At 32.4% G+C, this 51,536-nt stretch carries 47 protein-coding genes, 1 tRNA gene and 1 pseudogene; 36 read left to right on the top strand and 13 right to left on the bottom strand.

Going from position 1 to position 51,536, the window contains the following annotated elements:
- The first annotated feature begins 479 nt into the window (after positions 1–479).
- The 3 genes from A6I66_RS14735 (at position 480) to A6I66_RS16680 (ending at position 1,750) form a co-directional block, all read left to right on the top strand.
- The gene (locus A6I66_RS14735) at positions 480–962 is read left to right on the top strand and encodes a sigma-70 family RNA polymerase sigma factor (protein WP_067151077.1); all 483 of its coding nucleotides are present in this window, start codon (positions 480–482) and stop codon (positions 960–962) included.
- A 230-nt stretch (positions 963–1,192) separates the two neighbouring features.
- On the top strand, positions 1,193–1,504 hold the full coding sequence (locus A6I66_RS14725) for a hypothetical protein (RefSeq protein WP_067151071.1): 312 nt from the start codon (positions 1,193–1,195) through the stop codon (positions 1,502–1,504).
- Positions 1,505–1,588: 84 nt separating this feature from the next.
- Positions 1,589–1,750 carry a hypothetical protein gene (locus A6I66_RS16680; RefSeq protein ID WP_157614230.1) on the top strand — a complete coding sequence of 54 codons (162 nt, stop codon included), beginning with the start codon at positions 1,589–1,591 and terminating at the stop codon, positions 1,748–1,750.
- On the opposite strand, the gene A6I66_RS14720 is transcribed toward A6I66_RS16680, so the two are convergent.
- Positions 1,740–2,225 (bottom strand): hypothetical protein, encoded by a 486-nt coding sequence (locus A6I66_RS14720; RefSeq protein ID WP_067151068.1) that lies wholly within the window; start codon positions 2,223–2,225, stop codon positions 1,740–1,742. The genes A6I66_RS16680 and A6I66_RS14720 overlap by 11 nt on opposite strands.
- A 67-nt stretch (positions 2,226–2,292) precedes the next feature.
- Between A6I66_RS14720 and A6I66_RS14715 the strand changes: the two genes are divergently transcribed.
- The 20 genes and pseudogenes from A6I66_RS14715 to A6I66_RS14620 all read left to right on the top strand — a co-directional run.
- Positions 2,293–2,766, top strand: a complete 474-nt coding sequence (locus tag A6I66_RS14715) for a hypothetical protein (protein WP_067151064.1) — start codon at positions 2,293–2,295, stop codon at positions 2,764–2,766.
- A gap of 130 nt (positions 2,767–2,896) precedes the next feature.
- A complete protein-coding gene (locus tag A6I66_RS14710; protein ID WP_067151061.1) occupies positions 2,897–4,174 on the top strand; it encodes a Clp protease ClpP in 1,278 nt (425 codons plus the stop codon).
- A 24-nt stretch (positions 4,175–4,198) separates the two neighbouring features.
- Complete coding sequence (locus A6I66_RS14705; protein WP_067151059.1) at positions 4,199–5,116, top strand: hypothetical protein; 918 nt, start codon at positions 4,199–4,201, stop codon at positions 5,114–5,116.
- A 75-nt stretch (positions 5,117–5,191) separates the two neighbouring features.
- Positions 5,192–5,770 carry a hypothetical protein gene (locus A6I66_RS14700; protein ID WP_067151056.1) on the top strand — a complete coding sequence of 193 codons (579 nt, stop codon included), beginning with the start codon at positions 5,192–5,194 and terminating at the stop codon, positions 5,768–5,770.
- Positions 5,771–5,801: 31 nt separating this feature from the next.
- Positions 5,802–6,335 (top strand): hypothetical protein, encoded by a 534-nt coding sequence (locus tag A6I66_RS14695; RefSeq protein WP_157614228.1) that lies wholly within the window; start codon positions 5,802–5,804, stop codon positions 6,333–6,335.
- A 9-nt stretch (positions 6,336–6,344) separates the two neighbouring features.
- Entirely contained in the window at positions 6,345–7,469 is a 1,125-nt protein-coding gene (locus A6I66_RS14690; RefSeq protein ID WP_067151050.1) for a phage portal family protein, read from the top strand.
- Positions 7,462–7,974, top strand: a complete 513-nt coding sequence (locus A6I66_RS14685; RefSeq protein WP_067151048.1) for a DUF6712 family protein — start codon at positions 7,462–7,464, stop codon at positions 7,972–7,974. Before A6I66_RS14690 ends, A6I66_RS14685 begins: the two co-directional genes overlap by 8 nt.
- A gap of 28 nt (positions 7,975–8,002) precedes the next feature.
- On the top strand, positions 8,003–8,383 hold the full coding sequence (locus tag A6I66_RS14680) for a hypothetical protein (protein ID WP_067151045.1): 381 nt from the start codon (positions 8,003–8,005) through the stop codon (positions 8,381–8,383).
- A gap of 29 nt (positions 8,384–8,412) precedes the next feature.
- A complete protein-coding gene (locus A6I66_RS14675; RefSeq protein WP_067151042.1) occupies positions 8,413–10,836 on the top strand; it encodes an SGNH/GDSL hydrolase family protein in 2,424 nt (807 codons plus the stop codon).
- Between the two features lie 33 nt (positions 10,837–10,869).
- Positions 10,870–11,340 carry a lysozyme gene (locus A6I66_RS14670; protein WP_067151039.1) on the top strand — a complete coding sequence of 157 codons (471 nt, stop codon included), beginning with the start codon at positions 10,870–10,872 and terminating at the stop codon, positions 11,338–11,340.
- A 23-nt stretch (positions 11,341–11,363) separates the two neighbouring features.
- Complete coding sequence (locus A6I66_RS14665; protein WP_067151036.1) at positions 11,364–11,903, top strand: hypothetical protein; 540 nt, start codon at positions 11,364–11,366, stop codon at positions 11,901–11,903.
- Complete coding sequence (locus tag A6I66_RS14660; RefSeq protein ID WP_067151033.1) at positions 11,900–13,075, top strand: PBSX family phage terminase large subunit; 1,176 nt, start codon at positions 11,900–11,902, stop codon at positions 13,073–13,075. The genes A6I66_RS14665 and A6I66_RS14660 overlap by 4 nt, the downstream gene beginning before the upstream one ends.
- Positions 13,076–13,615 carry a hypothetical protein gene (locus A6I66_RS14655; protein WP_067151030.1) on the top strand — a complete coding sequence of 180 codons (540 nt, stop codon included), beginning with the start codon at positions 13,076–13,078 and terminating at the stop codon, positions 13,613–13,615.
- A 6-nt stretch (positions 13,616–13,621) separates the two neighbouring features.
- Positions 13,622–14,029 carry a hypothetical protein gene (locus A6I66_RS14650; RefSeq protein ID WP_067151027.1) on the top strand — a complete coding sequence of 136 codons (408 nt, stop codon included), beginning with the start codon at positions 13,622–13,624 and terminating at the stop codon, positions 14,027–14,029.
- A complete protein-coding gene (locus tag A6I66_RS14645) occupies positions 14,022–14,489 on the top strand; it encodes a hypothetical protein (protein ID WP_067151023.1) in 468 nt (155 codons plus the stop codon). Before A6I66_RS14650 ends, A6I66_RS14645 begins: the two co-directional genes overlap by 8 nt.
- A 3-nt stretch (positions 14,490–14,492) precedes the next feature.
- Complete coding sequence (locus A6I66_RS14640; protein ID WP_067151020.1) at positions 14,493–15,611, top strand: hypothetical protein; 1,119 nt, start codon at positions 14,493–14,495, stop codon at positions 15,609–15,611.
- A 5-nt stretch (positions 15,612–15,616) separates the two neighbouring features.
- A complete protein-coding gene (locus A6I66_RS14635; RefSeq protein ID WP_067151017.1) occupies positions 15,617–17,557 on the top strand; it encodes a hypothetical protein in 1,941 nt (646 codons plus the stop codon).
- Positions 17,558–17,603: 46 nt separating this feature from the next.
- Positions 17,604–20,126: a coiled-coil domain-containing protein gene (locus A6I66_RS14630; protein WP_067151014.1), complete on the top strand. Its 2,523-nt coding sequence runs from the start codon at positions 17,604–17,606 to the stop codon at positions 20,124–20,126.
- Between the two features lie 103 nt (positions 20,127–20,229).
- Positions 20,230–20,826 (top strand): hypothetical protein, encoded by a 597-nt coding sequence (locus tag A6I66_RS14625; protein WP_067151011.1) that lies wholly within the window; start codon positions 20,230–20,232, stop codon positions 20,824–20,826.
- 45 nt (positions 20,827–20,871) lie between these two features.
- Positions 20,872–21,582: pseudogene (locus A6I66_RS14620) on the top strand (YifB family Mg chelatase-like AAA ATPase); the annotation flags it as partial.
- 128 nt (positions 21,583–21,710) lie between these two features.
- Here the strand turns inward: A6I66_RS14620 and A6I66_RS14615 are convergent.
- On the bottom strand, positions 21,711–22,277 hold the full coding sequence (locus A6I66_RS14615; RefSeq protein ID WP_067151008.1) for a DUF5004 domain-containing protein: 567 nt from the start codon (positions 22,275–22,277) through the stop codon (positions 21,711–21,713).
- 213 nt (positions 22,278–22,490) lie between these two features.
- Between A6I66_RS14615 and A6I66_RS14610 the strand changes: the two genes are divergently transcribed.
- From A6I66_RS14610 to A6I66_RS14580, 7 genes are all read left to right on the top strand, one after another.
- Positions 22,491–23,612, top strand: a complete 1,122-nt coding sequence (locus A6I66_RS14610; protein WP_067151005.1) for a DUF2891 domain-containing protein — start codon at positions 22,491–22,493, stop codon at positions 23,610–23,612.
- Positions 23,613–23,645: 33 nt separating this feature from the next.
- Positions 23,646–24,875, top strand: a complete 1,230-nt coding sequence (locus A6I66_RS14605) for an Nramp family divalent metal transporter (protein ID WP_067151002.1) — start codon at positions 23,646–23,648, stop codon at positions 24,873–24,875.
- A 2-nt stretch (positions 24,876–24,877) separates the two neighbouring features.
- Complete coding sequence (gene pxpA, locus A6I66_RS14600; protein WP_067150999.1) at positions 24,878–25,615, top strand: 5-oxoprolinase subunit PxpA; 738 nt, start codon at positions 24,878–24,880, stop codon at positions 25,613–25,615.
- 2 nt (positions 25,616–25,617) lie between these two features.
- A complete protein-coding gene (gene pxpB / locus A6I66_RS14595) occupies positions 25,618–26,346 on the top strand; it encodes a 5-oxoprolinase subunit PxpB (protein WP_067150996.1) in 729 nt (242 codons plus the stop codon).
- Complete coding sequence (locus A6I66_RS14590; RefSeq protein WP_067150993.1) at positions 26,339–27,181, top strand: 5-oxoprolinase subunit C family protein; 843 nt, start codon at positions 26,339–26,341, stop codon at positions 27,179–27,181. Before pxpB ends, A6I66_RS14590 begins: the two co-directional genes overlap by 8 nt.
- A 449-nt stretch (positions 27,182–27,630) precedes the next feature.
- A complete protein-coding gene (locus A6I66_RS14585; RefSeq protein ID WP_067150991.1) occupies positions 27,631–30,657 on the top strand; it encodes a SusC/RagA family TonB-linked outer membrane protein in 3,027 nt (1,008 codons plus the stop codon).
- A gap of 15 nt (positions 30,658–30,672) precedes the next feature.
- Positions 30,673–32,268 (top strand): RagB/SusD family nutrient uptake outer membrane protein, encoded by a 1,596-nt coding sequence (locus tag A6I66_RS14580; RefSeq protein WP_067150989.1) that lies wholly within the window; start codon positions 30,673–30,675, stop codon positions 32,266–32,268.
- Positions 32,269–32,527: 259 nt separating this feature from the next.
- On the opposite strand, the gene deoD is transcribed toward A6I66_RS14580, so the two are convergent.
- The 4 genes from deoD to clpB form a co-directional block, all read right to left on the bottom strand.
- The gene (gene deoD, locus A6I66_RS14575; protein WP_067150984.1) at positions 32,528–33,226 is read right to left on the bottom strand and encodes a purine-nucleoside phosphorylase; all 699 of its coding nucleotides are present in this window, start codon (positions 33,224–33,226) and stop codon (positions 32,528–32,530) included.
- Positions 33,227–33,237: 11 nt separating this feature from the next.
- Positions 33,238–33,903, bottom strand: a complete 666-nt coding sequence (gene deoC, locus A6I66_RS14570) for a deoxyribose-phosphate aldolase (RefSeq protein ID WP_067150981.1) — start codon at positions 33,901–33,903, stop codon at positions 33,238–33,240.
- A gap of 131 nt (positions 33,904–34,034) precedes the next feature.
- The gene (deoC, locus tag A6I66_RS14565) at positions 34,035–34,796 is read right to left on the bottom strand and encodes a deoxyribose-phosphate aldolase (protein WP_067150978.1); all 762 of its coding nucleotides are present in this window, start codon (positions 34,794–34,796) and stop codon (positions 34,035–34,037) included.
- 347 nt (positions 34,797–35,143) lie between these two features.
- Positions 35,144–37,750 carry an ATP-dependent chaperone ClpB gene (gene clpB / locus A6I66_RS14560; protein ID WP_067150975.1) on the bottom strand — a complete coding sequence of 869 codons (2,607 nt, stop codon included), beginning with the start codon at positions 37,748–37,750 and terminating at the stop codon, positions 35,144–35,146.
- Between the two features lie 238 nt (positions 37,751–37,988).
- Between clpB and ytxJ the strand changes: the two genes are divergently transcribed.
- From ytxJ to A6I66_RS14545, 3 genes are all read left to right on the top strand, one after another.
- Positions 37,989–38,384, top strand: a complete 396-nt coding sequence (gene ytxJ / locus A6I66_RS14555) for a bacillithiol system redox-active protein YtxJ (RefSeq protein ID WP_067150972.1) — start codon at positions 37,989–37,991, stop codon at positions 38,382–38,384.
- A 10-nt stretch (positions 38,385–38,394) separates the two neighbouring features.
- The gene (locus A6I66_RS14550) at positions 38,395–38,817 is read left to right on the top strand and encodes a gamma-glutamylcyclotransferase family protein (RefSeq protein ID WP_157614226.1); all 423 of its coding nucleotides are present in this window, start codon (positions 38,395–38,397) and stop codon (positions 38,815–38,817) included.
- Positions 38,818–38,900: 83 nt separating this feature from the next.
- Entirely contained in the window at positions 38,901–39,635 is a 735-nt protein-coding gene (locus A6I66_RS14545; RefSeq protein ID WP_067150967.1) for an ion transporter, read from the top strand.
- Between the two features lie 96 nt (positions 39,636–39,731).
- Here the strand turns inward: A6I66_RS14545 and fahA are convergent, their stop codons facing one another.
- Complete coding sequence (gene fahA, locus A6I66_RS14540; RefSeq protein WP_067150964.1) at positions 39,732–41,018, bottom strand: fumarylacetoacetase; 1,287 nt, start codon at positions 41,016–41,018, stop codon at positions 39,732–39,734.
- 199 nt (positions 41,019–41,217) lie between these two features.
- On the opposite strand from fahA, the gene glyA reads away from it, so the two are divergent.
- The gene (glyA, locus tag A6I66_RS14535; protein ID WP_067150961.1) at positions 41,218–42,489 is read left to right on the top strand and encodes a serine hydroxymethyltransferase; all 1,272 of its coding nucleotides are present in this window, start codon (positions 41,218–41,220) and stop codon (positions 42,487–42,489) included.
- A gap of 124 nt (positions 42,490–42,613) precedes the next feature.
- Here the strand turns inward: glyA and A6I66_RS14530 are convergent, their stop codons facing one another.
- The 6 genes from A6I66_RS14530 to A6I66_RS14505 all read right to left on the bottom strand — a co-directional run bounded on the left by A6I66_RS14530 (position 42,614) and on the right by A6I66_RS14505 (position 49,087).
- Positions 42,614–43,105 carry a flavodoxin family protein gene (locus tag A6I66_RS14530; RefSeq protein ID WP_067150957.1) on the bottom strand — a complete coding sequence of 164 codons (492 nt, stop codon included), beginning with the start codon at positions 43,103–43,105 and terminating at the stop codon, positions 42,614–42,616.
- Positions 43,106–43,188: 83 nt separating this feature from the next.
- Positions 43,189–44,751 (bottom strand): hypothetical protein, encoded by a 1,563-nt coding sequence (locus A6I66_RS14525; protein WP_067150954.1) that lies wholly within the window; start codon positions 44,749–44,751, stop codon positions 43,189–43,191.
- A gap of 241 nt (positions 44,752–44,992) precedes the next feature.
- Positions 44,993–46,015 (bottom strand): UDP-glucose--hexose-1-phosphate uridylyltransferase, encoded by a 1,023-nt coding sequence (locus A6I66_RS14520; RefSeq protein WP_067150950.1) that lies wholly within the window; start codon positions 46,013–46,015, stop codon positions 44,993–44,995.
- 15 nt (positions 46,016–46,030) lie between these two features.
- Entirely contained in the window at positions 46,031–47,179 is a 1,149-nt protein-coding gene (gene galK, locus A6I66_RS14515) for a galactokinase (protein WP_067150946.1), read from the bottom strand.
- A gap of 12 nt (positions 47,180–47,191) precedes the next feature.
- The gene (locus tag A6I66_RS14510; protein ID WP_169815740.1) at positions 47,192–48,082 is read right to left on the bottom strand and encodes an aldose 1-epimerase; all 891 of its coding nucleotides are present in this window, start codon (positions 48,080–48,082) and stop codon (positions 47,192–47,194) included.
- Between the two features lie 12 nt (positions 48,083–48,094).
- Positions 48,095–49,087 (bottom strand): GntR family transcriptional regulator, encoded by a 993-nt coding sequence (locus A6I66_RS14505; protein ID WP_067150939.1) that lies wholly within the window; start codon positions 49,085–49,087, stop codon positions 48,095–48,097.
- A gap of 134 nt (positions 49,088–49,221) precedes the next feature.
- On the opposite strand from A6I66_RS14505, the gene A6I66_RS14500 reads away from it, so the two are divergent.
- On the top strand, positions 49,222–50,850 hold the full coding sequence (locus A6I66_RS14500; RefSeq protein ID WP_067150936.1) for a sodium/sugar symporter: 1,629 nt from the start codon (positions 49,222–49,224) through the stop codon (positions 50,848–50,850).
- Between the two features lie 194 nt (positions 50,851–51,044).
- Positions 51,045–51,118 (top strand) — tRNA-Arg (locus A6I66_RS14495).
- The last annotated feature ends 418 nt before the right edge of the window (positions 51,119–51,536 follow it).

Raw genomic sequence — 51,536 nt, 5'->3', positions numbered from 1 at the left:
TACATTAATACTAACGCAGTTATATATTATATTTATTATTACTTATTATATTTATTATTATATACTATATGTAATATATATTAATAGAAGAAAGGTTTTATAAAAGTTAACCTGGTTAACATCTATATTTTTAAAAATCTTCAATTGAAATTATTTAAAAAATCCCTATACTACGTAGTATATATTAATACTAACGTATTGTTAGCTTCTTGTTTTCTTTTTGTTAGCTTCTTGTTAGTTATAAACCTTATCTAGTAAGGTACTTACCCGTATCTAATACGGTACTTACCCGTATTTAGTAAGGTACTTACCCGTATCTAATACGGTATCACTAAAAACACTTCAAATTCTAACTTCAAAAATCTTCAATTGAAATTATTTTCAATTTTTTTTTAATAAATATTGAACTTTTCAATATTCCATACTATTTATTATAAATAAGGTGATGTAAACATCACCACAAAGAAAATATATGAATAGTGAACGAAATAAATATAAATGATTATCAACCACTTATACACCTAATCATCAACCGTTTTGATAAACAATTTAGAAATGATTTATTCAACGAATGTTATATCAAATTATTTGAAATCAAAAATAAATTTAATCCTTCAAAAGGTACTTTTCAAACATTTGCTTTTCAGCATCTTTATTTTCATTGCAAACATTTTGTAATCAAAAATCAACTAAATAAAGAATCACTTGATGAACATATAGTTGATAGTGATGGTGAAGAAACACGTAAGATTGATTTGTTAGAATCTTCAACTGATTTAGCAAATGAAATTGAGACTAAAGATTATTTAAATCAGCATTCCAAACAGTTAACACAAATTGAAAAATTTATTCAAAAAAAATATTATGAAGATGGTGTTTCTGTAAAAAATATAATAAAGGTATATCAACCATTTCATTTGATTCAAAATGAAAAAACGATTTATAAAATTCTTAAAAAATAAATGACATTATATCAATTAGTAAATGACAAAAATAATTTAACAACAATAATAAAATTGATTCGTAATAAAGTGATTGTTGATTCAACCATTATACAACATATTGCAATTTATGACAGATTTTATTCCCTATCAGGAACTAAGGGTGAACGTTATAATATTTTATCAAAAGAAAACAATATGCACCCTAATTCGATTCAACGAATAATAACAAGACTTAATAAAAATGCAAGATGAAAATAACAGAATTACAGAATAGAATGATAGCCATTTCAGGCGTTTTAAAAGGTATTAAATTATTTAAGAATGGTGTAACATCAACCAATATTGAAAACCAAATAAAGGGTGATTTATTAAGTTATTATGATGATTTGGATGATGTGATTGTAAATATAGAAATTGAAGAATATAAGGATAACAGAACTTTTTATGAATGTGCTATTATTTCAATTGAAATGCTAGTCATTTTTGATAAAACATTTGATACCAGTAATGTTATTCAAATTAAAAAATACCTTGAAAAAACATTTATTGAAGAAATTTGAGAGTTAACAATGTGTTGATAAGAATAAAGGTAAATTGACTTATGATGGTTTAAAAAACTAGTATTTTTATACAAAATTAGAAATATGTGTGATAAAAATAAGAACGGTAATAATTCATCAAATAATAGTGGTTCAAACAATAGTTCAAATTCTAATCAAGAAAAACCAATTAATTTAGGTTATACTGAAAGAAGGGGTGCTGAAAATACTAAAGGTTTAAAAACAGGTACTAGACCTAAAAAATAGAATAACTAAAATAACTTAGTAGTCCTAATCCTATCATCATTGTTAGAATTGATGCATTGTTTAATATATGAGTAATGTTATTATAACAATTTTGGGATTTGTCATATCCATTTTGTTCATTTTTCAATTCAGTTTTATCTTTTTTATTCAAATTTTCACCCTCTAGTAATTTAAGTTCAATGATAATATATTTTTCTTCATAATTGTTTGCATAATATCCACTTAGTTGTGAGCCAAAATTTAAAAGAATAGTTAGGAGTAAAAAAAGTCCAGTACAAAACAATAGATTAGTATTTTCTATTAAAATATTCCCCGTTTTAAATTCTCTTAAAGTTTCAAATAAAACGTAAAGACCACCACCACTTATAGTTATTATAAGTAAATCCATTCTTTTTAAAGAATAATCTGATTTTTCTTTAGTACTTGTTAGATGTTCAGACCATTCTTGATATTTTATTTCATTTTTTTTCTTCATTTTTTGAACTTTTTATTATTCGATACTATTTATAAATATATAAAGATAGTATTAACCAATTTTACAAATGAATTTTAATGATTATATAAACAAAGAAACAGAAACAATAACTGGTTTTTGCCAAACCAATAAAGAAATTGAAATTGAAAAAATATATAATGAAGGTTTTTCAAAATTTGATTTTACATTCATAAGTGGTAACACAAACACCCCATTTAAAATAAATGGTATATGTGAAGTCAAGACAAGAAATGTTACTTCAGATTATTATGCTGGTGGGTGTTTAATTCAACTTGATAAGTATAAAAGTTTAATTGATATTGTTTCAAAATGCAAGAATAAGGAAAAGAACATCAATAAGGATATAAGAGCATTTTATTTGGTCAGATATACAGATAAAGATTTATTATTTGATTTAAATCATACCAAAATGGATGCAATAAAATTTGAAAATTGTCCAAAACATACAGCTTCAAATGGTAATAATACGTATGAGTTTAAGCCAGTATTTTACATAGACCCACAACAAGCTATCAACTAACATTTATCTGATTAATTAGTGACATAATTAATTTTTTTTAACCACCTCACAAGGGTGGTTTTTTTGTTTATACAACATTCGGACGTTGTAAAACGGAAAAATACCCACCATTTGGTTCATATAACAGTATATGAACAAAGCAATTATATACATAAGTGGTGTAATAGGTGAAGATACTAATCTAATCGATGTAATCAGACAGTACAAAAGTTTTGATAATCCAACGGAATGTGAAGTTAAAATTGATTCCATTGGTGGTTATGTAACTGTTGGAAAAGATATATATCAATATTTAAAGAATCTTGAAATACCAGTTACTACGGTAGCAAAAAAAGCTTATTCCATCGCTAGTTACATTTATATGGCTGGTGATACAAGGTTAATTGAAGAAAATGGTGACATAATGATTCATTTGCCGTGGAATACAGTACAAGGTGAAGCATCTACACTTGAAAAGGCTGCAAAAGAGCTTAGAGAAATCGAAAAACACTTATCAGATTTTTATAGTTCACATACTTCAATAGACACCGAAACAATCCAAAATTTATTAAAAAATGAAACATATATGAACGCTGAAGAAGCGGTTTCATTAGGATTTTCAAATGGTGTTGTTGCTGAACTAAAGGCGGTTGCAATGTTGAATAATGACAATAAAGAATTTAAAAAAATGAGTAAAACAAAACAATTCATAAAAGCATTGAATGAATTTTTCACAGATGATTCAGATGATTCAATTGTAAATCTTGAAATCGCTGATGCTAATGGTGATATAATCAATTTTCCTGAAATCGCTGAAGATGCACAACCAATTGTGGGTGATAAAGCGATTGATGAAGATGGTAAACCAATTGAAGGTGAAAGAGTTCAAACCGATGGTTCAACTTGGATTTTTGAAGCTGGTGAATTAGTGGAAATCAAAGAAGCTGAAGAAACTGAAGAAGAAGTTGAAGAAGAAACCGAAGAAGAAGTTGAAGCTGAAGCGGTTGCTGCTGAAATAAGTGAAATCAGCAAATGGGAAGTATCAGTTGTAAATGAAACTTTTGAAATCGGTGATGTGGTTGAATATAAGCCATCAAAAGAAGGTGAAGCACCAAAAGCTGTAACTGCTGGTGAATATGAATTAGCTGATGGTAGAAAAATATTAGTTGATAGTGATGGTGTAATCAGATTTATCAAAGAAGCTGAATCAACTGAACCAACTGAAGAACCAACTGAAGAACCAACTGAAGAAGTTGAAAATTCTGAAATCTTAAAAATGTTAGCGGAATTAAAAGCTGCTAATGATAATCAAGTAGAAGAAATCAAAGCATTAAAAAAACTTATTGGTAGTGAAGAAGCTACTGTTAATGCTCAATTACAAATAAACAATACAAATAATAATAAAGCTTCAAATTACTTAAGAGGCTAAAAGAGAGTTAAATATTAATTTAAAATGGCATACGATGTATCAAACTTTTCAGACTTTATTTCAAGAGAAAATAAAGCATTAACAAAGACCTTATTCACTGGTGGTGACACTGGGAAATTCGCATTATATATGGCGAATGTAAAAGGTTCAACATCTGTACCACACGTAAGTGGTGCAGCTACATTACAATCAGGTAACTGTGCAACACCTTCAGGTGATGCGGTTATCAATGAGGTTGTATTAACTGTGAAGCCTTTCACGGTATTTGAATCATTTTGTTCAGATGATTTACAAACAAAATTACCTAATACGGTATTAGCACCGGGTTCTAACAATGGTGATGATTTACCATTTGAAGAAGAAATTGTTAACACTAAAGTAGCTTCAATTGCTGAAACTTTAGAAATGACTTATTGGCAAGGTAATACTGCTAGTGGTAGTACTTACCAATTATTTGATGGTTTCATCAAATTAATTGATGCTGATTCAAATGTAATAGATGGTAATACTTCAGGTGCGACTGCAATCACAAAAGACAATGTAAAAGGTCTTGTTGAAGATATGAGAATTGCAGCACCAGCAAAAGTAAAAAGAAGTAAAGACTATGTAACCTTAGTTGGTGATGATGTATTTGATATGTACATCTCAAAAGAAAAATCTGATAATTTATATCACTACAAACCAGAACACGATAATGGTGTATATGAAATCGGTGGTGGACACGGTAAACTAATCAGAGTTTATGGTTTAGACGGTACTTCAAGAATGTTTGCATCAGTAGGTTCAAACTTCATAGTAGGTTCAGATGTAATTTCTGAAACTGAAACAATTGAAGCATTTTATGATAAAACATTAGACAAAGTAATGTTAAGAACTAAAGGTAAAGCTGGTGTTCAAATCTCTAATGCTGATGAAATTGTTGAATTCACATTAACTGTGTAATAACACAACTTCAAAATAATAAATATATGGGGTGAAGCAATTCACCCCCATATAAAAGAAAATATAAATTAAAAAATGGCTTGTAATAATAAATTAACTGATGATATACTTCAAAGTTGTGATGATGCACCTAAAAAAGGTCTAAAAGGTAGTAGTGCCGTAATTATCAACTATGATGATATTGATTTTTCAAATACAACTGCTAGTGGTGCAACTGTATCAGCTTTAACACTTGCTAGTGGTAAAACTGGTTATAAATTAGAATGGTTCAAAGAATTAGGTAGTGCTGGTGCGGTTTACGCTCCAAATAGTGAAGATATTGATGGCTTTACGGCTTCATTTGCTTCAAGATTATCAACCAATTCAACCGAAAATGCGGAACGTGCAAAAGAAATCAAAGATGGCTTATTTGTGATGGTTGTAAGAACCAAATATGCTGGTCTTGATGGTTTAGATGAATTCAAGATTTACGGATATGAAAACGGTCTAAGATTATCAGAAATGACACATAACACAAATGAAAATAGTGCTGGTTTAGTCTTCACATTAAGTACTGAAGAAGGTGCTGTTGAACAATACCCATATATGACTTTCTTAGAAAGTGATTATGCAACTAGTAAAGCTAGTTATGATGCTTTATTTGCTGAAGCATAATAAATAAGATTAACATAAACAATAATAATAATTGGCTGATAGGGTAACACCAATTCAGCCTTTATTTGATTCTTATATCAAAATGACAATACAAGAAATACTTAGTTCAAACGATTCAAAATTTTTAAAATCAAATATTAATTTATTGGTAAAGGATTATAAAGAAAAATTTCACACTAATGTTTGTTTGTCTTGTCCTAATGAAATTCAATTTATGATTAATCAGCTACGTAAATTATATAAAATGACAAATTTTCAATTAAGAAAACCCTTTGTGATTTATAAACTTCAAAAAGGTGGTTCAGAAACAATTTCAAATGATAAAATGACTGATGAATTAGCAATCAGATTTTTACAAATTAAAAATGAACGAATAGATTTATTTTCAAAATACCCTGAAAATTGGAAAGAATTAATTGGTGAAGATAATGCTGAAGAAACTGAAGAAGATGTTAAAGAAACTTCAAAAAAACCTTGTTCAACTTGTAAGGACAAAAAAATAAGTGAAGCTAAAAAAGCTTCACCAAAAAGAACCTATAAAAAAAGAGGTTCTACTAAAAAGTAAGAACCTTAAATGAAATTATATAATGAAATAAAACATAATATTTTATCGGTTAAACTTGACAAAAGAAATGATATATATACGGCTGGTAATGATAATTTATTCCCACAATTAATTGAAACATTAATTAATATATCAGTTACTTCAAAAACGTGTGTTGATAAAGTTGCTAAAGCTATTTATGGTAAATCATTTGGTGAATTAGGTAAAATCACAATTAATAAAGATGGTCAAACCCTTAATGAAGTTCTAAGAATTGCTTCAAGGGAATATGCAAAACATAATAATTTATACATAGCCGTTAGTTATAACTTATTATTTGAAATCACTTCAATTAAAGTAATACCATTCACACAAGTTAGAATAGGTAAACAAGATGATTTAGGTTATAGTGGTAAATATATTATCGCTGATTGGGAAAACAAACCTAAAGCTGAATCATTCAAAATATATAACCGTTTTAATTCCAATAAAACAGTAATTGAAAGCCAAATTGAAAATGCTGGTGGAATTAGAAATTATAAAGGTCAAATTCTTCATATACAAAAAGATTCAAATGCAATCTATTCATTAACAGACCTTAACCCAGTTTTAAATGAAGCATTATTAGAAAATAATTCACAAATATTTAGAAGTAATGGTGCTGAAAAGGGATTCCAAAATACAAAACTTGTTGTAGTACAACCTTTTTCAAATGACGATGATAGAAGAGCGTTCAGAAATAAATTAAAAGAACTTCAAGGTGCTGAAAATAGTGGTAATATTTTACTACTGGAATCATCAAATATGAGCGATGATTTGGATAAACAAATCAAGTTAGAAGATTTAACAAGTGCCTATGATGATGAATTATTCAAATATTCTGATGAACAAGCTGAAAAGAACATTTGTAAAGCATTTGGAGTGCCTTTAATGCTTGTAAATCCATCAGATAATGGAATGTTTGGTAATAGTGGTGAAATGCTTAAAGAAGCTAAAAAACAGCTATTTGAGAGCAAAGAAGAAGAACGTGATATGATTGAAGAAGTGTTTCAAAATTTGATGGGGAAATTCACTAAACCAATTGAAGCTGATTTAAAAATAATCAACCCATTTGAGCAAATAACAAGTGATAATATACCAACGGAAAATGAATAATATAATAACAGCAAATGAATTTGCAACATATCGTGATGTAGGTAAAAAAATTGATACTGATAAAATAAACGAATGTATAAAATTAGCACAATCAGTTGATTTATATGATGTATTAAATGATTTCTATTTTGATTTAATCGAAAACTTAAATAATCAAGATTATCAAGATTTATTAAGTGGTTCAACCTTTACTTGTAATGGTTCAAATTATTATCAAGAGGGTATAAAATCATTACTATCAGATTATACTTATTCAAGATATGTGTATTCAGTAAACACCAATTTAACACCATTTGGTGCGGTGACAAAGTTTTCACAAGATTCAACACCAGTAGATAGAAATCTATTGAAGGATATAAGCAAACAAACGGTTATTGATGCTTCAATTAAGTTTGAAATGATTGATAAATATCTGAAATCAAAATCTTCATTATTTCCTAGATATTCAAGCGGGAATAATCCAAATATAAATACCAATTCACAAAGATTTACTGTGATAAAATAACGAAAAGTAAAAACCTACTTAAATAATAATGAAAAACAACCTAAATGATGTACCACAAATATATGAGTTGTTGAAGTACATAGGCTATGTGATAGCAGCAATAACTTTATGGTATAAAGATACTATTGCAATAAAATTCGGTATTAAAAAAAATAATAAAGAATTAGAAAAAAATTCATTGAATAACCTTCAACAAAATATGGACTTATATCAAGAATTCGTTGATGATATAGACGAAAGATATAAAGCAAGAATTGAACGTTTACAAGCTGAATTTGAAGAAAGTTTTGGAAAACTACAAGCTGAATTAAGTGTTCTAAAAGAAGTTAATAAACAGCTAAATAATTTGATTGAAAAGCAAAAAAAGACCATTCAGAAATACGTTGAAAAATACGGTGAATTGGAATAATAACGAAAAGTAAAAGAGTATGAATTTAAATGATTGTAATAAATAATATTAACGATAAACATTTTGAAATAAATGGTGTGCAATATGCGAAAATATACCAACCATTAAAGCAAGGTGATAATGCAATTGGAATATATAATGTAAATGATACAAAGCAACAATTAATAAGTGGTACACCATATGATGAATTTATTATTGATGGTGTTACATATACCAATCAAGAAGATACGGTTGAAGCGTTATTAAATTTAGTTTTTGATTTTGTTTTACCTAGTTCTGTATCAGCCCAAATTGATGATTTACAAGATAGTATTGATTCAATTAATATTAATTCAATAAAAACCTATCAAACATTAAGTGATTTAAATGCATCAACTGGTAACACTTTAAATGATTCAGCGATAGTTGCAAATGATAGTACTGATTCAAATAATGGATATTATGGTTATAATGGTTCAAGCTGGATTAAAAACGCTGATTTATATGAAAATACCATTGATGAAAGTAATACTAGCAAAGGTGTAACTGGTAAAGCGGTTACTTTCTTTGAAGATACAATAATTAATAAAGGAAATGAAAATAGTGGTAATGGTGTAGATGTAAAAGCAGATGCGACTTGGATTGATGGTATATTACGCGATGATGGAAGTATCACTAATCTAGGTGGCGGATTTTCATTTTATACAGATGAATTTTATGAGGTTGTGCCATCCGTAACACGTTTAAAGTTTAGAGGTTTTGGCTCATTCGTAACTGAACCTGTTATATATGGATATTCTAAAGATAAATCGGTTCACGCTCCATTAATGGTAAGTGTTAATGATAATAATTATGTTTTAACATACAATGAAATTGTACCTGACTGGGTTTACTTTGTGAGATTTGCAACTAAAACCCCTAGTAGTTGTGACTTTATAGAAATTCAATCAAACGATGACTACAATAAAAGTTTATTTATTAGTTCTGAAAGACGAATTAACAGAGAGAATTATTTTGATTTAGGAAAACAAAAAGAACATTTTAGAACAGATGGTTCAACACCAATTGGTACTTATTTAGGTACTGGGTTTTTACCAGCAAAAGCGGGTGATAAAATTAGTTATAAAGGTTATGGAGTTTCTGTTGTGGGGTGTATTGGTCTATTCGATGAAAACAAAACTTATATAAAAACTCTTTTAGCATCTTCAGAAAAGGATACTATTTACAATTTAGAAATTGATAAAAATGATACTGATGTAGCTTTCATCGTAGCTAGTCATCATATTAATGGTGACCCAACTGACCCATTTTTAATTATAGAATCAAGTATTACCATAGATGAAGAAATTGATAAATTAAAAAGAGATACTTTTTATACTAGATTTAGAGACTATTATAATGATTCTGAAATAGTTCCTTTTAACGGAAATTCAGTAGTAACAGAAGAAAATGGTGATACAATACTTTCACTAAATACAGATTCTGTTGGTGCTTTTGCATTTCTGCCTTTAACACCAAAACAAAATACTTTCTCCAATTTCTTAACAACAGTGGAAATTGAATTAACAGAATTAACTGGAGGCTCTACAGATGTTTTAGTAGAAACAAATGGACCTCAAATTGATAACGATGATTTAGACCACTTATTTACAACGGTTGGTGAGAAATACACCTTTATTTTATTTCAAGGTATTTATTCGACTGCGGGGATTAGATGGTTTGATTCTGGGGCTAAGTTTAAAGTAGTTAGCAGTCATTCTTGTTGGGTAGAGAACACCTTTTTTAATAAATTTTCATTAGAAGAATTCTATGATTTAGTTCAGAAAATTGACTTTACTGATAGGTATTTTAATATTTCTGATTATGCGCTTAACGCTAAAACTTCTGAAAGACTTACCAGTCTATTGCTACAAAATAATAGAATAGTATGTTTTGGTGACTCAATCACAAATGGTGACGGTTCTCACGGTAAAGATTATATAGATTATGTGAGTGATTATTTCGGTATGTCCTATACAAACTTAGGTGTTTGGGGTTCACAACCAGTAAATAATCTTAATGATGCAAATCTTGCTAATATACCATCGGATGCTACAGTAATAACAATTGCAGGTGGTACAAATCAAAGTATTTCGTTGCCTTATGGAGATGTAACAAGTAGGGATAGAAGCACGCCACAAGGTATATTAAACTATGCTATTGATTATATAGAAACAAATCATCCCGCAGCTATAATAATTCTAGTGACACCACCTCATAGAACTGTTAATGCTATTAGAAATGTTGGATGGGGTGAAGTATATAGAGATGTAGCCGAATATAGAAATTTATTAGTTGCTGATATTCAAGAAAAAATAAATTGGACAACAAATAATATTGGTGATTTTTTATATGATTATACGCATCCTTCTGATTATGGTGCTAAAAGATTTGCTGGTATTGTAGTAGGTACTTTGAGAAACCTAATAGTTTAAAAAAAAGAATAATTGAAAATTAAATTAAGATGATTGAAAACAACAAAAACTGGTATAAAACTAATTCACAAATATGAATCCTTCAGAAATCACCCTTATTTATGCCCTTCAGGGATTCCAACAATAGGATGGGGTAATACCTATTATGAAGATGGTTCAAAAGTTACCTTAAACGATGAACCAATCACACGTAAAAGAGGTGATGAACTATTTGAAAATATTATCAAAACTTTTGAAGATAAAGTAAATGAATATGTAACAAGTGATATAAATGAAAATCAATTTTCATCACTTGTTTCATTTACTTATAACGTTGGTGTATATAACTTTAAAAGAAGCACACTATTAAAAAAAATCAATAATAACCCAAATGATTTTGATGCTATTGAATACCAATTCAAAAGATGGAATAAAGGAACGGTAAATAATAAAAAAGTGGTGCTAAAAGGGTTAACCAAAAGAAGGAATGAAGAATTTTTTCTTTACAGTACACCAACAAAATAACGGAATGTTTAACCAATAAATTAATGAGTGAAAAAAAGTTAAGATACAGTAAAAATGAAAAAGTTAAGGTTTGGATGATGAAGATGAAAGAAGTACTTCAAGACGAAAATACAACCTTACTAAGTGATACTGATTTATTCTATTTAGTGAATGATTTGGTTGGTAAAAAACACAAAATATCAATGTCATATTTTGAATTTCTAAAGTCACCAAATCAAAATAATTCAAGGTCAATTTCATCACTTCAATATTTGACCGATGAAGAAAAAGAAGATTTTTTAAATGCATTAAATGTTGGACGTGTTAAGCAAAAAATGAACTTAACAGCAAAAGCATTCGATGATGACAAGAAAAACGCATACCCTTATTTGTGGGCTTTAGAGAGAAAAAACACCCATCTTCAACTTAAACAAAATCATTTAACCCTTGGAAGTGGTAACATCACACTTCAAATTGAAGGTGGTGATAAAAAATTAATCGATATGGTAGATATTGATTTTGATGAAGTAAAAGAAGAAAACTTATTAATAACGAAAAAAGATAATAATGATGAGATAGAGTGAAATTAACCACAGCCTTTAAAAAGATTACAAAAATAAAAGCAAGAACTAGAATAATTCAAGGTGCTGGTGGTTCAAGTAAAACTTATTCAATTCTTCAATACCTTATTATTTTATGTACCAAATCAAAAACCCCTTTAACAATATCAATTGTAAGTGAATCATTTCCACATTTAAGAAGGGGTGCTGCAAAAGATTTAATTGATATACTAATTGCAAATAATCTTTATGATGAAAAACACCATAACAAGACCAATAACAGCTATAAATTAAACGGTTGTACAATTGAATGGTTTGGTGTTGAAGATGGTGGTAAACTTAGGGGTGCAAGAAGGGATGTTTTATTTGTAAATGAAGCAAATAATATAAATCGTGAAGCCTTCACACAACTTTCAATAAGAACCAAACAGTTCATTTTTCTTGATTACAATCCATCACATTTATCTTGGATAAGGGAATATATAAAGGATGATAAATCCAACTTTGTTAAACTCACATATAAAGACAATGAATATTTATCAAAGAATGTAATTCAAGAATATAAAGAAGCTATTAAAAAAGCTGAAAATGGTTCAAGTTATTGGAAAAACTTTGTAGCTGTATATGTTTATGGTGAAGAAGGTCAAGTTGATGGAACTATATATAATTATCAATTAATTGATGATATACCAGCCGATTGTAAATATATAGGTGCTGGTTTAGATTTTGGTTTTAACGACCCGAACGCATTAGTAAAAATCTATCAAAGAGGTATAAATGATTTAATTCTTGATGAATCACTTTACAAAAGTGGATTGTTAAATAATCAAATTGTGAATCATATAAAAAGTGATTCAGAATTAACACAAAATATAATTGTTTGCGATTCAGCAAGACCTGAAATTATTGCTGAATTAAGAAATAACAGCATACCAGCAAAAGCTGTTAAAAAAGGTGCTGGTTCAATTTTAGATGGTATTTCAATCGTTCAGGAATATAACCTATTTGTAACTAAAAGAAGTGAGAATTTAATATCTGAATTAAACAATTATACGTGGGAAAAAGATAATAATGGTGAAAAATTAAATACACCAATTGATAAGCATAATCACTTATTAGATGCAGTAAGATATTTTGCAATGGATAGATTATCTACAAGAAATAATAATTACAACACATTAAGATGGTTAAGCTAAATGAATACAATTACAAATTACATTCTTGAAGATTTCCTTCAGCAAGATGACCAACTAATTAAAGAATATGTTGAAATATTAGTTCACTTAACACCAATTGAAACTAATATAAAATTAACTGATTTAACCCTTAGAGAGGTTGAAACAATTAAGAAAACAATAAGTGATGAAAATGAATTCATCAATATTATTTCAATGGTACAAGGTATAAGTGAAGAAGAAGTACTTCAACTAGAAATAATTGAATTTTTTCCATTACTAAAAGACGTTCAAAATCAATTAATATCATTAGTGAATAAAGAAATGAATCATTTAAAACCAAAATATAGTGATTCAAGATTTGAAATTTTAGATGGTAGTAAAAGATTAGAAAAATTTGGTGTTTACAATGTGGTTAATTCATTAGCCAATGGTGATATATTAAAGTTTGATTCAATATTAGATTTAAAATATAGTGTTGTTTTTGTCAAATTATATCTTGATAAAGAGATTCAAGATTTGCAACACGAAATAAATAAAATGAAGCCGATTAATAACTAAAATAAAATGTATGAAATTTTTAAGAATATAAGTATTGTAAATGACTGGATTTTCCAATATGCAAGACAAGACTTTCAAAACCTATATGATTCAGATGAATTAACAAAGGTTCATTTATTGGTTGACCCCATTAAAATCTTAACCAATTTTGATGATTATGGTGGTGCTGAAAGTACTGATTATTCAGGTTCATTTATGTTGGTTAAATCATCAGATATTGATGAAGATTATGATACACATTATCAAAATTATATTAAACCAATCATAAATGATTCAACCGATATTATCAAAAATTATGTGAAATGTGAAACAAATTTCACCCTTGTTAGTTGGTCAACAATTGAAATAATAAATGCACTCGATTATAATTTTTCGGGGGTTATAGTTAATTATACCATAAGTGATAATGAGTAATGAAGCTAAATCAAATAATGATATAATTAAAGAAGAAATGGAAGCCATTATAAGTGATATAATAAAGGTTTATAACGCTAGTGGTAAAAGAGTTTCAGGTGAATTTGAACAAGGCTTAGAAGCCGTTTATGGTACTAATAAAGGTACTTTATATGGTTATACATATTTGGCTGGTAGACGTGCTGGTAAGATGCCACCAGTTGAATCAATTAAACAATGGATTGAAGCAAGAGGAATAACACCTTATAGTGAAAAAATGAGTGTTACAAGTCTAGCGTGGGCAATAGCAAAAAAAATTGCTAGTAAAGGAACTAATTCAAATAATCATTTAAAGATTTATGAAGAAGTAATTACACCACAAAGAATAAATGAAATAATTAATAGAGTATCACAATTCAATGTAAATCAATTTGTTAACGAATTGGAAGCTTCATTAATCATATTAGAAAAAAATAAATAAGAAATGGCTATTATATTTTCAAAAGAAATAACTGATTTATACCCAGCATATAATGATTCATATATAAATTTTAAATCATCGCAATTTGATGATATAAAATATACAGAAATCACAACACCAATGTTTTCAAAACCTTTTAGAATTTATCCTGATTTAAACGGTGATTTTCAATTCAATTTAAAAGAAATCGCAAAGGTGCATATTAATGAAAATGGTTTTGAAGATAATCATCAATTACCAATAGGATTTTTTGAAATATTGGATGATAGAATATTGAATTTGGAATTAGATTTTTATATGTCAAATACTTTTGATTTTGAAGATGATTTTCCAAATGAAGAAGATTTAACAAAATCATTCACATTTTTCAAAAGCGTTAAACAAGTTGATGAAGTTGTATTTAATAATAATCAACAAATTTTATCAAAATCAAAAAATGGTATTGATTATACATTAACACATTTTGAAGGTTTTCCGTTCTTTTTTGAATTACAAAAAGTGAATGAAGATGATGAAATTAAAATAATTAATGTGCAAACTGGTGATGATGCAACATTCACAGCTTCAACTTCAGGAACTTCAAGAATTTGGATTGATAAAGGGAATGAAAACACAACCACAACGGGCTTGCTACCTTTAACCGATACGGTAAATAGATTAAATATTTATAACAATGGTAGCTTTAAAACTAATTTGAATTTAAAGAAAGTACCTTCAAAATGTGGTGTTTATTTGAAATGGTATAATGATGATGGTGGGTATAATTTTTATCTGTTTGATAAATTTTATAGGTCATCAACTAGTTCAAAAAGTATTGCTGAAGCAACAAGAAATGAATTCAAAAATTTAGATGAATCACCAAATTCATTTTCATATTCAATCGGTAAAGAAGTAACCAAAGATTTGAGAGTAAAAACGAATGTAAGTAATGATGAATTATTTTATTTAAAATCAATACTTAGTTCACCATCAATACAATTATATACAAGTGAAACACCATTTGTTAACGGTAAATGGATAACCGTAAATGTTGATGGTTCAATTGATGAAAAAAAGAAGAAAAACATCAATGAAATTATAATAAATATTGAACTACCAATTCAATATACGATGAATTACTAATATGAATGATACAAGAAGAATTATTAATTGAAGATAAAAGAGTTGATTTATATAGTGATGGTAAAATAAATAGAACTTTAACCCTTAATTCTTTAGGTAGTATTACAGCAAAACAATCAAGTTATAGTAATACAATTAAGCTACCAAAGACAGCAAATAACATCAAAATATTTGATGGTTTAGGTATTGTTGGAAATACTTCAAGAATGCCTTATAATCGTTTAAAATGTAGTTATTTATATAATTCAATACCTATTTTTTCAAATGGCTATTGCATTATAGATAAAGTAACTGATAAAGAATTTGAAATTAGTATATATAATGGAATTATTGAACTAAGTGAGCAAATCAAATCAAGTACTATTAATGACCTAAATAAATCAAGTTTAACCCATAATCTAAATATAAGTAACTACCAATTATATGTGAATGGTAATCATTCGATTTATGAAGATGATTATAATTTCACTTATTCAAGAAATCTTGATTTTTTAGAACGTGAAGATGATGATTTTAGTTTTGATTATAATAATAGCTATTCTTTAAATGAAACATACCCATTAATCAAAACGGAATTTATTTTTAATTCCATTTTTGAAGAAGCTGGTTTTCAAATTCAAGGTGATTTATTCACAGATACTAAATTATATAGTGAGTTCAAAAATGAATATATCACATTAAAAGAAGGTTATGTTATACCAACACCACAACCAATTACATTATCAGTTGTAAATGAGAATACAAATAGTATAATAGTTGATTATACTGGTGATACACAATTCACTTCAATTGATGATTTCGTAGGTTTAAATCCATCTTCTTCAAATTCAGAATTAACATTCATTGATACTGGTGTTACAGTTGAATATGATGGTTTTTTAAATATGACCATTACACCACATTATAACATTAATTTGGGTGAATTTTTAGATATACGTTATACTAATGATAGAATAGGTCAGGCAGTACATTATTTTAGATTAAATGATAATTCGTATGATGATGAACCATTCAATTTAATTATTGATGTTAAATCAGGTGATACCATCAATTTTGATATTTATTCTTCAAATGAAGAAGTTAATGGTGATGGAAGGATAGATTATAGTATTTATTTAGAAATCACATTTTCAGCCCAAAGTGAAACATTTTATACAGTTTCGGGTGATACCTTAAATTTAGGTGATATTAAACAAACTGATTTTGTTAAAGACGTTTTAAACAGATATGGTTTAATTCTTAACAAGAAACGAAACACTAATATTTTTGAGGTTAAAAACATTGATAATCTTTTAAATGATAAAAGTGATGCAATTGATTATACAAGTAAATTAATTTCAATTGAAGAAGAATCATTTACACATACGTATGCACAACAAAATTATTTTAAGTATAAATATTCAGATTCAAGTGATGCTTATTATGATGATTTTTTCACACTTGATAATAAATTAGGAGCTTCACAAACAACGGTATTCACTTCAGAATTTGAAGTATTTCCGAGAAGGTCAAGTAAAAAGATTCATTATTATAATCCATTATTAACTAAAGAAGAAGATGAATTTGATGCTAATAATTTTATTTATGAAGCATCTGAATCAAATCAAAAATTAGTAAAGTTAACTAAAAGTGATACACCTGAAGAATACTTTATTTACTTCAATGATTTAGTATCTGTAAGGATTAACGAATACACTAATATAAGTTCATTACCAATTCCATTTTCACAAGTTTTTGATGATTACTATTCAGATTTTATAAATGCGTTGGAATCATATAAAGCGGTTAAATGTAAGTTAGAATTGAATTTATTTGATATTCACGAATTTGATTTTTTCCAACTGATTTATTTAAAACAAACTGGAAAATATTACTACGTAAATAAATTAAAATATAATGTTGCTTCACCAATTGCTGAAGCTGAAATGGTAGAAATACCTTACTAATAATGGTTAACACAGATTAACCACAATACCAAATATATTATGACTAATGCCACAACAAATAGCAATTGCGGAATTAAACATTGACAATAAAAAATTATTATCATCACTTCAATCAACTAAAAAAAGTATTGAAGATTTAACTGCAACACAAAAAGAACTTAAAAATGCTGGTGAAACTACCAGCAAAACTTTTATACAAAATGAAGCTGATTTAAAAAGCTTAAAACAAGAATATAATTCACAAGTAAAAGTACTTCAAGCTACAACTGGTGCAAATCAAAAACTTAATGATGCACTTAGTAAAGAAATCAAAACAGTTGATGAAGCAAAAGCAAATAATGCTGAATTGGTTAAAGTACGTAATCAATTAAATGCTTCAACTGATGAAGGTGCAAAAGCCATCGAAACCATCAATAAAAAGATGGATGAAAACAATGGTAAAATAAATGAAAATTCATCTTCACTTGAAAAACAAAAACAAAATATTGGTAACTATCCTGAAGCACTTGATAAAGTAACTGGTGGTTTAGGTGGTGTTGTTGCTGGTTTTAAATCAATGACTAAAGCATCATTATCTTTTATTGCAACACCAATAGGTGCATTATTAGCGGTGTTGGTTGGTGCATTCGCATTGGTTAAAAATGCGATGGATAGAAGCGAAGATTCAACCAATAAAATTAAAAAAGCTTTTAGTGCATTTCAAGGTATCACAAATACATTATTAAAAATACTTGAACCATTAGGTGAATTTCTAATTGATGGACTTGTAAAGGGGTTTGAATTGGCTGAAAAAGCTATTTATGCTGGTTTATCAACTATTGCATCAGGACTTGATTTATTAGGGTTTGATAAGCAAGCCAATGCAATTAAAAACTTTAATAAAGAAGTTCAACAAGGTGCTAAAGATGCAAAAGCATTGGCTGATGCTGAAGCACAATTAACCAAAGCACAAAGAGAAGCACAAAAGATTCAATTGGAATATCAAAGAGATGCTGAAAAACTTAGACAAATTCGTGATGATGAATCAAAATCAATGGCTGAAAGAATTAAAGCCAATGATGAATTAGGTAAGGTTTTAAAAAATCAATTATCTGATGAATTATCAATTGCACAATTAGCACTTCAAGTTGCCAATGAAAGAATAAAAGCCGAAGGTTCAACAAAAACAGCATTGGATGAACAAGCTGAAGCTTTAACAAATATTGCTGATATACAAGAACGTATAACTGGACAAGAATCAGAACAATTGGTGAATCTAAATTCATTAAGAAAAGAAGCAAGTGAAAAAGCTATTGCTTTAATGAATGATGAATTAGAAAAATATATTGAATCACAAGGTGTAAGAGCAAAAACCCTTGAAGAACAATTAGCAATAGATGAACAAGTAGCACAAAAAAGGGTTGCCATACTTCAAAAAGAATTAGCAACTAAAAGTATATCACAAGCAAAATTTGATGCTGAATATTTAAAAATTCAAAATGAATTAGCTGATGCTAAAGCAAATGCTGCGGTTACAAATGCACAAATTGAATTAGATAATTATATAAGAAATAATTATTCAAAATTAGATAATGATAAATTCTTTAGTGAAGAATCTTTAAAAGTTGAACAAGAACGTTTAGATGCATTAGCACAAAAACAAAGGGATTTTGCTAAACTTCAATTTGAAGAAGGTGTTATAAATAAAACTGAATATGATAATGCCATTGCAATAATTGATGATGATAATTATAAAGCAAAAGAAGAAGTACAAAAGGCAAGAAAAGAAGCCCAAATTGAAGCTGAAGCCATTGATTATGAAAATCAATTAGCAATAAATGAAGAACGTTTTACAAATGAATTTGATTTAGCTGCTGAAAGATTAGAACAACAAAGACTTCAAGAAGTTGCAAACGCTGAACAAAGTGGTGCTGATATTTCATTAATAAATGAAAAGTATGCTAATTATCAAGAACAATTAGAAAAGGATAAACAAAATTCAAAATTAGCTGCTGCTGGTACTGTATTTAATGGTATTTCTGATTTATTAGGTAAAGAATCGGCTGCTGGTAAAGCTGCTGCGGTTGCTGCTGCTGCGATTAATACAGCTCAAGGTGTTACTAAAGCATTGGCTGATGGTGGTCTTATTGGTATTGCTACTGGTGCATTAGTGGGTGCGGTTGGTGCTGTAAACATAGCTAAAATAGTTTCAACTAAACCACCAAAAAGAGAAAGTGCAAATCTTAAAAAAGCTGAAAGAGGTATGTTATTAAGAGGTGCAAGACATTCACAAGGGGGTATTCCAATTGAAGCTGAAGATGGTGAAGCAATTATTAATAGAAGAAGTACTTCAATGTTTTTACCATTATTATCTGAATTAAATCAAGCTGGTGGTGGTGTACCATTAATGGCAAACGGTGGTATTGCTGGAAGGGTTAATATTCCAAATAATAATTTAATTAATACCGATGATTTAGCAACAAAAATAGCTATTGCAAATCAATCATTACCAGCACCAATTGTTTCAGTTGAAGAAATATCAACCGTAAATAATAGAGTAAACGTGATTGAAACTAATTCAATATTTTAAAATATACTGATAATGAGGTGTTTATGATTTTAAATTAGTATCTTTAGTAACTCCCATAAGAAATAATTAATGAAAAATATTTATTAATTAATTCTTTACAGTTATGAAATCATTTAAGGTTTATTCGTTTTTGTTATGTTTTTTATTGTTTTTAAATTCCAAAGCACAAGTTTCTTTGGAATATACTGTACATATTCAATCTGATGGGGATAAACAAGGGTGGGTTAGTAGTGGTATGCTTGCTGGTAAAAGTAAGAAAGTTAAAAAAGCTATCGGAAATGTAAGTGAAGGTGAAGGTGTTGTTCAAGAATTTTGGGTTGAAGATGGTGATACCAAGCGAATTGAGGGAATAAAAATTCGACTTAAAAATGCACCGAAAGGGGCGTATATTGAGTATAGGGCACATTCAGAAAGTAAAGGTTGGATGCCTTGGGTACGTGATGGTCAATTAGCAGGTACTGAAGGTGAAGGTAAAAGAATGGAAGCTATTCAAATAAGATTAGGAAATTTACCCAATTACAAAGTTATTTATAAAGTAAAGTTTGAATGTACTAAAGCTAAATGTATTGCAGAACAACCGTTTAATGATGGTGAATCACCAACAGAATGGTCTAACTGGATGAATGAAGGTGATGTTGCTGGTACTGTAGGTGAAAGAAGAAGACTTTCACATATAATTATTAAGCTGGTTTCTAAATAATTAAATAACTATATTTCAGTTGCTTATATAACCCCCTCATTATAAACTATAACAAACGTCGCCCTCGTTGGAGGAGGCAGTTACCCACAACCTGGAGAAATTTCATTATCGCATAACGGGGTTTTGTTTTTGGATGAGCTTCCTGAATTTAAACGTGAAGTTTTAGAAGTGATGCGTCAACCGTTGGAAGACAGGGAAGTCACCATTTCTAGAGCGAAATTTACGGTTACGTATCCTTCGTCGTTTATGCTAGTTGCCAGTATGAACCCAAGTCCGGGAGGTTATTTTAACGACCCCAATGCACCAGTAACTTCGAGTCCTGCCGAAATGCAGCGGTATTTAAGTAAGGTTTCAGGACCTTTATTAGATCGCATAGATATTCATATTGAAGTAACGCCAGTACCTTTTGAAAAGCTTTCTGATGAACGCAAGAGTGAAACGTCAGTAGAGATTAGAAAACGAGTAACTGAGGCTAGAGTGATTCAGACTCAGCGCTTTTCCGAATCTGAAACGGTGCATTATAATGCCCAAATGAATAGCAAACAAATTAGGAATTATTGTGGATTAGATGTGGCTTCAAAGGAGTTGCTAAAAACGGCCATGGACCGATTAAACCTTTCCGCACGAGCCTACGATCGTATTTTAAAAGTATCCAGAACTATTGCCGATTTAGATGGTTCAGATAGTATTAATGGCACCCATATTAGTGAGGCGATTCAATATAGAAGTTTGGATCGCGAAGGATGGTTGGGCTAATAAAAAAAGCGACTGCCTAACAGTGAATATAACTTCAGCTGTTAGGTAGTCGCTTTAGTTATGGGTTTGTGAGATAAACCCATTTTGCCTTCCTAAGTGTATTGTATTATCAAAAAAATTAACTAGTCTTACTCAGCTTCTTCTTCCTCTACATCTTCCCCTGCAGATTTTGCATAGGTAGTTGTAATTTTTAGAGTCATCTCCTCGTCGTTAACATCCGTGAAAACTACAGTGTTTTCTACAGTAAACTCTGTGTTGTCTTCTTTAAGTTCAAGAGCTGTACGCGATTCTACACAATTAGAAAGGATAGTTAACATATTTTCGTCACTTAATTTCCAAGTGCCTTCAATTTTTTGTTGGTCATCACAGTCTTCAGCATTTAGTCCTATCTCGAATAGGTAAGCTCTATCCGATTGGAAATTGTAAACCGCATCTTGTAAACATGCATCATATTGAGAAAAAATGTCTGTACTTGGGTTGTCGGTATCATCATCAGTTAAATCAATTTCTTCATCAGCCACAATGCTTTTTAGAATCCATTCACCAGCAAATGCTGTTTCATGTTCTGTTAATTCTCCTGTTATTTCTTCTTGGCATACCATATCATCATCGTCGTTGTTATCGCAACTAAACATTAAGCCACTTATTAAACATAGAGATACGATACTTTTTACTGCTAAAATTGATTTTTTCATGATTTTGGGTTTTTAATTTGTTTGATTAAGAGATGTGAGATTTTATGATTAGTTGCGTGAAAAAATCAAAAAAAATGAATAAAAAGTGTAACTGTTTTAGCTTTAGAGTATTAAAAGTGTAAATTTTTTAGAGTAAATCATTGAAAACCTATATTATTTCTTTAATAATATGTTTTAATTTAATAGTTTCGGTTTTTAAACTTTTTTACGCTTATGAAATATTTATATACTTTACTGGCTATGGCTATGTTTTTGGGGTGTCAATCCTCAAAAAAGAAAGAGGAAGTACTGGTTACAACCACGCTACCAGAAGTTGCTATTGCAGAAGTTCCAAAATTGGGTCTTACACATGCAAATAAATTGGCTGAGTTACCATTGCACTGTATTAATATTGAGTATCCTAACCGATTGTCTCAAACTCTTGGAGCGGATTACGATTTAAAAGCGCCACATTTTTTGCACCCCGCATTTTATGGTTGTTTTGATTGGCATTCGGCGGTTCATGGTCATTGGAGTTTGGTAAGTTTATTAAAAAACTTTCCAGATCTAGAAGGTGCCGAGCAAATTAAACAACGTTTGCTAAACAACATGTCTAAGGAAAATATAGAAGCTGAAGTCGCCTACTTTCATGGAAAGCATAATAAAAGTTACGAGCGTACATATGGTTGGGCTTGGTTGTTAAAATTAGCAGAAACACTACATACATGGGATGATGAGACGGCAAGAACGCTGGAAGCTAACTTACAACCCTTAACCGATTTGATAGTTGATAAATACATTGAGTTTTTACCAAAATTAAACTATCCTTTACGTGTAGGAACGCATACTAATACAGCCTTCGGATTATCTTTTGCATACGATTATGCCGAAACAGTAAATCACGAAGCGCTTAAAACAGCCATCGCCGAACGTGCCAAAGCGTTTTATTTGAATGATGAAAATTGTCCGATGAGCTGGGAGCCTAGCGGAAGTGATTTTTTATCACCATGTCTTGAAGAAGCAGCTTTAATGAAACGTTTACTGTCTAAAGACGAATTTTTAGTGTGGATAGATAAATTTCTGCCAGAACTTAAAAATAAAAACTACAATTTAGAACCCGGAAAAGTGTCTGATAGAACCGATGGTCATTTGGTACATTTAGATGGTGTGAATTTTTCTAGAGCATGGAATTTTTATAAAATTGCTGAAGACTTACCAGAGTTTAATCATCTTAAAAATATAGCCAACCAAAGTATCAATTATTCTTTACCTAGTATTTTTGAAGATAGTTATGAGGGCGGACATTGGTTAGGAAGTTTTGCTATTTATTCCCTAAACGCTGTTTCTAAAAATTAAACCAATAAAAATGGTTAACACCTAAACATCCATTTGAAAAACTGGTTTCAAAATATTGGCCCAGGTCCTTTGGTAGCAGCTGCGTTTATTGGCCCTGGTACCGTGACGGTATGCACTTTAGCTGGCGTAGGATTTGGTTTTTCCTTATTGTGGGCTATGGTTTTGTCCATTTTGGCAACTATTGTTTTACAGGAAATGTCGGCTAGATTAGGTGTTATTTCTCAAAAAGGCTTATCGGAAATTATTCGTGAAGAAATAAAGCATCCGGTAATAAAAGTATTGGCTTTACTTTTAATACTCTCGGCCATCGTTATTGGGAATGCCGCCTACGAAGCCGGAAATATAAGTGGTGGCGTTTTGGGTTTAGAGGCTATTATCGGTAAAAAAAGTTTGGCTATAGGAGGTTTCTCTTTAAATGGTTTAAGTGTTTTAATTGGAGTCATTGCTTTTTCGTTATTGTACATGGGCAATTATAAAATTCTGGAACGGGTTTTAGTGGCTTTGGTAACTTTAATGAGTTTGGCATTTCTTCTTACAGCTATTATTACAAAACCAAATCTAGGCGATGTTTTTAAAGGTGCCTTCATTCCAAATATTTCAAAAGAAAATTTACTCACCGTTATCGCTTTAATAGGAACTACGGTAGTGCCTTATAACTTATTTTTGCACGCCTCATTAGTTAAGGAGAAGTGGCAAAAACCTGTCGATTTAAAATATGCCAGAAAGGATACTATTGTAGCTGTAGTTTTAGGTGGTATGGTATCTATGTGTATCATGATTTCGGCAGCATCCATTCAAGCGACTGAGGTACACAGTGCTATAGATTTAGCAAAAGGCTTAGAACCTTTGTTTGGGAGTTTTGCTAAGTATTTTTTAGCTATAGGCTTGTTTGCCGCTGGAATTACAAGTGCTATTACGGCCCCATTAGCCGCCGCTTTTGTGATGAGTGGTTGTTTGGGCTGGAAAAGTGATATGCGTACCATAAAGTTTAAAAGTGTTTGGGGGAGTATTATTATTTTAGGAGTTCTGTTTTCTTCATTAGGAATTAAATCCATTGAGATTATAAAATTTGCGCAAGTTACTAATGGTGTTTTATTACCTATAATTGCAGGGTTTTTAATTTGGGTAATGAATAAATCTACCGTATTAGGCGAACATAAAAACAGTTTTAAACAAAATGTATTAGGTGCTATTGTTTTAATTATTAGTATCTTGTTGTCTGTTGCTACCTTAAATAAGGTGTTCGATTTAAATATTTTTTAATCATGCAAACCCGTATAGATCTTAATGCCGATGTAGGCGAAGGCCTTGGCAACGAAGCCGAGCTTATGCCGTTCATCTCTTCTTGTAATATCGCTTGTGGTGGTCATGCTGGTGATATGGAAACCATGACTGCCGTGTCACGTTTAGCAAAAAAACACGGTGTTAAAATAGGGGCACACCCCAGTTTTCCTGATAAAGATCATTTTGGAAGAAAAGCTATAGATATGCCTAGTGTAGCCCTGTACACCTCTATTAAAAATCAAATAAAAGATTTAATTCGAATTTTAGAGGCCGAACACCTGCACCTTCATCATGTGAAGCCTCATGGCGCTTTGTATAATTTAGCTGCAGTGGATGAAAAAATTGCTCAAGTAATCATTGAAGTTATGAAATGTTTGATGTTACGAGTACATTTGTATGTGCCTTATAATTCGGTAATCGCTAAATTGGCTATTGAAAACCGAATTCCAATTATGTACGAGGCCTTTGCAGATCGTAATTATAATGCCGATTTAACATTGGTTTCTAGAAGTGATTCAAAAGCCTTGATAAGCGATTCTGATATCATGGTTGAACATGTTTTTAATATGATTTCAACTGAAAAAGTGAAAACTATTACTGGAGAATTTCAGCAAATTAAAGCAGATACCTTTTGTGTGCATGGCGATAACCCTGAAGCCTATAGTTTAATTTTAAATTTAACGAAACAGTTAAACGCTAAAGGCATTCAAATTATTTAAAAATGAGTTTTAAGCTTTCGTATAAACCCTTTGGTGAACAAGGGATTTTGGTGGAATGGCCAAATCAAATTTCAGAGTCTATTCTGGAAGATGTGTTAGGTTTTAAATCAAAAATAGGAAATGTTGATGTTGCCGATATTGCTGAGGTACGAACAGCTTATCAATCGTTGTTGATTCTTTTTCATACACCCGTTAATTTTCAGAAAAAAATAGAAGTTTTAAAGAATATTTATACTTCAGCTGAAAACGAAGAAAAAAGAACGTCGCAGCTTTGGCGAATCCCTGTTTGTTACGATGATTGCTTTGCTTTAGATTTAGAGCACCTATCAGCAGTAAAAAACATTACGAAATCAGAAATCATGAAACGTCACACCAAAGTGACTTATACCGTTTATTTTATTGGGTTTTTACCCGGATTTTTATATTTGGGCGGTTTGGATGATACTTTAAGTATGCCAAGAAAATCGACGCCTAGATTGGCTATAGAAAAAGGTGCTGTTGCTATTGGCGGAAACCAAACAGGCGTGTATCCATCTGAAAGTCCTGGAGGTTGGAATATTATAGGGCAATCGCCCATTCCTTTTTTTGATAAAAATTTAAATCCGCCTTGTTTTACAGCACCCGGTGATCGCATTCAGTTTTATGCTGTGAATTTAAAAGAGTTTAATGATATAAAAGTATTGGTTGATGCTGGCGTGTATCAAATAGAAAGTGAGGTGACCATTGATTAAGGTTTTAAATAGCGGATTATATTCTAGTATTCAAGATCTGGGGCGTTATGGGTTTCAGGAATATGGAGTGCCGTATTCTGGAGCTATGGATAAACAAGCCATGCTATTCGCTAATACGATTCTCGCAAATGCCGAAGACTCTGCAGTTTTGGAAATGACCATGCTTGGTGCAAAACTAGAATTTCAATGCGACACCTTTATTTGTATTTCGGGAGCCGATATGCGTGCTAAATTAAACGGTACTCGTATTCCTAATTATAAAATGATAGCGGTAAAAGCTGCCGATGTTTTAAGTTTTTTATCAGCAAACGGCGGAATAAGAACGTATTTGGCGGTTAAAGGAGGCTTTAAAACCGATGTGGTTATGCGTAGCCGAAGTATGTATCAAGGCGTTACTCATAATCATGTGATTCAAGACGGCGATTTGTTGGCTATTGAGCCCCAATCCAATCAAAGTTATCCTAAAAATGCTCGTTTAAAAATAAATAAAGATTATTTTATTCAAAGTCAACTAGGCGTTTTCAAAGGTCCAGAATATGATTTATTGTCTGAAGTACAACAGCATTTATTAATAGACAAGCCATTTATTATATCTAAAAATAATAACCGAATGGCCTACCAGTTAGAGGAACTTATAGAAAATACTTTAGAACCCATTATTACCACGCCAGTTTTACCTGGTTCGGTACAACTAACACCTTCAGGGAAATTGATAATTTTAATGAGAGACTGTCAAACTACAGGAGGCTATCCCAGAGTGTTACAGTTAAAACAAGAAAGTCTTAATTGCCTTGCCCAAAAATACACCGGACAACTTATAAAATTTTCGTTATAATAAGGGAGCATTTTATTCTTATCATGATGTGTTTTTTAGTTCGTTTAAGACATGTTGGAATTAAGTCCTTAAAGTATGTCTTGTGTTCTTCTATATATTATGCCTATAATGATCTTTTTTCTAGTGTTAACAGCTCATAACTTAAACAGGTGTTAATTTTAAATTTAACTGTTTTTTAATCTGTAATTAACAGTTTGGTTATTTGTGGAAGTATAGTAGGATTATGTTCTAAACATGAAAGCGTTATCCTCACTGAGATGATGGAAAAAATCTCTTCAATTTATTGTTATATCAAGATTATTTCGAGTTGATTTTTAGATTTCTTTAAAATTCATTGTGATTTTAACATAATAATAACATATATTAGCATCGCCAAATTGGTGTACCAATTTAAAAAACCAGATTGGTTTACCATAACTAGATATTTTATTAACAAAAAAAATTAACAAATGAATTTAAAAACTAAACTAGCTTTAATGTTAATGATGATATTTAATATATCATTGTTCGCACAAGACGGATACCAGGTGTCCGGTATTGTAACAGACCAGGCGGGTGTTCCAATTCCCGGGATTAATGTTATTGTAGCGAAAACAACAACTGGAACGGCTACCGACTTTGATGGTGGTTTTCAATTAGATGTTAAGCCTGGAGATGTACTTCAGTTTTCATACATCGGGTATTTAACACAAACTGTAACAATTACAGGTCAAAAATCAGTAAACGTAGTAATGCAAGAAGACGCAAGTCAACTTGAGGAAGTTGTAGTAGTAGGTTATGGGACACGTAAAAAGAGTGATATTACAGGTTCTGTATCTTCTGTAAAATCTGATGAGCTTACGGCATTTCCAACTTCTAACGCAGAACAAGCGCTTCAAGGTCGTGCGGCCGGTGTTGTAGTTCAGTCTAATAATGGAGGTGAGCCAGGTGCTCCTATTAGTATTAAGGTAAGAGGAAATACTTCTATTGGTGCAAATAGTGGACCACTTGTAGTTGTAGATGGTTTTGTTGGTGCTGAGATGCCACAAGCTGCTGATATTGCTGCCATGGAAGTTTTAAAGGATGCCTCTGCTACTGCTATTTATGGATCTCGAGGATCTGGTGGTGTTATTTTAGTAACAACTAAAAAAGGACGTACTGGTAATTTATCTGTAGAAATTAATACAGCTTATTCTGTTCAAAATACTGCAAATAGATTAGATTTATTAGATGCAGATCAATTTGCTGAATACCAACAATCATTTAGTTCTTATGTACAAGGTACAGAAAACACAGATTGGCAAGATGTAATATATAGAACAGGTGATATTTCTAATACTCAAGCTTCATTTTCTGGAGGGTCTGAGAAAATTAATTTTTATTCTTCTGTAAACTATTATGACCAAGATGGTATTATTGTTAATTCTGCATTTGAAAAATTTACGTTTTTATCTAATGTAGATGCTCAAGTAACAGATAAGTTAAAATTAGGTATGAACGTTTACGGCTCAAGAAGTACTAAAGATGGTGTTTCTACGCAATCTTCAGGAGAAGATGCTGTTGGTGATGTAAATGGTGGAGGTGATGATGTTGTATCATTAGCTATGAGATTTACACCAGATAGAGGGTTTTATGATCAAAACGGTAATTTTTCAACAAACTCAGTAGGAGATGCTATTGAGAATCCTTATGCGGTTGCAAATGAGATTGTTAATGAAACTAAAACTGATGATTTTAGAGCAAACTTATATGCTAACTGGCAAATATTCAAAAACCTTGATTTTAGAACTACTTTCGGTTTTAGTACAAGAAATGAAACTGCTGCATATTTTAAACCTCAAACTTTTCAACTTTCAACTGGAGGTGCAAGTTTAGCAAATTTAAAAAGAACTAATGTGTTAAGTGAAAACTACTTAACTTATAGTGCAGAGCTAGGAAAAGGTAATTTAGAAGTATTAGGAGGATATTCTTTTCAAAATGTAACTAACGAAAGGTTTTCTGCAAGTACTCAAAATTTATTGTCTGATGACTTTATGTGGTATAATTTAGAAGCTGGTCATGTTGAGACTAGAAGAGTTACTTCTTCGTATTCAGCTTCTGAGATTCAGTCGCTATTTGGTAGAGTAAATTATGACTGGAATGATAAATACTTATTCACAGCTACAGTAAGAAGAGATGGTGCTTCAAACTTTGCTGAGAATAATAAATATGCTGTTTTTCCTTCTGGAGCTATTGGTTGGAAAATTTCTAATGAGAACTTCTTAAAAGATAGTAACACGATTTCTAATTTAAAATTAAGAGCGAGTTATGGTTTAACAGGTAATCAAGCAATTTCCCCTTACCAGTCTTTAGCTGCGCTTTTAGTTACACCTTCAACAGAAGTTGGAACTGATGCATCAGTTGCTGTAGCTCAAGAAGCTAATCCTGATTTAAAATGGGAAACATCATACCAAACTAACATTGGTTTTGATTTAGGATTATTAAATAATAGAATTTCATTTTCTTTTGATTACTATAACATTGATACTAAAGATCTTTTATTAGACGCTACGTCAACTCCAGATTACTTAGGTGCTACATCTTTGGTGGTATTTCAAAATATTGGAGAGATTAATAATAAAGGTTTCGAATTGTCTTTAAACACGACAAATATTACTAACAAGAACTTTACTTGGACAACAGATTTTAACTGGTCAACGAATAAAAACGAGGTTGTATCTTTAGTTAATGGTGCTGATATTATTGGTAGTGCTGCTCCAGGGTATTTCTCAGGTAAGAATACTTATATCTTAAGAGAAGGAGAAACTATTGGTTCATTTTGGGGTCATGAGTATCGTGGTGTATATGATGGTGTAAACATACCAGAAGGAACGGCTTTAAAAAATAATTATCAAGAGGCAGGAGATCCTTTGTTTACTGATGTGCCTGATGCAGATGGAAATACAAATGGGGTGATTGATTCTAATGATGAAAAGATTATTGGTGATCCTAATCCAGCTTGGAACTTTGGTTTTAATAATACTCTTACTTACAAGAACTTAGATGTAAACATCTTTTTCCAGGGTTCTGTAGGTGGTGAAATTTTAAACTTAACAAATGTTCAGTTATATAATGGAGATTCAAACACTGTTACCGATGCTTTAGATGCATGGACTCCTACAAATACTGATTCTAACATTCCTTCAAATAAGATTAGAGATAGAGAAATTTCTTCTCGTTTCATTGAAGATGGGAGCTATGTAAGATTGAAAAACCTTTCTATTGGTTATACTTTTGATTCAAATTTTGTTGAAAAAATTGGTCTAGATAATCTTAGATTAGCAGTTAGTGGACAAAATTTATTCACAATTACAAACTACTCTGGTTTAGATCCAGAAGTAAGTTACTTTGGAACTAGTGCAGGTGATACTACTACAACGAATGTAGCACAAGGCCATGACTTTGGAAACTATCCAACAATTAGATCTTTCAATTTAAGTCTTAATTTAAAATTTTAAAAAAAAGAAAAGAATATGAAAACATATAAATATTTATTAGTATTGATTGGCTTTTCAATACTTGGGTGCTCTGATTTAGAGGAAGATCCAAAATCTCAAATAAGCCCGGACGATTACTTTAGCAATTTAAGCTTAGATCAAGTTGAAGGTTTTGTTTCTGGTGCTTATGTACACATGCACCATAGAAACTTCTTATCTAGAGAAATGGGGCAAGTTCTTATGTTCCGTAGTGATATGCTTGCTATTGGTAGAACATCTAATGTACCACGTAAAGAACATGATGATTTTACAGTAAATGTCAACAATGAGTTAATTACAAATAATAGTAATGCATATTGGCCAAAAGTATACCAAATCATTCGTGCAGCGAACGATGGTATAAAAGCTGGAAATCAATTAGTAGGTGAGGTAGAAGAAGGTGTATTAAATGAAGTTATTGCAAGAGCTCGTTTTGCAAGAGGATTAGCTTATTATCATTTAGTAAGACAGTTTGGTGCTATTCCTTATATTGATGATACAACGTTGTTAACTGAAGCTGCTGTTGCTCCAAGAACTCCAGTTGATGAAGTTTATGCAGGTATTATTGCAGATTTCGAGTATGCTAAACAATGGTTGTCTCCTACTGAACATCCAATTAGAGCTATACCTGCACAATCAGCAGCAATTGCTTACTTAGCGTCAGTACATTTAACTAGAGAAAACTGGCAAGGAGCTTATGATGAAGCTACAGAGCTTATTAATGGTGGTTACAACTTAGGTTTAGAGCCTGATTTTCAAGATTTATTTGATTCTGTTAAGATTGATGAATCAATCGAGCCTATTTTCGTATTAGATTTTACAGGTGTTTCTGATGGTGACCAAGGAAGAAATTATGTTGCAGCAATGACAGGAGGTAGAGGTGATTTACAATATTTACCAAATATCACTGGAGGTGGTGGATGGTCAGTTCAAGTACCTGCACTTAAGGTTTATACCACTTGGGATGCGAATGATTACAGAAGAGCTGTTTCTTTTGATGATACTATGGTATTTGAGGAAGGTGGACCAGCGGTGCCTTATACAGAGTTTGTAGCTAACGATGGTTTGAGTGTTAATAGACCTCATGTAGGTAAATATACACGTATGGCAAGTAAAACACCATCTCAAGATGGTAATGCTAGGGGTGCAAAATCTAACTACTGTCTTATGCGTTATGCTGAAGTGCTTTTAATTGCTGCTGAGGCTGCAAATGAATTGGGAAGAACTAGTGAAGCAGAAGGATACCTTAATCAAGTTAGAGAGAGAGCAAGACGTGGTGGTGTAACAAACGGTTTCGTGCCAAGTGCATCTCCTGCAGATGTTTCTGGATCGTCTCAAGATGAGTTTAGAGACATCGTTTTAGAAGAGCGTAGATTAGAACTAGCTTTCGAATTTAAAAGATGGTACGATATTGTAAGAAGAAGATTAGGTGATGAAGCATTTGGACCGAATGGTTTAGAGTCTGAGGTAACTACTGAATCTGGAGTTGGACCAGCACAAAAATTCTGGGATCCAAGTCGTGATTATTTATTGCCAATTCCTGGTGATGAGATTCTTCTAAACCCTAATTTAGAACAAAATCCTGGGTACTAATAAGTTTGTATAAATAATTTTTTAAAATGTTGGTCTAAATTTTAGACCAACATTTTTTTTTGGAATAACTTTTTAAAGCGCTTTGTTTATCCAGTTAGATTGAATAAATATGGGGTTTAGTTTGCTTATCCTTCAATAAGGATTGGATTTATGAGGTTTTGTAAACACCTATAACAGGTAGTAAAAGTAGTTTTTTTATGATCCATCTTTTACCTAATAAATAATGTGTTAACAATATTTGATAAGGTGATAAAGAAGATTAAACAAGAGCTAAAGCGATATCAATCATTTCTCTAAAAGTCGTTTCTCGTTCGGTACTTGTAGTACGCTCTCCCGTAACCAACGAATCTGAAATAGTTAATATAGAAAGGGCATTGACACGGTGCTTTGCAGCAACCGTATATAGTCCCGCAGTTTCCATCTCTACACAAAGTACTCCGAATTTGGACCATTTTTTATAGGATTTAAAATCGTCGGCATAAAATTCATCAGAACTAAAAATATTTCCTGCTTTTATAGGAATGTTCTTTGATTCAGCAGCTTTTAATGCTTTTTTGAATAAGTCGAAATTTGCGGTTGGTGCATAATCAGCACCGTTAAAACGTATTTCGTTTAACCCTGAATTTGATGAGGCAGCCATGGCTAAAACAATATCTCTAATTTTTACATCTTCCTGATAGGACCCAGCACTTCCTACACGAATTAAATTTTTTACATCATATTCGGTAATAAGTTCGTGTGCATAAATAGAAATAGAGGGGATTCCCATGCCAGTTCCCATAACAGAAACACGTTTCCCTTTAAAGGTTCCTGTATAGCCAAACATGTTTCTTACTTTGTTAAAACAAACCGGGTTTTCTAGAAAAGTTTCTGCAATCCATTTGGCTCGTAAAGGGTCGCCAGGTAGTAATATGGTTTCTGCGATGTCTCCTTTTTTGGCTTCAATATGAACACTCATACATGTATTTTTTAATAATTAGAATTTGAAGTGGTACCGTTTACGATGGCAATTCCAGACGATGTTCCTAAGCGTTTTATACCTAAATTGATATAGTGTAAGGCAGTTTCGGCATCTCGAATGCCTCCTGAAGCCTTGATTTTAGTGTTCGTAGTACAGGCACTTTTCATAATTTTAATATCATTGGTGCTAGCACCACGTGAACCAAAGCCTGTAGATGTTTTTATAAAGTCGGCTCCTGCTTGTATAGCAATCTCACTAGCTTTTAAAATTTCAGAATCATCTAAATAACAGGTTTCTAAAATCACTTTTAAAACCTGGTTGGGCATGATGCTTTTAATGGCTGCAATATCCTGTTCTACGGCTTGGTAGTCTTTGCTTTTTAATAAGCCGATATTGATAACCATATCAATTTCATCGGCACCATCTTTTAAAGCGTTTTGTGCTTCTGCAACTTTCGCTTCTGTGCTCATGGCCCCTAAAGGGAAACCTACCACCGAACAAACTTTAACCTTCGACTTTTCTAAAGTTTTTTTGGCGAGTGACACAAAACAGCTGTTTACGCAAACTGAGAAAAAATGATATTGTTGGGCTTCTTCACAAAGCGTTATAATGTCATTTTTAGTGGCGGTTGCTTTTAATAGTGTGTGATCAATGTATGGGCTAAATGGATTCATGCGTTAATTTTTTATAACGGTATATGCTAAAAGGGGGGTATTTTTCCCGTAGCTGTTATAAAGGTATTAACATTTTTCTATTTAACCTTGTTTTACTGTTAAATAGAATGTACCTGTCTAGTAGATTTATGCTAAAATTTGCTGTGAGTGGTGATTGAATCTTTTAAAGATTCGGAATTCGTAGACTCAGATTTTTTAGCAGCAGATTCTAAGTATTTCTTGTAGATTTTACTGTTTCTTTGTTGTCGGCTGTTATTATTTAAGCCTTTAAATGCGGGAGTTACTCCAAGACGATCGGCACCAACTTCAAGAAATTTAACAGCCGAATCAAAATCAAGAATGTCACCAGAAGCTTTAATTTGAGCGGCATCTTTAATGGTTTTTTTAATGATTTTTATAGCTGTAAGTGTGGCGCCACTTTTTGTAAACCCTGTAGATGTTTCTATAAAATCGGCTTTAGCATCGATGCAAATTTCACTAATTCTAACAATCTCATTTTTGTTTAATTCTGAAATCTCTATTATGACTTTAAGAGGAATATTACCAATAGCCATTTTTACGTCGCTAATATCTTTTAATACCGAAACATAATTTTTACTCTTCACATAACCTAAGTTTACAACCATGCCTATTTCTTCAGCACCATCTAAAATGGCTTGTTTTGCCTCGTAGATTTTAGATTTAGTCGTAGCGCAGCCCATCGGAAAACCAACAACAGTAGTTACTTTAATTTCTGTATCCTGTAGAAATTGTTTCGCCAATGATACGTACGAACCGTTTACACAAATGCTAAAACAATTGTTTTCTCTTGCTTTATTGCATAAGTCGATAATTTCACGTTCTGTACTTGTCGATTCTAGGAGGGTGTAATCTAGGTAAGGTGAAATGTTCATGAAGCTGATAATTAGGTTTTTACTGTGAGTTTTTCATTAAAACATTAAAGTTTTTGTAGAAAAAAGCCCGTTTAGAGAATTAATTATTAAAGCTAAACTAGAAATAAAAGGGGGTTTTTACTTAAAATACTTAGTTTTTTAGATTAACGGTAGGGTATTTGTGTAAATTGTAGAAAACATGGTGTAAAATTTTATTTTTCAACTTTTTTTTACTAAATAATTATTAAATTATTTAAAAAACGTTAAAAGCAACGAGAATATTGTAATTCTTCTCGTTGCTTTTTTATGTTTAATTAATTGTCTTTAAGGCTTTTGAGAGCGATTTTACTCAGAAAAAATGATTTACCTTAAACTTCTTCATGTATTAAATCGCCTTGATTTCTAAAAACCAATTGCTCGTCAAAGGCATCCAGTAGAATAATACTGTCTGTAGTTACTTTTCCTGCTAGAATTTCTTTACTTAAAGCATTTAGTACTTCTTTTTGAATGACGCGTTTCACGGGTCTAGCACCATATTCAGGGTTGTATCCTTTGTCTGCTAAATAGTTGATGGCTTCAGCTGTCGCATCAAAGGTTATGCCTTGTGCTGCAATCATTTTAGTGATGCTTTTTAATTGTAAACCTACAATTTCAACGATGTTTTCTTTGCTTAATGGTGTAAACATTATGGTATCGTCAATTCGGTTTAGAAACTCTGGTCTTACTGTTTGTTTCAGTAAAGCCAGAACATCAACCTTAGCACCTTCAATAGCGGTTTGAATGTCTTTGACAGCTTCAAATCGTTCTTGAATAATCTGACTTCCCATATTAGAAGTCATAATAATAATGGTGTTTTTAAAATCTGCAATGCGTCCCTTATTATCTGTTAAATGGCCTTCATCTAATACTTGTAGTAGAATATTGAAGGTATCTGGATGCGCTTTTTCAATTTCATCCAAAAGTACCACAGAATAAGGTTTACGTCTAACGGCTTCGGTTAACTGTCCGCCTTCATCATAACCTACATATCCTGGAGGTGCACCTACTAAACGGCTTACAGCATGACGTTCTTGATATTCACTCATATCAATTCTGGTCATTGCATTTTCATCATCAAAAAGATATTCTGCCAACGCTTTGGCTAATTCAGTTTTACCAACACCTGTGGTTCCTAAAAATAGGAAGGTACCAATAGGTTTTTGTGGATTTTGTAAACCAGCACGACTTCTTCTTACGGCATCACTTACCGCTTCAATAGCTTCTTCTTGACCTACCACACGTATGTGTAACTCTTGTTCAAGTTTAAGTAGCTTTTCGCGTTCGCTTTGTAGCATTTTTGTCACGGGTATGCCAGTCCATTTAGCAACCACTTCAGCAATATCATCATAAGTCACTTCTTCTTTAATTAAAGAGTTTTCGGCGTGCTCTTGTAATTTTTGCTGATACGTTTCAAGCTGCTCTTGGGCTTCTTTTATCTTACCGTAACGTAATTCGGCTACTTTTCCGTAATCGCCTTCACGCTCGGCTTTTTCAGCTTCAAGCTTAAAGTTTTCAATATTTTGTTTGGTGTTTTGGATGTTGTCTACAACTTCCTTTTCACTTTTCCACTTGGCATTAATTTCATTTCTAGATTCCTTAAGATTGGCTAAATCGGCACGAAGTGATTTTAACTTTGTTTCATCTTTTTCACGTTTAATGGCTTCAATTTCAATCTCCAACTGCATGATTTTTCGATCTAACACATCTAATTCTTCAGGTTTAGAGTTGATTTCCATACGTAGTTTCGATGCCGCTTCATCCATTAAATCGATGGCTTTATCTGGAAGAAAACGGTTGGTGATGTATCTTGAAGACAATTCAACAGCGCCAATAATAGCCTCGTCTTTTATACGAACCTTATGGTGTGTTTCATATTTTTCTTTAATACCTCTTAAAATAGAAATAGCGCTTTCAGTGTCTGGCTCATCGACCATTACTTTTTGAAAACGACGCTCTAAAGCCTTGTCTTTTTCAAAGTATTTTTGGTATTCATCCAAGGTTGTTGCGCCAATAGCACGCAGTTCGCCACGGGCTAGGGCAGGCTTTAAAATATTAGCCGCATCCATAGCGCCTTGTCCGCCACCAGCACCCACCAGGGTGTGTATTTCGTCAATAAATAATACGATATCACCTTCACTAGTTGTTACCTCTTTAATAACGGCTTTTAGTCGTTCTTCAAATTCACCTTTATATTTAGCACCAGCAATTAATGCGCCCATGTCTAAGGCGAAAATTTGTTTGTCTTTAAGGTTTTCTGGGATGTCGCCATCAATAATTCTATGCGCTAACCCTTCGGCAATAGCTGTTTTTCCTGTTCCAGGTTCACCTACTAGGATGGGATTGTTTTTAGTTCTTCGCGATAAAATTTGAAGAATACGTCTAATTTCCTCATCACGACCAATAACTGGGTCTAATTTGCCGTCTTTGGCTAATTGATTTAAGTTTTTAGCGTATTTGTTTAACGAATTATAGGTGTCTTCCTGACTTTGAGAGGTGACATTTTCACCCTGACGTAATTCGTTAATGGCTGCTGTGAGACCTTTTTCGGTAACCCCTTGGTCCTTTAGCATTTGTGCAATTTTACTGTTCGATTTTAAAACAGCTAGAATTAAATGTTCTATAGAAACATAATCATCCTTCATTTTTTTAGCAATGATGGCTGCTTCATTTAAGGTTTTTCCAGCTTCACGAGACAACATGAGTTCGCCGCCCGATACTTTTGAAAAACTTTCAATTTGTTTGTCTAAAGCTTGTTCAAGAATGGAAACATTTACATTTAATTTTTTTAATAGAAACGGAAGTACGTTTTCGTCGACTTCAAAAATACCTTTAAAGAGGTGTTCGTTTTCAATTTGTTGATGCCCGTAGCCTTGCGCGATTTGTTGCGCTTGCTGAATGGCTTCTTGTGATTTTATGGTATAATTATTCAAGTTCATGATATATTTTTTTATTTCTTTAACTTCCGTGAAAACGGAAATCTTAATTATTTTACATTTACAAGCACATAAAGTCAATAATCTTACCAATAGGATTTGTCAGACAAAATGTCGGTTATTACTTGTTTTTGACTGACTTTTTGTCTTTTGTAAGGTTCGAAATAGATACCGACTTACTGTAAAATTAAAAATAATATTTCAATTTTCGCTTTCGCGGAATACTATAAATCTGTTGATTATGAGTTTATTAAATAAATTATTTGGTTCGTCTGAAGCAAAAGAGAAAAAGGAAGAAAAGGTATTACCATGGATTCCTTTAACCGAAGTGTCGCAATTAGAAACCATTAAAGAAAAATCGAATACAAAAACACAAGCTATTTTTAAGCACTCTACAACATGTGGTATTAGTAGAATGGTTATGAAGCAATTTGTAGCTGCTTACAATGTATCGGAAAGTGATTTGGATTTGTATTATTTAGATTTATTGAATTACCGAGACGTTTCAAATGAAACAGGTTATAAGTTTCAAGTGAGACACGAATCACCTCAATTATTAATCATAAAAAATGGCGAGGTTGTTAAGCATGATTCACATGGTTCGATTAATGCCATTGATTTGAGTGCGTTTATTTAATAGTGTAAACTTGAAACCAGATTATTTATTTGTTTATGGCACTTTATTAAAAGGTGTTAAAAATGACATGTCTAGATTTTTGGCGGCCCATGCGAAGTTTGTTGGTACGGGCAGTTTTCAAGGGAAACTTTATCAAGTGTCGTGGTTTCCAGGTGCTGTTGTTAGTTCAAATACTCAAGAAAAAGTCTATGGATCTGTTTTTAAAATAGATGATTTTGAAAATGTTTTTAAAGTTTTGGATGAATATGAAGGTATAGGTCCTGTTCCAAGCGCATCCGATTTGTTTAAGCGGGAAAGTGTTCAGGCTAGGTTAGATGATGGAACGCCAATTGAAACTTGGGTGTATCTTTATAACCGTTCTGTAAGTCATTTAAAATGGATTTCTTCTGGAGATTTTTTGAAGTTTTCTGAGGAGGGGGGTAAGCTGTTTTAATATGAAATAGCCATAATTTTGTGTTCAGTTTTGGTTTTAATGTGACATTTTTATGTAATATTATATCGTAAAAAAGATATTAAATGAGAAACAAATTACGCGTACTAGTTGAAGACAACACCTCTAAAAACGGAAAAATATTTGATTATTTTATTCAGGTTTTAATTCTTTTGTCCCTTATATCATTCGCTGTAGAAACTTTACCAAATAACTCAAAAAGCACCATTGCATTTATTGAAGGTTTCGAGATATTTTGTGTCCTTGTTTTTACTATAGAATATATTTTACGCATATATGTGGCTGAGCATAAATTGAAATATATTTTTAGTTTCTATGGGATTATTGATTTTCTCGCTATTTTTCCTTTTTACATTAGTAGGGTTTATGATTTACGGGCTTTGCGAGCGTTTCGTTTGTTTAGAATTTTTAGAGCCTTAAAGTTAATTCGTTATAACAAAGCGCTTAACCGATTTCATATAGCGGCCCGGATCGTAAAAGAAGAAGTTATTCTCTTTTTAATTGTAACTGGAATTTTTGTTTTTCTAGCTTCTGCAGGTATTTATTATTTTGAAAATGAAGCGCAACCCGAGGTGTTTTCTTCGGTGTTTCATAGTGCTTGGTGGGCTATTGTTACCTTAACAACAGTCGGGTATGGCGATGTTTATCCCATTACAGATGGTGGTAAAATATTCACCTTTTTTATTCTTATTATTGGTGTTGGTATTGTAACGATTCCTGCAGGATTGGTTGCCAGTGCTTTGTCTAAAGCGAGAGAGATTGAAGATGAGGAAATCCTTGAAAAATCTAAGCGTAAATAAAAAAACTATCATAAAAAAAGGTTATTTAAGTGCCTAACGGAATAGGGAACCTAAATAACCTCGAATTATTAGCCTAAAGAATGAATCTTTAGTGTATTACTTTTTCTTTTTATAAACAGGAAGCAGCTTTGTTGAAACTTCGCCAAAACCGATGCGTGTACCATCTTTTTCGCAAAATCCACGCATGATTACGGTGTCGTTATCATTGATATATTTTCTAGTGCTGCCATCCTTCATTTTTATAGGTTTTTCTCCATTTTTGGTGAGTTCAAGCATCGATCCGAAACTGTCTTCTGTTGGGCCAGAAATCGTGCCACTACCCATGAGGTCCCCAGAATTTATCGGGCAGCCGTTTATGGTGTGATGGGCTAATTGCTGTACCATATTCCAATACATGTATTTGAAATTGGATTTACTAACCACTGTTTCTTTAGCACCTTTTGGTTGAATAGCAACTTCTAAATTAATATCATAACTCTTTTTGCCTTCGTATTTTAGATATTCTAATTGTGGCTTAATTGGTTTCGGACTCTCAACCCGGTATGGCTCTAAAGCATCTAGGGTTACAATCCATGGTGATATTGAGGAGGCGAAATTTTTAGCTAAGAATGGTCCTAATGGAATGTATTCCCACTTTTGAATGTCTCTAGCGCTCCAGTCGTTAAATAATACCAATCCGAAAATGTATTCTTCAGCTTCTTTTATTGGAATCGGTTCTCCTAAATCATTAGCATCGGTCGTGATAAAGGCCATTTCTAATTCGAAATCTACCGCTTGACTCGGACCTAAAACAGGTTCTGTAGCGCCTTCCGGTAAGGTTTGTCCTTTTGGTCGGTGTACAGGAATTCCTGATGGAATAATAGAAGAGCTTCTACCGTGATAACCTATAGGAATGTGCAACCAATTAGGTAGTAACGCATGATCATGATCTCTGAACATTAAACCGACATTGGTAGCGTGTTCCATGCTTGAGTAGAAATCGGTGTAATCGCCAATTTGAACGGGCAATTGCATTTCAATTTCATCCAACCTAAACAGGATGGTTTCCTTATGTTTTGTATTGTTTTTTAACGTGTCGTTGTCTGCATCAAAAATTTGAGAAATTCGATTTCTAACGGCACGCCATGTTTTTCTGCCGTCGGCAATAAAATCATTTAATGAATCTTGAAGAAAAATATCATCGGTTAATGGGATGCCTTCAAAATAACCTAATTGATGAAGCGCTCCCAAGTCTATAGCGGTATCACCAATTCGAGTACCTATAGTTATAATGTCGTCTCGTGTTAAGAATACACCAAACGGAATATTTTGAATAGGAAAATCTGAATTTTTATCGACGTGTAACCACGATTTTCTATCTGGATTGTTAGCTGATAGTGGCATAACTTATATTTTAAGAGTTATTGTATTCTTATCAAACCTACACATTTTTTTTATTTTAAAAGGAAAAATCGAATAAAATATAAGTAAGCTTTAACAGTTAACAAAATGGTTAAAAACTTACAAGTTAATATTCTTTTTTTAATGCTTTTAACTAATCAATTTCCTATTTTTGCGCCATATTTAATCAGAATTTAATTTTATGCAACGCGACGAACAAATTTTTGAACTCATTGAAGCTGAAAAAGAACGCCAATTACATGGTATTGAACTAATTGCATCAGAAAACTTTGTAAGCCCACAAGTTATGGAAGCTGCAGGATCTGTGCTTACTAATAAATACGCCGAAGGTTACCCTGGAAAGCGTTACTATGGTGGCTGTGAGGTTGTTGATGAAGTAGAACAAATTGCGATTGATAGAGCAAAAGCATTATTTGGAGCTGAATACGTTAACGTACAACCACACTCCGGAAGCCAGGCTAATACAGCGGTATATCACGCTTGTTTAACGCCAGGTGATAAAATTTTAGGTTTTGATTTATCTCATGGTGGACACCTTACTCATGGTTCGCCAGTAAACTTTTCTGGAAAACTTTATAACCCTGTATTCTACGGTGTAGAACAAGAAACTGGGGTTTTAAACTATGATAAAATTCAAGAAATCGCGACTAAAGAGCAACCAAAATTAATTATTGCTGGTGCCTCTGCTTATTCTCGTGATATCGATTTTAAACGTTTTAGAGTTATAGCTGATAGCGTTGGAGCAATTTTAATGGCTGATATTTCACACCCAGCTGGTCTTATTGCTAAAGGTATTTTAAACGATCCGTTACCTCACTGTCACGTTGTAACGACGACTACACACAAGACCTTAAGAGGTCCTAGAGGTGGTATGATTATGATGGGGCAAGATTTTGATAACCCATTTGGTATCAAACTTAAAAATGGAAGCTTACGTAAAATGTCTTCTTTATTAGATTCTGCCGTTTTCCCTGGAAACCAAGGTGGACCATTAGAGCATATTATTGCTGCTAAAGCGATTGCTTTTGGTGAGGCTTTAACCGACGATTTTTTACATTATCAATTACAAGTGAAGCAAAATGCAGCGACTATGGCCGATGCATTGGTTGCTAAAGGATATAACATCATTTCTGATGGTACCGATAACCACTGTATGTTAATTGATTTACGTAACAAAAACTTATCGGGGAAAGATGCTGAACAAGCTCTAGTAAAAGCTGATATTACCGTGAATAAAAACATGGTGCCTTTTGATGATAAATCACCATTTGTTACTTCTGGTATCCGTTTAGGTGTTGCTGCTGTAACAACGCGTGGATTGAAAGAGGATGATATGTTGGCTATTGTTGAATTACTTGATGAAGTAATCACAAACTTTGAAGATGAAACCGTATTAGAAGCGGTTAAAGTAAAAGTAAACGACATGATGAAAGGGAAGCCTTTGTTCGTGTAATTTAATTTTAATAAATCCTGAAAAATCCTGTTCAATTACTTTGAGCAGGATTTTTTGTTTTTTGTAAAGTTCAGTTGTTTATACGTTGAGAATGTTCCTTCTAGTAAATTCATTGGTAGACATTTTATTTGCCTACAGATTTAATGAAATTTTCAATAATGAAATCATTAGATGCTGTCGAAATCGTGTGTGCATGTCCAAGATAATTCATGCCTAGATATGTTGCAGTAGATTGAAATGGGAGCCAAAAATGCTCACCAAGGTTTTCGCCATGAGAACTACTTATAACGGCCATATTTTTACCGCGTAGTTTTCTTCCAAGTTCTTTTTCTATGGTTATTAAGTCAGTTAACCGATCGAAAAATACTTTCATGATGCCACTCATAGCATACCAATAAACGGGCGTAGCAAAAACGATTGTGTCGTAGTTATCAAGGAGTTCTCGAATTAAATTCAGATAATCATCGCCTTGACTAGCATGGTCGTAGTCGAAGTAACCAATATTATAATCATTAAGATTAATAAGATCCCAATTGGTGTTTTTTACAAGTTGATTTGTTAGAGCATTCGTATGGCCATCGTTTCTAGAGCTTCCTGAAATAATTACGGTTTTCATGGTTTACAAAACAAACGATTCTTATGTATTAATGCTTTTATTAAGGTGCTTTTGGAGCGTCATTATATATGATTCGCTTCATGTTAATCTTCATCAAAAGTAATGTGCTGATAAGCTCCTAAATCTGGAGAAGCAAGTCTGCTCACATTTAAAATATCGGTTGGTACTCGTAGGGCATAGCCTATGTCGCCTTGGTCGTTGGCCGCCGATTTATCACCAATAATGAGCTCATTTAAAAACGGATCTTTAAAGTCTGGATCGTTGTTTAAAATCACATTAACGTAGTGGTCGGAATTGGTGAAATCGTAATTCGGTCCGTCATAGCTGTCGTTATAATCATCAAAACGAATTAGACAGTTTGTAAATTTAAAATTGAATGCGACTTGATCAGCTTCGACTTCATCTGCTAAAATTTCTATATTTTCATCGCCGTATATGATACAATTGCTAAAATTAGCTTCGGTTAAATCGGTAACAATCACATTATCGTCTTCATCTACAGTGTAATTATTTAATAGTAAAGATGGAAATTGTCTGAAGCTGCTATCCCAATAGTTTGCAATGGTGCAATGAATAAAATTATATTTTCCACCAATAACACCAGCAAAAGAAGAGAGTCCGGAATTATTTATAACCACATTTTCAGCATTAATAGAGCTATTTCTTCCTAGTATGCCGTAGCTGCTGGAATTATAAATTTTACTGTTTGAAATGCTTAGTTTGTCTGGTGCTCCTAAAGGATTTCCATCGCTAATAATTCCTGCCGTTGCGTTTTTTATGGTGGTGTAATTTATAATGTTATTTACGCTTCCTTCGAAAAGCCAAATGGCACTCCATTGTCCCGGAATATCGGAAAACCCTGGTTCTAAACGATCACTTTCAAAAATAACTTCGTTTTCTAGTTTGTCTTGATCACTACTAAATTCACCATTTACATGAATAGAGGCGCCGTTGAGTACTAAAATCCCTGAATTTTCATGAAAGTGAATGCGTGATCCGGCCTCAATGCTTAAAGTTTCTTGTTCTGGAACTGCAGCAAAGCCATAGATTACATATGGTTTTTCGTTTGTAAAAGTGAGTTCAGATGGTAAAAGTTCACGACCTTCTATATCGGTTTCAACGGCTTCACCATTAATATTTATGGTTAAAGTTTCTATAACCTTAGTGGTGTCATCTCGATTAGGATATATAAATACAGCGTCCTGAACCAGAGTTACTAACTCGACGGTTTGAAGGTTAGCATCGGTGTCAAATTCAATTTGATCGGTGTATAAAAAAGTGCCGTCTAAACTTGGTAAGGTGTTGATATCTATGGTCGATTCTACAAAGATAAATATACTGTCGTTGGCTTGAATTTCTATATTTTCGAAGGTTTTTCCAGGAATTCCATCAACACTTAAACGATAATTAGACGCTTCACCTAAAGCCAAACGCACGGAAGGAATAGAAATATCCTGATCACTTCTGTTATAAACTTTTAAATTATAGGTGCTCGATCCTATATCGGTGAAAACGGTATCTAAATAAACGGTATCCTTTGAAAAATGAAGACTTCCGGTACTTGGTGAAAATTCAAAATCTTTACGGCATGAGCTCCAAAGCATTAAAAAAGTTAGGGTAAGAAAAAAATATAAATAGCGTTTCATGAAAGGCTTGTGTTTTTGGATGGCTAAAAATATAACTTTTGAAGCTAGAATTTAGTATTTAATGCTGTAAAATAACCGAGGCTGTCTTAAAAAGCTAATGAATTCCCAGTTTGTCAGGTTGAGCTTGTCGAAACCTATTATGATCATAGGAGAGTTGGGATATTTCGACAGGCTCAATATGACAAAGTCTTCGCTTTTTAGACAGCCTCTTTAGAATTTATAACGTAACTTAATTAGATTATCAAAGTAAATCACGTAGCATTTTTACAGCCGATTCAGCAGTAATATCGCGTTGTGGCGAACCAAACATTTCGTAACCTACCATGAATTTTTTAACGGTAGCACTTCTTAAAAGTGGCGGATAAAAACTCATGTGCCAATGCCAATGTTTGTTTTCATTTCCATCGGTTGGCGCTTGGTGAATTCCACTAGAGTAGGGGAACGAGGTGTTGAATAATTTATCATATGCTTTAGTAATTACCGAAATGGCTTCAGCATATTGTAACGCTTGTTCGGCGCTCATATCCAAAATATTTGCTTGATGTTTTTTAGGAACAATCATGGTTTCAAACGGCCAAACGGCCCAAAACGGAACTAAAACTACAAATTCATCATTTTCAAAAATGATACGCTCTTGTTTTTCTAATTCTTGTGCTAAATAATCGCCTAATAAACTGCTGTTATTTTTGTTGAAGTAATTAAGTTGCTGGGTGTTTTTTTTGTCAACTTCGTTTGGAAGCGTAGACTGACTCCAGATTTGTCCGTGAGGATGCGGATTACTGCATCCCATTACAGCGCCTTTGTTTTCAAAAATCTGTACGTAATTAATGTCTGAGTTTTCTGCTAGATCTTTAAATTCTTTTTGCCAAGTGAAAACTACTTTTTCAATCTCTTTAGGCGTCATATCGGCCAAACTTTTAGAATGGTCTGGACTAAAACATACCACTTTGCAAATGCCTGTTTCACTCTGTGCAACTAAAAGCCCGTCGTTTACAGCAAAAGTTTTGGAATCTTTTTGTAATGCTGCAAAGTCGTTTGTAAATACAAAAGCATCGGTGTATTTAGGGTTAACTTCACCATTAATTCGCGTGTTTCCAGCACATAAATAACAGGTTTCATCGTAGCTAGGACGTTTTTCGTTTGAAACCGCTTCATTTTGTCCTTGCCATGGGCGTTTGGCGCGATGCGGAGAAACTAAAACCCATTCTCCCGTTAGGATATTGTATCGTTTGTGTGAGTAGTCTTGTAAGTTAGTGTTTGTCATTGTTAAAGGAATTTTTTAGTTAACCAGATGTGTGCCTTCTGCGAGTTCAATAAAATAAACAGAACAGTCTTTGTTAAATGCTTTTTTGTAGGCTTTTGAAGCGTGTTCTGCAAAGGCTTTGGCTTCAGATTTTGCAATTAAATTAATGGTACAGCCGCCAAATCCGCCACCCATCATTCTAGCACCTAAAACATGAGGGTTAAATTTAGCTTGGTTTACAAGAAAATCTAATTCCTCACAGCTTACTTTGTATTGGTGTTGCAGCCCTTGGTGAGAGTCGTAAATTAAGGCGCCTAAAGTTTCTAAATCGTTATCCTTAATAGCTTCAGCAGCTTTTTGTGTACGTTCATTTTCTTGAATTACAAATAAAGCTTTTTGGTAGTTCTCTGGTGTTACTTGATCTTTTATAGTTTCTAAATCTTGTTCGGTAGCATCTCGAAGAGCCTTGATATTTAATAATTTTGAAATGCTTTCGCAAGCAGAACGGCGGTCATTGTAAGCGCTATCAGATAAACTATGCTTCACATTAGTATTAATAAGCATAAGCTGATGATCTTTAAAATCAATTTTATAAGGTTTCGCTTCAATACTTCGGCAATCTAAATGAAGGGCGTGATCTTTAACTCCAAACATGCTCGCGTATTGATCCATGATTCCGCAGTTAACCCCCGCATAATTGTGTTCCGCTTTCTGTGAAATATAAATCATGTCTTCCTTAGAAAGGCCTAATTTGAAAAGTTCATTAAGTCCGAAAACCACCGAATTTTCCAAAGCCGCCGATGAAGACATGCCTGCTCCTCCAGGGATATCACCTTTAAAAACAATATTAAAGTTACCTACCGTTTTATTTCTATTTTGAATTTCGGCAACAACACCAAGCGCATAATTTTGCCAATGTCCTTCTGTAGAAGGTTTTATTTTATCGAGCTCAAATTCTATTTTACTCTTTTTATCAAGCGCGTAGGCGGTAGATATGTTTGAGTCACTTTTTTCAATAGCTGCTGCAATACCTTTGTTTACGGCTGCCGGAAAAACAAAACCATCATTATAATCGGTGTGCTCACCAATAATATTGATACGTCCTGGAGAAAAAATAAGAAGAGGTTCTTTGTTAAACGTGTCGATGTAAACCTTTTTAACATCATTAATTAGTGCTGTGCTCATTTTAGTAGACTTTTAATTAAGATTTAGTTGTAAACTCCAGCTGATGCTGAATTGGTTGTTGGGTTCTAGAACTTGAAGTCCTATTTTATTGTTAAAGCTATCGGATACACCAGTTGTAGGTTCGATAGCAATGATGTTTTCAAATGGAGGGGTGTAGGCTTGCATAAAGTTATTGTCGCCATCAGAAGCTATTTTTAACTCGTAACCAGGTGTTTTAAAATTCACATCTCCAGAGTTTAAAACCCAGCAATCATCGAGTTGTTGGTGTTTTAATTTGAAGTTTTTAATAGGTTGAATGGTTTCAACGCCTGTGCCTATATTGCGTTCGCCGATTATAATTTTTTTGGTACTATCAAATTGTAGAACACTTTGGTCTAAATCTTCGCAAACAAAGTATGGATGCCAGCCAACCGTAAACGGAAAGGATTTTGAACTGGTGTTTTTTACTGAAAATTCTAAGCTTAAGCCTTGATTGCTAATCGTGTACTTTAGCTTGATTTGGTAGGTGTAAGGAAAACCATTTGACTCATTCTCTTCTTTAAACTTTAAGACGACCGAAGCTTTATGTTTTGAAACTTCAGTATCGCTTATATCAAAGCGTTTGTTATAGATCAATCCATGAAGTGCGTTATTTTCTTGCTTTTGATTGATATCGAATTGATAGTCTTGGTCGTTAAAGGTGTATTGCCCATCTTTTATTCTGTTCGCAAAAGGAAAAAGAATCGCCGAGGCATACGTGTTTTCATAAATTAGTGGTCTTAAATTCTGAATGATTTGTTGACCGTTTAATGTTAATTCTTGTAAGGATGCACCTTGATTTAGGTGAATTTTAGCATACGTTTTAGAAGTTGAATCTTCAATCTCTAAAATCTGTTCTTCTGGATGATGATTTATATTATACACAATAATGTGGTTTTATAATGAATGTCTAATGAATATGTTATGTGGGTTTTTAACTTGAGTATGTTCGTTGTTTAGAATCATTTTTGCCAAACGTTTCCCCATGTATTTAAAATCTGTTGAAATTGTGGTAATACCTCCTTCAACAACCTCTTTTAGGAGGGTTTCGTTATATGAAATCACGCCAATATCTTTAGAGATCGCGAGGTTTTCATTTTTCAAAACTTTAATGATATTTAATAAACTCCTGTCGTCTGGTGTGATGTATAAATCGCCTTTTTTTAGAGTTTCAGGCTCAAAAACGGCGGTAATTTGGTAGGGTATCTCGTTTTGCTTACAAAACTTCACGAAGCCCTTTTTCATACCAGAAGGTTGTTTTTTGGGGTCGAAAACCAAAACGAATTGTTTGTATTTTTTTATGAGATCCTTCACTTTACTCAGACTAGAAAAAATATCTTTTTCAAAATCCTGATAAATCGCAGCGTAATCTTTGAGGTCGTTATGAAGCTGATCTAATATGAAAACTTTGTCTTTAGGCAACACGTTAATAACTTTTGATGTGCTTTTTAGTAGCCCAGGCATGATGATGTAGTAATGATAGTCATCAAGATGTTCGTTAATCAATTTACTAAAGGTATTTTCGTTAAAATGATGAAAGAAAATATCAACTTGAATGTTTTTGCCTAATTCTGTAAGGAAAGTATTGTACAAATCTTCCTTAAAACTGTTTAATTCATCAAAAAGTAAAAATACTTTTTGTTGAATATGGACATGTTCACTAGCAACAAAATAGCCCTTACCAACAACTGACTGAATAATGCCTCGGTTTTTTAAATCGTTATAAGCCATCAAAACTGTGTCGCGAGAAAGTTTGTGGGTTTCTTTAATGCTATTAATGGAAGGTAATTGCATACCAAGGGTTAAATCTCCATTAGAAATAGCCTGTTCTACAGCTAAAATGATTTGCTTGTACTTAGGTGTTCCTGTATTTGTTTTTATTTCTATCATAATGTGAAACAAAGATATGAAAAAATATTTTATACCTACCACACCCTACCAGTAGGTTATTTGAAGATTGTTCTAATTTAGTTGTAAATAAATTTTATATTTGCTTTTCAACTTAACTAAAAAACTAACTTATTATGACAGCAGGTTTCGATTTCTGGGATTATGTAGTATTTGTAGCTTACGCCATTTTGATACTAGGCGTAGGTTTATGGGTCTCCCGAGATAAAAAAGGCCACCAAAAGAACGCCGAAGATTATTTTCTAGCAAGTAAATCACTACCATGGTGGGCTATTGGAACATCACTAATTGCAGCTAATATTTCTGCAGAACAATTTATTGGGATGTCTGGCTCTGGGTTTGCCCTAGGTATTGCCATTGCATCTTATGAGTGGATGGCAGCATTAACACTAATTATTGTAGGTAAGTATTTCTTACCTATTTTTATTGAAAAGGGACTGTATACCATTCCTGAATTTGTTGAGAAACGTTTTTCAACAAACCTTAAAACCATCTTAGCCGTTTTTTGGTTAGGACTTTACATTTTCGTGAACTTGGCTTCGGTACTCTACTTAGGGGGATTAGCTATTGAAACAATAATGGGTGTAGATATGATGTATGCCATAATTGGACTGGCTTTGTTTGCAGCAGCATACTCTTTGTATGGTGGTTTATCGGCTGTAGCTTGGACCGATGTTATTCAAGTGGTGTTTTTAGTATTGGGTGGTTTAATTACAACTTACCTGGCTTTAAATACAGTTTCTGGAGGTGAAGGCGTTATACAAGGTTTTGCTAAAGTATGGGAAGCCGCACCAGAGAAATTTCATATGATTCTTGATGAAACAAATGATAATTACAACAATTTACCGGGTATTTGGGTATTAGTTGGCGGACTATGGGTCGCGAATTTATACTACTGGGGATTCAATCAGTATATTATACAACGTACCTTGGCGGCAAAATCATTACGAGAGTCTCAAAAGGGTATTTTATTAGCAGCCTTTTTAAAGCTAGTTATTCCTTTAATCGTAGTTATACCAGGTATTGCTGCATATGTAATGGTTAATGATCCTGCTATTATGGCTAATTTAGGTGAAGTAGGGCAGTTGAATGTGCCTTCTGCAGCTCAAGCCGATAAAGCATACCCGTGGTTACTTCAGTTCTTACCAGTTGGATTAAAAGGTGTGGCCTTTGCTGCTTTAGCCGCTGCGGTAGTGTCCTCGTTGGCATCGATGCTAAATTCGACGTCTACCATTTTTACCATGGATATTTATAAACAATATATCAATAAGAATGCTACCGATAAAGCGACTGTTAATGTTGGTCGTATCTCAGGAGCAGTAGCTTTACTAATCGCTGTTATTGTTGCTCCACTATTAGGGGGAATTGATCAAGCTTTTCAATTCATTCAAGAATATACAGGAATTGTGAGTCCAGGAATTTTAGCGGTATTCTTACTAGGTTTATTCTGGAAGAAAACAACTAATAATGCTGCGATCTGGGGTGCTGTAGCATCCATTCCAATTGCATTAGCTTTAAAGTTTTTACCTATCCCAATATTTGAGCCTTGGATGCACCAAATGGGAATCACGGCCTTACTTACCATGGCAATAATTATGATATTAAGTCATCTTCAAAATAAAGGTGCTGATGATCCTAAAGGTATTGAATTGTCTAAGGAGTTGTTTAAAACATCGCCAACATTCAATATTGGATCTTTCGTAGTATGTATTTTACTTACTGTGCTTTATGCCTTATTTTGGTAGAAATAAATAAATGAAAAACAACAAAAGCATCATAATTATGATGCTTTTGTTGTTTAAGGCACTTTCTAAAGTTCAGTAAATCAAGGTGTTTTTTATAATTTATAATTTTAGTAAAAATTAAGAAGATTTCTTTTGGTTACATTTAAAGTTAATTTATATATTTGCACACCGGAAATCAAAAATGATTTTCTTGAGGGCTCTTAGCTCAGCTGGATAGAGCACCTCCCTTCTAAGGAGGCGGTCGCAGGTTCGAATCCTGCAGGGCTCACAAAAAGCTTCACTAGCAATAGTGGAGCTTTTTTGTTTTAAAGAATTATGTGTTATACTTATATTTTATAATCAGAAAGCGGATCAGTAACAAAAGTTGGGTGCTAGGCAACAATTGGGATCAATCCCAATTGTTGTGTTTATGCAAAAATTGTAGTTAATCTAAATAGGAAGGATTCTTTATTTTTGACTCCTCTAAATTGACTTCTAAAAGCTTTAATTTCTGACTGCAGGTTAGCTTTAAAAGGGATTAGAAACAAAAGTTAGTTTAGCCCATGGTAAAGGTACCACCTTTTACAAACACAAAGTTGTGTTTAGCTGTTTCCATAATGCGTTGTTGCTCTGGTGTTGCTTTTTTAGGTTGTGCATTACAACTTAAAAAAAACAAGTAACAGAGTGCTATAAAGTGTTTTAAGGTT

Source organism: Pseudotamlana agarivorans (assembly GCF_001642835.1).
GTDB classification, from domain to species: domain Bacteria; phylum Bacteroidota; class Bacteroidia; order Flavobacteriales; family Flavobacteriaceae; genus Pseudotamlana; species Pseudotamlana agarivorans.
This window is presented reverse-complemented; position numbering and strand designations above follow the sequence as displayed.

Bases quoted from the DNA above. Each gene is read 5' to 3' on its own strand.
- A6I66_RS14725 (WP_067151071.1), top strand. From the start codon at position 1,193: ATGAAAATAACAGAATTACAGAATAGAATGATAGCCATTTCAGGCGTT.
- A6I66_RS16680 (WP_157614230.1), top strand. From the start codon at position 1,589: ATGTGTGATAAAAATAAGAACGGTAATAATTCATCAAATAATAGTGGT.
- A6I66_RS14720 (WP_067151068.1), bottom strand. From the start codon at position 2,225: ATGAAGAAAAAAAATGAAATAAAATATCAAGAATGGTCTGAACATCTA.
- A6I66_RS14715 (WP_067151064.1), top strand. From the start codon at position 2,293: ATGAATTTTAATGATTATATAAACAAAGAAACAGAAACAATAACTGGT.
- A6I66_RS14710 (WP_067151061.1), top strand. From the start codon at position 2,897: ATGAACAAAGCAATTATATACATAAGTGGTGTAATAGGTGAAGATACT.
- A6I66_RS14705 (WP_067151059.1), top strand. From the start codon at position 4,199: ATGGCATACGATGTATCAAACTTTTCAGACTTTATTTCAAGAGAAAAT.
- A6I66_RS14700 (WP_067151056.1), top strand. From the start codon at position 5,192: ATGGCTTGTAATAATAAATTAACTGATGATATACTTCAAAGTTGTGAT.
- A6I66_RS14690 (WP_067151050.1), top strand. From the start codon at position 6,345: ATGAAATTATATAATGAAATAAAACATAATATTTTATCGGTTAAACTT.
- A6I66_RS14685 (WP_067151048.1), top strand. From the start codon at position 7,462: ATGAATAATATAATAACAGCAAATGAATTTGCAACATATCGTGATGTA.
- A6I66_RS14680 (WP_067151045.1), top strand. From the start codon at position 8,003: ATGAAAAACAACCTAAATGATGTACCACAAATATATGAGTTGTTGAAG.
- A6I66_RS14675 (WP_067151042.1), top strand. From the start codon at position 8,413: ATGATTGTAATAAATAATATTAACGATAAACATTTTGAAATAAATGGT.
- A6I66_RS14665 (WP_067151036.1), top strand. From the start codon at position 11,364: ATGAGTGAAAAAAAGTTAAGATACAGTAAAAATGAAAAAGTTAAGGTT.
- A6I66_RS14655 (WP_067151030.1), top strand. From the start codon at position 13,076: ATGAATACAATTACAAATTACATTCTTGAAGATTTCCTTCAGCAAGAT.
- A6I66_RS14650 (WP_067151027.1), top strand. From the start codon at position 13,622: ATGTATGAAATTTTTAAGAATATAAGTATTGTAAATGACTGGATTTTC.
- A6I66_RS14645 (WP_067151023.1), top strand. From the start codon at position 14,022: ATGAGTAATGAAGCTAAATCAAATAATGATATAATTAAAGAAGAAATG.
- A6I66_RS14640 (WP_067151020.1), top strand. From the start codon at position 14,493: ATGGCTATTATATTTTCAAAAGAAATAACTGATTTATACCCAGCATAT.
- A6I66_RS14635 (WP_067151017.1), top strand. From the start codon at position 15,617: ATGATACAAGAAGAATTATTAATTGAAGATAAAAGAGTTGATTTATAT.
- A6I66_RS14630 (WP_067151014.1), top strand. From the start codon at position 17,604: ATGCCACAACAAATAGCAATTGCGGAATTAAACATTGACAATAAAAAA.
- A6I66_RS14625 (WP_067151011.1), top strand. From the start codon at position 20,230: ATGAAATCATTTAAGGTTTATTCGTTTTTGTTATGTTTTTTATTGTTT.
- A6I66_RS14615 (WP_067151008.1), bottom strand. From the start codon at position 22,277: ATGAAAAAATCAATTTTAGCAGTAAAAAGTATCGTATCTCTATGTTTA.
- A6I66_RS14610 (WP_067151005.1), top strand. From the start codon at position 22,491: ATGAAATATTTATATACTTTACTGGCTATGGCTATGTTTTTGGGGTGT.
- pxpA (WP_067150999.1), top strand. From the start codon at position 24,878: ATGCAAACCCGTATAGATCTTAATGCCGATGTAGGCGAAGGCCTTGGC.
- pxpB (WP_067150996.1), top strand. From the start codon at position 25,618: ATGAGTTTTAAGCTTTCGTATAAACCCTTTGGTGAACAAGGGATTTTG.
- A6I66_RS14585 (WP_067150991.1), top strand. From the start codon at position 27,631: ATGAATTTAAAAACTAAACTAGCTTTAATGTTAATGATGATATTTAAT.
- A6I66_RS14580 (WP_067150989.1), top strand. From the start codon at position 30,673: ATGAAAACATATAAATATTTATTAGTATTGATTGGCTTTTCAATACTT.
- deoD (WP_067150984.1), bottom strand. From the start codon at position 33,226: ATGAGTGTTCATATTGAAGCCAAAAAAGGAGACATCGCAGAAACCATA.
- deoC (WP_067150981.1), bottom strand. From the start codon at position 33,903: ATGAATCCATTTAGCCCATACATTGATCACACACTATTAAAAGCAACC.
- deoC (WP_067150978.1), bottom strand. From the start codon at position 34,796: ATGAACATTTCACCTTACCTAGATTACACCCTCCTAGAATCGACAAGT.
- clpB (WP_067150975.1), bottom strand. From the start codon at position 37,750: ATGAACTTGAATAATTATACCATAAAATCACAAGAAGCCATTCAGCAA.
- ytxJ (WP_067150972.1), top strand. From the start codon at position 37,989: ATGAGTTTATTAAATAAATTATTTGGTTCGTCTGAAGCAAAAGAGAAA.
- A6I66_RS14545 (WP_067150967.1), top strand. From the start codon at position 38,901: ATGAGAAACAAATTACGCGTACTAGTTGAAGACAACACCTCTAAAAAC.
- fahA (WP_067150964.1), bottom strand. From the start codon at position 41,018: ATGCCACTATCAGCTAACAATCCAGATAGAAAATCGTGGTTACACGTC.
- glyA (WP_067150961.1), top strand. From the start codon at position 41,218: ATGCAACGCGACGAACAAATTTTTGAACTCATTGAAGCTGAAAAAGAA.
- A6I66_RS14530 (WP_067150957.1), bottom strand. From the start codon at position 43,105: ATGAAAACCGTAATTATTTCAGGAAGCTCTAGAAACGATGGCCATACG.
- A6I66_RS14525 (WP_067150954.1), bottom strand. From the start codon at position 44,751: ATGAAACGCTATTTATATTTTTTTCTTACCCTAACTTTTTTAATGCTT.
- A6I66_RS14520 (WP_067150950.1), bottom strand. From the start codon at position 46,015: ATGACAAACACTAACTTACAAGACTACTCACACAAACGATACAATATC.
- galK (WP_067150946.1), bottom strand. From the start codon at position 47,179: ATGAGCACAGCACTAATTAATGATGTTAAAAAGGTTTACATCGACACG.
- A6I66_RS14505 (WP_067150939.1), bottom strand. From the start codon at position 49,087: ATGATAGAAATAAAAACAAATACAGGAACACCTAAGTACAAGCAAATC.
- A6I66_RS14500 (WP_067150936.1), top strand. From the start codon at position 49,222: ATGACAGCAGGTTTCGATTTCTGGGATTATGTAGTATTTGTAGCTTAC.